Source organism: Kineococcus mangrovi (assembly GCF_041320705.1).
Lineage (GTDB): Bacteria > Actinomycetota > Actinomycetes > Actinomycetales > Kineococcaceae > Kineococcus > Kineococcus mangrovi.
In genome coordinates, this window is record NZ_JBGGTQ010000002.1 from 228,692 (window position 1) to 286,362 (window position 57,671).

At 73.3% G+C, this 57,671-nt stretch carries 53 protein-coding genes and 1 tRNA gene (1 of these 54 cut by a window edge); 29 read left to right on the forward strand and 25 right to left on the reverse strand.

Annotated elements, in window-relative coordinates:
- Nucleotides 1–39 precede the first annotated feature (39 nt).
- The 3 genes from AB2L28_RS04170 to AB2L28_RS04180 form a co-directional block, all read right to left on the reverse strand.
- Nucleotides 40–753 carry a peptidase gene (locus AB2L28_RS04170; protein WP_370717470.1) on the reverse strand — a complete coding sequence of 238 codons (714 nt, stop codon included), beginning with the start codon at nt 751–753 and terminating at the stop codon, nt 40–42.
- Between the two features lie 272 nt (nt 754–1,025).
- Nucleotides 1,026–2,027 carry a sensor histidine kinase gene (locus AB2L28_RS04175; RefSeq protein WP_370717471.1) on the reverse strand — a complete coding sequence of 334 codons (1,002 nt, stop codon included), beginning with the start codon at nt 2,025–2,027 and terminating at the stop codon, nt 1,026–1,028.
- A 1-nt stretch (nt 2,028) separates the two neighbouring features.
- A complete protein-coding gene (locus tag AB2L28_RS04180; RefSeq protein ID WP_370717472.1) occupies nt 2,029–2,736 on the reverse strand; it encodes a response regulator transcription factor in 708 nt (235 codons plus the stop codon).
- 139 nt (nt 2,737–2,875) lie between these two features.
- Between AB2L28_RS04180 and AB2L28_RS04185 the strand changes: the two genes are divergently transcribed.
- Nucleotides 2,876–3,571, forward strand: coding sequence for a DUF4232 domain-containing protein (locus AB2L28_RS04185; protein ID WP_370717473.1), 696 nt, complete (start codon nt 2,876–2,878; stop codon nt 3,569–3,571).
- A gap of 9 nt (nt 3,572–3,580) precedes the next feature.
- On the opposite strand, the gene AB2L28_RS04190 is transcribed toward AB2L28_RS04185, so the two are convergent.
- The gene (locus AB2L28_RS04190) at nt 3,581–3,802 is read right to left on the reverse strand and encodes a hypothetical protein (protein ID WP_370717474.1); all 222 of its coding nucleotides are present in this window, start codon (nt 3,800–3,802) and stop codon (nt 3,581–3,583) included.
- Between the two features lie 148 nt (nt 3,803–3,950).
- On the opposite strand from AB2L28_RS04190, the gene AB2L28_RS04195 reads away from it, so the two are divergent.
- Complete coding sequence (locus AB2L28_RS04195; RefSeq protein ID WP_370717475.1) at nt 3,951–4,343, forward strand: VOC family protein; 393 nt, start codon at nt 3,951–3,953, stop codon at nt 4,341–4,343.
- On the opposite strand, the gene AB2L28_RS04200 is transcribed toward AB2L28_RS04195, so the two are convergent.
- From AB2L28_RS04200 to AB2L28_RS04215, 4 genes are all read right to left on the reverse strand, one after another.
- Entirely contained in the window at nt 4,325–4,741 is a 417-nt protein-coding gene (locus AB2L28_RS04200; protein WP_370717476.1) for a nitroreductase family deazaflavin-dependent oxidoreductase, read from the reverse strand. The genes AB2L28_RS04195 and AB2L28_RS04200 overlap by 19 nt on opposite strands.
- A gap of 166 nt (nt 4,742–4,907) precedes the next feature.
- On the reverse strand, nt 4,908–5,144 hold the full coding sequence (locus AB2L28_RS04205; protein ID WP_370717477.1) for a hypothetical protein: 237 nt from the start codon (nt 5,142–5,144) through the stop codon (nt 4,908–4,910).
- 62 nt (nt 5,145–5,206) lie between these two features.
- Nucleotides 5,207–5,890, reverse strand: a complete 684-nt coding sequence (locus AB2L28_RS04210) for an SDR family NAD(P)-dependent oxidoreductase (protein ID WP_370717478.1) — start codon at nt 5,888–5,890, stop codon at nt 5,207–5,209.
- A 10-nt stretch (nt 5,891–5,900) separates the two neighbouring features.
- Complete coding sequence (locus AB2L28_RS04215) at nt 5,901–6,515, reverse strand: TetR/AcrR family transcriptional regulator (RefSeq protein ID WP_370717479.1); 615 nt, start codon at nt 6,513–6,515, stop codon at nt 5,901–5,903.
- Between the two features lie 51 nt (nt 6,516–6,566).
- Between AB2L28_RS04215 and AB2L28_RS04220 the strand changes: the two genes are divergently transcribed.
- Entirely contained in the window at nt 6,567–6,995 is a 429-nt protein-coding gene (locus AB2L28_RS04220) for an organic hydroperoxide resistance protein (protein WP_370717480.1), read from the forward strand.
- A 19-nt stretch (nt 6,996–7,014) separates the two neighbouring features.
- Here AB2L28_RS04220 and AB2L28_RS04225 read toward each other — a convergent pair whose 3' ends face one another.
- From AB2L28_RS04225 to AB2L28_RS04235, 3 genes are read right to left on the reverse strand one after another with little or no spacing between them, the layout of a single operon-like run.
- Nucleotides 7,015–7,875: a sugar phosphate isomerase/epimerase family protein gene (locus AB2L28_RS04225; protein ID WP_370717481.1), complete on the reverse strand. Its 861-nt coding sequence runs from the start codon at nt 7,873–7,875 to the stop codon at nt 7,015–7,017.
- Entirely contained in the window at nt 7,875–9,050 is a 1,176-nt protein-coding gene (locus AB2L28_RS04230; RefSeq protein WP_370717482.1) for a Gfo/Idh/MocA family protein, read from the reverse strand. Before AB2L28_RS04230 ends, AB2L28_RS04225 begins: the two co-directional genes overlap by 1 nt.
- A gap of 29 nt (nt 9,051–9,079) precedes the next feature.
- Nucleotides 9,080–10,465 (reverse strand): lactate racemase domain-containing protein, encoded by a 1,386-nt coding sequence (locus tag AB2L28_RS04235; protein WP_370717483.1) that lies wholly within the window; start codon nt 10,463–10,465, stop codon nt 9,080–9,082.
- 107 nt (nt 10,466–10,572) lie between these two features.
- On the opposite strand from AB2L28_RS04235, the gene uxaC reads away from it, so the two are divergent.
- Together uxaC and AB2L28_RS04245 are read left to right on the forward strand one after the other, a co-directional pair.
- Nucleotides 10,573–11,982, forward strand: coding sequence for a glucuronate isomerase (gene uxaC / locus AB2L28_RS04240; protein WP_370717484.1), 1,410 nt, complete (start codon nt 10,573–10,575; stop codon nt 11,980–11,982).
- Nucleotides 11,979–13,358 (forward strand): mannitol dehydrogenase family protein, encoded by a 1,380-nt coding sequence (locus AB2L28_RS04245; RefSeq protein ID WP_370717485.1) that lies wholly within the window; start codon nt 11,979–11,981, stop codon nt 13,356–13,358. Before uxaC ends, AB2L28_RS04245 begins: the two co-directional genes overlap by 4 nt.
- On the opposite strand, the gene AB2L28_RS04250 is transcribed toward AB2L28_RS04245, so the two are convergent.
- Nucleotides 13,318–14,382: a LacI family DNA-binding transcriptional regulator gene (locus tag AB2L28_RS04250; RefSeq protein WP_370717486.1), complete on the reverse strand. Its 1,065-nt coding sequence runs from the start codon at nt 14,380–14,382 to the stop codon at nt 13,318–13,320. The genes AB2L28_RS04245 and AB2L28_RS04250 overlap by 41 nt on opposite strands.
- A gap of 85 nt (nt 14,383–14,467) precedes the next feature.
- On the opposite strand from AB2L28_RS04250, the gene larE reads away from it, so the two are divergent.
- The 3 genes from larE to larC are packed head-to-tail and all read left to right on the forward strand — an operon-like array spanning nt 14,468 to nt 17,188.
- Nucleotides 14,468–15,304, forward strand: a complete 837-nt coding sequence (larE, locus tag AB2L28_RS04255; RefSeq protein ID WP_370717487.1) for an ATP-dependent sacrificial sulfur transferase LarE — start codon at nt 14,468–14,470, stop codon at nt 15,302–15,304.
- Complete coding sequence (gene larB, locus AB2L28_RS04260; RefSeq protein WP_370717488.1) at nt 15,297–15,980, forward strand: nickel pincer cofactor biosynthesis protein LarB; 684 nt, start codon at nt 15,297–15,299, stop codon at nt 15,978–15,980. The genes larE and larB overlap by 8 nt, the downstream gene beginning before the upstream one ends.
- Nucleotides 15,977–17,188: a nickel pincer cofactor biosynthesis protein LarC gene (larC, locus tag AB2L28_RS04265; RefSeq protein WP_370717489.1), complete on the forward strand. Its 1,212-nt coding sequence runs from the start codon at nt 15,977–15,979 to the stop codon at nt 17,186–17,188. The genes larB and larC overlap by 4 nt, the downstream gene beginning before the upstream one ends.
- Before the next feature lie 170 nt (nt 17,189–17,358).
- Here the strand turns inward: larC and AB2L28_RS04270 are convergent, their stop codons facing one another.
- The 3 genes from AB2L28_RS04270 to AB2L28_RS04280 are packed head-to-tail and all read right to left on the reverse strand — an operon-like array spanning nt 17,359 to nt 20,080.
- Nucleotides 17,359–17,994, reverse strand: a complete 636-nt coding sequence (locus tag AB2L28_RS04270) for a GerMN domain-containing protein (RefSeq protein WP_370717490.1) — start codon at nt 17,992–17,994, stop codon at nt 17,359–17,361.
- Entirely contained in the window at nt 17,991–19,343 is a 1,353-nt protein-coding gene (locus tag AB2L28_RS04275; protein WP_370717491.1) for a HAMP domain-containing sensor histidine kinase, read from the reverse strand. The genes AB2L28_RS04270 and AB2L28_RS04275 overlap by 4 nt, the downstream gene beginning before the upstream one ends.
- Entirely contained in the window at nt 19,340–20,080 is a 741-nt protein-coding gene (locus AB2L28_RS04280; protein WP_370717492.1) for a winged helix-turn-helix domain-containing protein, read from the reverse strand. The genes AB2L28_RS04275 and AB2L28_RS04280 overlap by 4 nt, the downstream gene beginning before the upstream one ends.
- Nucleotides 20,081–20,251: 171 nt before the next feature.
- Here AB2L28_RS04280 and AB2L28_RS04285 point away from each other — a divergent pair, with 171 nt between their 5' ends.
- From AB2L28_RS04285 to AB2L28_RS04295, 3 genes are read left to right on the forward strand one after another with little or no spacing between them, the layout of a single operon-like run.
- Nucleotides 20,252–20,641 carry an STAS domain-containing protein gene (locus AB2L28_RS04285; RefSeq protein ID WP_370717493.1) on the forward strand — a complete coding sequence of 130 codons (390 nt, stop codon included), beginning with the start codon at nt 20,252–20,254 and terminating at the stop codon, nt 20,639–20,641.
- A gap of 15 nt (nt 20,642–20,656) precedes the next feature.
- Entirely contained in the window at nt 20,657–20,848 is a 192-nt protein-coding gene (locus AB2L28_RS04290) for a hypothetical protein (RefSeq protein WP_370717494.1), read from the forward strand.
- Complete coding sequence (locus AB2L28_RS04295) at nt 20,845–21,084, forward strand: hypothetical protein (RefSeq protein WP_370717495.1); 240 nt, start codon at nt 20,845–20,847, stop codon at nt 21,082–21,084. The genes AB2L28_RS04290 and AB2L28_RS04295 overlap by 4 nt, the downstream gene beginning before the upstream one ends.
- Nucleotides 21,085–21,467: 383 nt before the next feature.
- Here AB2L28_RS04295 and argS read toward each other — a convergent pair whose 3' ends face one another.
- Together argS and AB2L28_RS04305 are read right to left on the reverse strand one after the other, a co-directional pair.
- Entirely contained in the window at nt 21,468–23,129 is a 1,662-nt protein-coding gene (gene argS, locus AB2L28_RS04300; protein ID WP_370717496.1) for an arginine--tRNA ligase, read from the reverse strand.
- A gap of 759 nt (nt 23,130–23,888) precedes the next feature.
- Nucleotides 23,889–25,259: a sensor domain-containing phosphodiesterase gene (locus tag AB2L28_RS04305; protein WP_370717497.1), complete on the reverse strand. Its 1,371-nt coding sequence runs from the start codon at nt 25,257–25,259 to the stop codon at nt 23,889–23,891.
- Between the two features lie 435 nt (nt 25,260–25,694).
- Here AB2L28_RS04305 and AB2L28_RS04310 point away from each other — a divergent pair, with 435 nt between their 5' ends.
- The 7 genes from AB2L28_RS04310 (at nt 25,695) to AB2L28_RS04340 (ending at nt 37,805) form a co-directional block, all read left to right on the forward strand.
- Nucleotides 25,695–27,221 carry a catalase gene (locus AB2L28_RS04310; protein ID WP_370717849.1) on the forward strand — a complete coding sequence of 509 codons (1,527 nt, stop codon included), beginning with the start codon at nt 25,695–25,697 and terminating at the stop codon, nt 27,219–27,221.
- A 200-nt stretch (nt 27,222–27,421) separates the two neighbouring features.
- The gene (locus tag AB2L28_RS04315; RefSeq protein ID WP_370717498.1) at nt 27,422–28,324 is read left to right on the forward strand and encodes an AraC family transcriptional regulator; all 903 of its coding nucleotides are present in this window, start codon (nt 27,422–27,424) and stop codon (nt 28,322–28,324) included.
- A 146-nt stretch (nt 28,325–28,470) separates the two neighbouring features.
- Nucleotides 28,471–29,778, forward strand: a complete 1,308-nt coding sequence (locus AB2L28_RS04320; RefSeq protein WP_370717499.1) for an ABC transporter substrate-binding protein — start codon at nt 28,471–28,473, stop codon at nt 29,776–29,778.
- Entirely contained in the window at nt 29,775–30,722 is a 948-nt protein-coding gene (locus tag AB2L28_RS04325) for a carbohydrate ABC transporter permease (protein ID WP_370717500.1), read from the forward strand. Before AB2L28_RS04320 ends, AB2L28_RS04325 begins: the two co-directional genes overlap by 4 nt.
- On the forward strand, nt 30,719–31,639 hold the full coding sequence (locus AB2L28_RS04330) for a carbohydrate ABC transporter permease (protein ID WP_370717501.1): 921 nt from the start codon (nt 30,719–30,721) through the stop codon (nt 31,637–31,639). Before AB2L28_RS04325 ends, AB2L28_RS04330 begins: the two co-directional genes overlap by 4 nt.
- Nucleotides 31,640–31,641: 2 nt before the next feature.
- The gene (locus AB2L28_RS04335) at nt 31,642–34,917 is read left to right on the forward strand and encodes a DUF5107 domain-containing protein (protein WP_370717502.1); all 3,276 of its coding nucleotides are present in this window, start codon (nt 31,642–31,644) and stop codon (nt 34,915–34,917) included.
- A 62-nt stretch (nt 34,918–34,979) separates the two neighbouring features.
- Nucleotides 34,980–37,805 (forward strand): DUF8487 domain-containing protein, encoded by a 2,826-nt coding sequence (locus tag AB2L28_RS04340; protein ID WP_370717503.1) that lies wholly within the window; start codon nt 34,980–34,982, stop codon nt 37,803–37,805.
- A 223-nt stretch (nt 37,806–38,028) separates the two neighbouring features.
- On the opposite strand, the gene AB2L28_RS04345 is transcribed toward AB2L28_RS04340, so the two are convergent.
- Together AB2L28_RS04345 and AB2L28_RS04350 are read right to left on the reverse strand one after the other, a co-directional pair.
- The gene (locus tag AB2L28_RS04345) at nt 38,029–38,787 is read right to left on the reverse strand and encodes an Ltp family lipoprotein (protein ID WP_370717504.1); all 759 of its coding nucleotides are present in this window, start codon (nt 38,785–38,787) and stop codon (nt 38,029–38,031) included.
- Between the two features lie 213 nt (nt 38,788–39,000).
- A tRNA-Lys gene (locus tag AB2L28_RS04350) sits at nt 39,001–39,073 on the reverse strand.
- A gap of 142 nt (nt 39,074–39,215) precedes the next feature.
- On the opposite strand from AB2L28_RS04350, the gene AB2L28_RS04355 reads away from it, so the two are divergent.
- Nucleotides 39,216–39,962, forward strand: coding sequence for a class I SAM-dependent methyltransferase (locus tag AB2L28_RS04355; RefSeq protein ID WP_370717505.1), 747 nt, complete (start codon nt 39,216–39,218; stop codon nt 39,960–39,962).
- Here the strand turns inward: AB2L28_RS04355 and AB2L28_RS04360 are convergent.
- Nucleotides 39,952–41,187, reverse strand: coding sequence for an ROK family transcriptional regulator (locus AB2L28_RS04360; protein WP_370717506.1), 1,236 nt, complete (start codon nt 41,185–41,187; stop codon nt 39,952–39,954). The genes AB2L28_RS04355 and AB2L28_RS04360 overlap by 11 nt on opposite strands.
- A 213-nt stretch (nt 41,188–41,400) precedes the next feature.
- Between AB2L28_RS04360 and AB2L28_RS04365 the strand changes: the two genes are divergently transcribed.
- From AB2L28_RS04365 to AB2L28_RS04400, 8 genes are read left to right on the forward strand one after another with little or no spacing between them, the layout of a single operon-like run.
- A complete protein-coding gene (locus AB2L28_RS04365) occupies nt 41,401–43,086 on the forward strand; it encodes an ABC transporter substrate-binding protein (RefSeq protein ID WP_370717507.1) in 1,686 nt (561 codons plus the stop codon).
- Complete coding sequence (locus AB2L28_RS04370; RefSeq protein WP_370717508.1) at nt 43,083–44,069, forward strand: ABC transporter permease; 987 nt, start codon at nt 43,083–43,085, stop codon at nt 44,067–44,069. Before AB2L28_RS04365 ends, AB2L28_RS04370 begins: the two co-directional genes overlap by 4 nt.
- Nucleotides 44,070–44,080: 11 nt before the next feature.
- Nucleotides 44,081–45,058, forward strand: a complete 978-nt coding sequence (locus AB2L28_RS04375) for an ABC transporter permease (RefSeq protein WP_370717509.1) — start codon at nt 44,081–44,083, stop codon at nt 45,056–45,058.
- The gene (locus tag AB2L28_RS04380) at nt 45,055–45,933 is read left to right on the forward strand and encodes an ABC transporter ATP-binding protein (RefSeq protein WP_370717510.1); all 879 of its coding nucleotides are present in this window, start codon (nt 45,055–45,057) and stop codon (nt 45,931–45,933) included. The genes AB2L28_RS04375 and AB2L28_RS04380 overlap by 4 nt, the downstream gene beginning before the upstream one ends.
- Nucleotides 45,930–46,829, forward strand: a complete 900-nt coding sequence (locus AB2L28_RS04385) for an ABC transporter ATP-binding protein (protein ID WP_370717511.1) — start codon at nt 45,930–45,932, stop codon at nt 46,827–46,829. Before AB2L28_RS04380 ends, AB2L28_RS04385 begins: the two co-directional genes overlap by 4 nt.
- A gap of 25 nt (nt 46,830–46,854) precedes the next feature.
- A complete protein-coding gene (locus tag AB2L28_RS04390; RefSeq protein ID WP_370717512.1) occupies nt 46,855–49,287 on the forward strand; it encodes a glycoside hydrolase family 2 protein in 2,433 nt (810 codons plus the stop codon).
- Entirely contained in the window at nt 49,284–50,153 is an 870-nt protein-coding gene (locus AB2L28_RS04395) for a LacI family DNA-binding transcriptional regulator (protein WP_370717513.1), read from the forward strand. The genes AB2L28_RS04390 and AB2L28_RS04395 overlap by 4 nt, the downstream gene beginning before the upstream one ends.
- Nucleotides 50,150–50,788, forward strand: coding sequence for a trimeric intracellular cation channel family protein (locus AB2L28_RS04400; RefSeq protein WP_370717514.1), 639 nt, complete (start codon nt 50,150–50,152; stop codon nt 50,786–50,788). Before AB2L28_RS04395 ends, AB2L28_RS04400 begins: the two co-directional genes overlap by 4 nt.
- A 4-nt stretch (nt 50,789–50,792) precedes the next feature.
- Here the strand turns inward: AB2L28_RS04400 and AB2L28_RS04405 are convergent, their stop codons facing one another.
- Nucleotides 50,793–51,515: a GAF and ANTAR domain-containing protein gene (locus AB2L28_RS04405; protein WP_370717515.1), complete on the reverse strand. Its 723-nt coding sequence runs from the start codon at nt 51,513–51,515 to the stop codon at nt 50,793–50,795.
- A 156-nt stretch (nt 51,516–51,671) separates the two neighbouring features.
- Here AB2L28_RS04405 and AB2L28_RS04410 point away from each other — a divergent pair, with 156 nt between their 5' ends.
- Nucleotides 51,672–52,775, forward strand: a complete 1,104-nt coding sequence (locus AB2L28_RS04410) for an NAD(P)/FAD-dependent oxidoreductase (RefSeq protein ID WP_370717516.1) — start codon at nt 51,672–51,674, stop codon at nt 52,773–52,775.
- A 12-nt stretch (nt 52,776–52,787) separates the two neighbouring features.
- Here the strand turns inward: AB2L28_RS04410 and nrdF are convergent, their stop codons facing one another.
- From nrdF to nrdH, 4 genes are all read right to left on the reverse strand, one after another.
- A complete protein-coding gene (gene nrdF, locus AB2L28_RS04415; protein ID WP_370717517.1) occupies nt 52,788–53,759 on the reverse strand; it encodes a class 1b ribonucleoside-diphosphate reductase subunit beta in 972 nt (323 codons plus the stop codon).
- A 32-nt stretch (nt 53,760–53,791) separates the two neighbouring features.
- Nucleotides 53,792–55,873: a class 1b ribonucleoside-diphosphate reductase subunit alpha gene (nrdE, locus tag AB2L28_RS04420; RefSeq protein WP_370717850.1), complete on the reverse strand. Its 2,082-nt coding sequence runs from the start codon at nt 55,871–55,873 to the stop codon at nt 53,792–53,794.
- A gap of 74 nt (nt 55,874–55,947) precedes the next feature.
- On the reverse strand, nt 55,948–56,346 hold the full coding sequence (nrdI, locus tag AB2L28_RS04425) for a class Ib ribonucleoside-diphosphate reductase assembly flavoprotein NrdI (RefSeq protein WP_370717518.1): 399 nt from the start codon (nt 56,344–56,346) through the stop codon (nt 55,948–55,950).
- 63 nt (nt 56,347–56,409) lie between these two features.
- Entirely contained in the window at nt 56,410–56,649 is a 240-nt protein-coding gene (nrdH, locus tag AB2L28_RS04430) for a glutaredoxin-like protein NrdH (RefSeq protein WP_370717519.1), read from the reverse strand.
- A 649-nt stretch (nt 56,650–57,298) separates the two neighbouring features.
- On the opposite strand from nrdH, the gene AB2L28_RS04435 reads away from it, so the two are divergent.
- Nucleotides 57,299–57,671 carry the 5' portion of a pyruvate carboxylase gene (locus tag AB2L28_RS04435; protein ID WP_370717520.1) on the forward strand. The gene runs 3,038 nt beyond the window's last position, so only the first 373 of its 3,411 coding nucleotides appear in the window; the start codon lies at nt 57,299–57,301; its stop codon lies off the right edge, out of view.

Sequence of the window (57,671 nt, forward strand, 5' to 3'; positions counted from 1 at the left end):
GTCCGCGCCTCCCCTCCGCGCGCGGACCCGGTCGGGGCGTCAGCCGCGCGGGATCGACAGCGTCAGGGTGTACCGGCTGCCGGCCGGGGCCTGGACGTCGAGCCGGTGGTCCCCGGTGGCGGGCAGCTGCACGGTCACGTCGCGCTGCTGCTCGGTCATCGTCGTGTGCAGCGGGCTCCCGTCGGGCGCCACCAGCGTCCAGGCGCCGTGGGCGCTGGAGTCGGTGAAGTGCACGGTCGCCCGCTGCCCCGCCCGCGCACCGAAGGTGTAGGAGTGCGAACCGGTGCCCTCCACCGTGGCCCTGGTCCCCCCGGCCGGGAACGCGATGGTCGACGAGGACCCCCCGGTGGTCGCCGGGATCGACAGGGACAGGTCGTAGGTCGCGGCGCGGCTGGAGACGATGTCGACGTAGTAGGTGCCGGACTCCGGCAGCGTGTACGTGAAGTCGCTCTGGCGGGGGCTGTGGGCGTCGTGCACCGACGGGCCGGTCGGGCCCACGAGGGTCCACGTCATCGCGGAGGTGCTGCGGGCCAGGTGGAACGTCGCGGTCTGCCCGGCGCGGGCCTGGAAGGTGTAGCGGCGGTCGCCGCCGGCGCCGACGTGCCCCCGGACGTCGGTGGACGTGGCGCCACGGGCGAAGTGCAGGGGTGTCGCGGTCGGGATGTTCGGCGAGGCGGCCGACGCGACCCCGGCGCCGGCGACACCGGCGGTGGTCAGCAGAGCGGCGGCGGCAGCGATCATCTTGCCACGCATGGGGTTCTCCTCAGGAGCGCGTTTCCGGTTCGGTCTGCGGCCGCTCCCGCGGCCACACCTCGAAACTACGGATCGGGTGTGGCACCCGGGTGTCGGCGCTGACACCGTTCCGGGACACCGTGTGTCGGGATCGACACGCGGTCCCGGGGGGTGTGGTGACGACGGCCCGGGCGAGGGTCCCGTCGCCGGCGGCCTCCCCGGGGGTGCTCGGTGCGCAGGGCGCGCACGGGACGGCCTCCACGGTCTTCACGGCTTCCACGGCCGCGTGCTCGCTACGGTTCGCCCAGGGGGTTCCCCGCGGTGCCCCGCGCGGGCGGCCCCGCCGGCAGGTGGACGCGCACCACGGTGCCCTGCCCCTCGCGGCTGTCGGCCGAGACCGTCCCGCCGTGCCGTTCGACGACGGCGCGGACCAGGGGGAGACCGAGCCCGCTGCCCGCCACCGTCCGCGCCGAGGGGGAACGGAACAACTCGTCCCACACGTGCGGGAGGTCCTCGGCGGGGATCCCCTGACCGGTGTCGGCCACCTCGACGAGGACGCCCGTGGAGTCCTCCCGGGCCCGCACCTCGACGTTCCCGCCCTCGGGGGTGTACTTCACCGCGTTGTCGACGAGGTTCACCAGCGCCAGGGCCAGCAGGTCACCGTCCCCGTCGACCGCCGGCAGCGGCCACGGTGCGCGGGGCACGTCCAGGTCGAGGCGGCGCCCGGCCGCCCGGGGTTGTTCCCCCACGACCTCGACGGCCTCCTCGAGCAGGGCCGTGAGGTCGACCGGCCGGAACGTCAGGGGGTTCGTCTGGACGTCGGCGATCTTGCGCAGGTCGGCGGTGAGCCGGCTGAGCCGCAGCACCTGTTCCTCGATGCTGCGCAGACCCCGCCGGCGCTGCTCCGGGCTGGCGTCCTCGGCCGCGGCGTTCGCCTGCGCGAGCCGGATCGCCGTCAGGGGGTTCTTCAGCTCGTGGTCGAGGCGGCCGAGCAGCAGTTGCCGGTCCCGGGTGGCGCGCTCGCGCACGGCCACCTCCGACTCCCGCACCACCCGCCGGCGCGTGCCCCGGGTGCGGGCGACGACGGCCACGACGAACGCCGCGGCCACCGAGACGACCAGGCCGAGGGTCAGCACCCAGTCCTGCACCTGCGCCCCCAGGCGCACCTGCACGAACTCCGCTCCGCCGCCGAGGCGGCCGCTGCGCCAGGCCGCCCAGGCCAGGAGCGCGGCCAGCGCGGGCAGCGCGACGAGGACGGCCGGCAGCACGCCGGACCGGGGACGGGTGGACCTCACGTCAGCCCTTCTCGACCGCGCCGGAGAACCGGTACCCCGAGCCGAGCACCGTCGTGATGAGTTCCGGCGCGGCGGAGTCCTCCTCCAGTTCCCGGCGCAGCTCGGCGATGCGGGTGTCGACCGAGCGCGTGCTGGTCTGGAACGTCCACCCCCACACGGCCTCCAGCAGCCGCTCCCGGGTCATCACCTCGTCGGGGTGGGTCATGAGGTAGGCGAGCAGAGCGGTGGCCCGCGGGGTGAGGACGACCTCCTTGCCGTTGCGCCAGACGCGCTGCGAGACGCGGTCCAGGACCACGGCCCCCGAGCGCAGCCGCTGGAACTGCCCGGGCCCACCGGTGCGGTCGCTGTCGCGGCGGCGCAGCACGGCACGGATCCGGGCCGTCAGCTCCTGGGGGTCGAACGGCTTGTTGAGGTAGTCGTCGGCCCCCTCCTCCAGCGCCATCGCCCGCTCGCTGGACTCCCCCACCTGCGTCAGCAGGATCACCGGGGTGGAGAACTTCTCCGCCCGCAGCCGGCGCAGCACCGCACGGCCGTCCAGCCGGGGCATCATCACGTCGAGGACGACGAGGTCGGGGGCCTGCCCGCGGACGCGGTCCAGCGCCTCCGCACCGTCGTGGGCGACCACCACGTCGAAACCCGCCCGCGTCAGCAACGGCGCCAGGTTGTCCGTGATGGCGGTCTCGTCGTCGGCGAGCAGGATGGTCGGCACTCCCCGATGATGCCCGCCCGGCACCGGGCGGGGCAGCCCCGTCGGCCCCGGTGTGCCGGAACGGTTGCCGGTGTGCCCGTCTCGTCACACCGGCCGGCGACGGTCAGGAGCCGCCGTGGCGGGTTCCTAGACTGGGCGGGTGCGTCCCCCGGTGCCCCGCCCCGCCGTGTTCGCGGCCCTGGCCCTGAGCGGGGCGCTGCTGGTGGGCTGCTCGTTCCGGGGCGGGGTCAGCGTCGGAGCCGCCACGTCGTCCGCCCCCACCACCACGACGTCCTCCCCCGCACCGACCGGACCCGGCAGCCCCGCACCCACGACGCCCGCACCCACCTCGACCGCGCCTGCCCCCACGACCCCGCCGGCCCCCACGACGCCCGTCCCCACCACGCCGACCACGCCCAGCTCCCCCGCCCCGGTGGGCCGCTGCCTCACGGGGCAGCTCGCCGCGGCGCTGGCGCCGGCCGACGCGCCCACGGGCCGGGGCGCCGCGGTCCTGACGCTGACGAACCTCGGCCGCACCCCCTGCCACCTGCGGGGCTTCGGCGGGATCTCCCTGAACCGCAGCGACGGCGCACCGGTCCTGTCCCGGCAGGTGCGCACGGACGAGACCCCGCCCGCCCTGACGCTGGCGCCGGGGGACGCCGCCCGCTCGGACCTGTCGTGGTCGACCGTGCCGAACACCGCCGTCGGGGAACCGGCCGACGGCCCGTGCGAGCCCGTCCCGACCGCCCTGCTCGTCATCCCGCCCGACCAGATCGACGACCTCCCCGCCCTGTGGACGGCCGGGCCGGTGTGCGACCAGGGCAGGATCACCCAGACGCCCTACCGCCGGCCCTGAGGGGGCGGGTCAGCGCCCGGGTGAGCGGACGTCGTGCAGGGCCCGGCGCTTCACCGCTTCGCCGAACACGCTGAGCCCGGCGTTCAGCGCCACCAGGCCGACGGTCCCCCGCGCCACCCAGCGGCCCCGCCGTGCCCGGCGGACGGCGGCGTCGGTGACGACGCAGACCCCGGCCCCCACGAGCAGCAACCCCGCGGGGGCGTACACCTTCCACACCGTGTAGTCGTCCACCGCTCGACCTTCTCAGCGCGGCTGCGACCGCGCACGGTCGTGCCGCGGACGTGGTCGACCTCCCGGTCCTCGTGGCCGTGCCCACCGCCGTCACCGCCCGGGCCGCGTCCCGGGGTGCGGTCCCGGCCACCGCCCCGAGACTGGACGGGTGACCGGGCACCGGGCCCGGGAGGTCTGGGAGGTCGACGTGGCGAACGGTGTGGCGACGGTGTGGGTCCCCGTGGACGACATGGACAGGGCGGTGGAGTTCTACGGCACGACGCTGGGCCTGCAGGTGCGCTCCACGTCCGGGGACTGGAGCGAGGTCGAGGCCGGGGGCCTGACCATCGGCCTGAACGCGCGGGAGGACACGGGGAAGCACGCCGACGGCGGCGCGGTCATCTCCTTCACCCCCGACTCCTCCCTCGACGAGGAGGTCTCGCGGTTGCGGGGTCAGGGCGTGCAGTTCACCGGGGAGATCAGCGAGCACCCGTGGGGCCGGATCGCCCCGTTCAAGGACAGCGAGGGCAACGACCTGCAGTTCTACGCCCCGCCGGCCTGATCCCTCAGCTCCAGGACCGGGATGCGGCGCGAGGTCTTCGCCTCGTACCCGGCGAAACCCGGACTGGCCGCGACGAACCGCGCCCAGGCCGCGTCCCGGTCCTCCCCCTGCAGGTCGACGGCGTGGACGGCGACCTCACCCCGGTCGGGGTGCTCGACGACGGTGTCGGGGTGGGACAGCAGGTTGTGGTACCAGGCCGGGTGCTGGTCGGCGCCGGCCGCCGAGGCCGCGACGAGCCACCCGCCGTCGGTGGGGAGGGCGAACAACGGGGCGACCCGCTCGGTGCCGCTGCGCGCTCCGGTGTGGTGCACGAGGAGCAGGCTGCGCCCGAAACCCGCCGTCGTCACCGTCCCGTCGTTGGCGCGGAACTCCTCGATCACCTGCTGGTTGAAGTCCACCGTTCCTCCTCGCGTGGTGTGCCGGGGGCATGGCCTCCCCCGCCCGGTTCGAGGACCTGTGCCTCGACGCCCGTGACCACCAGCTTCTCGCAGACCGGTGGTGCCGCGCCACGGGCCACCGCCACCACGTCGGTGCCGATGTCGCAGGGCTCTGAGCCTCGCGTCCTCACCCCGGACGGCGTCTGAGGTTCCAGCCCCGCACCGCGAGGAACGCCCCCGCGACGACGGCTCCGTAGGCCCCCGCCCGCAGACCCGCGTGGTTCAGCAGGACCGTCCACGTGTCCCCGCCGTCCGGGCCCGAGGGCCGGTGCGCGGCCGCCACCGCGTGGAACGCCACCCCGGAGACGAGGAGGACGATCCCGACGACGAGGAGCAGGGCACCGGTGCGGGGGGTTCTGGACACCCTCCGATCGAACCGCACCCCGCCGGGTCGTCCCATCCCCCGTTCGTCGGGAGGACGGTCGGTCAGAAGGTGACGACCCCGCGCACCCGGTGCCCCGTCGCGATGGCCTCCCCGCTGACCGCAGCGGCCAGGGGTGAGACGAGGAACGTCACGAGCGCCGCGACCTGGTCGGGCGAGGACTCCCCCGGCGCCCCGGCGCGCACCTGCGGCGAGGGGTCGTCGACGACCGGCCCGGGGTTCACGGTGTTCACGGTGACGCCGCTGCCGGCGAGCTCGTCGGCGAGGTTCTTGGCGGCGACGAGGAGGGCCGCGTTGCGCACGGCGCCCGTGGTGTTCCCGGTGAGGTAGGCGTTCTGGCCGCTGATCCCGACGATGCGCCCGTACCCGGCCGACCGCATGGCCGGGGCCGCGGCGTTCGCGAGCCGCAGGAACCCCAGGGACTTCGCGTCGAACGCGCTCGCGACCTGGTCCGGGTCGGAGTTGCGGGCGGGGTCGAGCGTCCCGGCGGCCGGGGCGGCGCTCACGACGAGCCCGTCGAGGCGCCCGTGGTCGGTGAGCACGCGCTCGACGGCGGCCTGCGCCGACGCGGTGTCGGTGAGGTCCACGGGCACCCCGTCGTCCCCAGGGTCCCGGGAGGCGACGACGACCGTCGCGCCCTCCTCGCGCAGGCGCCGCACGACGGAGCGTCCGATGTAGCCGCGCCCGCCGGCGACGAGCACGACGCGGGAGTCCAGTCCGAGGTCCACGACCGCGACCCTACGACCGCGCGCCCGGCGCGCTCGTCGAGACGAGGGCGACGACGTGGTCCACGACACCGTCCAGGGCGTCCCCGCGCACGGCGTCGTCCCCGACGGTGAGGGCGCGCAGCAGCAGCGAGCCCATGAGGACCTCCGTGGCCCGCGCCGGGGTGGTGGCCGCGACGAGTTCCCCGCGGCCGGCGGCGCGGTGGAAGGCGTCCTCGAGGACCGCGGTGCAGCGGTCCACGTGGTCGCGGCGGAACCGCTCGGTGATCGCCGGGGCGTCGCCGACCTCGTCCAGGCAGCGCTGCAGGACGCGGCGCCGCTGCCCCGACAGCGCCCGGGCGACGTCCGGCACGAGGTCGTCCAGGTCCCCGCGCAGCGTCCCCGTCAGCGGGGGACGCAGGTTCGCCGTCAAGGTGGCGAGGGCGTCGACGACGAGGTCCTCGGAGGTGGCCCAGCGGGCGTGGACACCGCGCCGGTCGACGCCGGCCCGGGCGGCGACCGCGCGGGTGCTGAACCCGCTGACACCCTTCTCGGCCAGTTCGGCCACGGCCGCGGGCAGCACGCGCGCGTCGATCCCGGGGTCGCGGGGACGGCCGCGCGCGGGCCGGGTGGTGGGGACCTCGCTCACGGGTGCATCCTATTCGTGCACCACCCTGGTACACGAAAGGAAGGGACCACCGTGTCGACCCTCTACGAAGCCACCGCCACCGCCTGGGGCGGGCGCGACGGACGCGTCAGCTCCTCCGACGACCGCGTCGACCTGAACCTGTCCATCCCGAAGGGCATGGGCGGTGACGACGGCCCCGGCACCAACCCCGAGCAGCTGTTCGCCGCCGGCTACGCCGCCTGCTTCCACAGCGCCCTCAAGGCCCTCGCCCGCGCGCAGAAGGTCGACGTGACCGACTCCGCCGTCTCAGTGACGGTCGGCGTGACCGGCGGCCTCGCCCAGGGCATCGACCTCGCCGTGACGATCGAGGCGCAGCTGCCCGGTGTCGAGGAGCAGGTGGCGCGCGGCCTCCTCGACGCCGCGCACCAGGCCTGCCCCTACAGCCGCGCCACCCGCGGCAACGTCGCGCAGGACGTCCGCCTCGTCACCGACGAGGACTGAGCCACGGGGTTCGACGACCTCAGAACAGGTCGCCGAACCCCATCGCCACGAGGTTGTCGTGGGAGGTCCGCAGGGCCTCCCACACCGTCCGCCCGTAGAGCTGGTCCTGCTCGACGAGCAGGTGCTCGGCCCCGGCCTCGAGCGCGGCCGGGACGATCGCCGGGAAGTCGAGGTTCCCCTCGCCGACCTCGGCGAACTGCACGACGTCGTTGAACGCGCGCTGGAACCCCTCGCGGTCACCGCGCTGCAGGGCCTCGAGGCCGGACGGGTCCAGCCGCCCGATCCGGTAGTCCTTGAGGTGGACCATCCGGACCCGGCCGGCGTGCTGCCCGATGACGGCGACGGGGTTCACACCCCCGCGCTGGAGCCAGTGCACGTCGAGCTCCAACCCCACCTCGGGCGCGCGCTCGGCGATGACGTCCAGCACGAACCGGCCGTCGAACTTCGTGAACTCGATGTGGTGGTTGTGGTAGTACAGCCGGATTCCCCTCTCCCGCAACCGCAGCGCCACGTCGTTCGTCCGGTCGCAGAAGTCCAGCACGCGGTCGAGGTCGGTCATGGCCTCGAAGGGCAGCATGCCGATCCGGACCATCCCCACGCCCAGGCGCTCGCAGTCCGCGACGATCTTCTCGAGGTCGCCCTCGAGCGCGTCGTTCGGCGCCCCGGGGCCCCGCGTGAGGTTCGCGGACAGGGCCGCCACCTCGACGCCCAGCTCGTCGCGGGCCCGTGCGAGTTCCCCGACGTTCTCACCGGTCATGGGGATCTGCGAGACCTCCACGGTGCGGTACCCGATCTCCCGCACCCGGCGCAGCGTCTCGAACACCCCCAGCTCCTGCACGCTCGCGCGCAGCATCATCGCCTGCACACCGATGCGCGCCATCACTCGTCACCGTGCCGCTGCGGGAACAGCGCCTCGTCGGCGATGCGCTCGTTGAGCAGCGCGAGGTACTGCTCGTCGTCGAAGTCGAGCCCGACCTCCCGGCCCGTCCAGCTCGACAGGTGGACGGCGTTGGCCAGCCGGACCCCCAGCAGCCCCTCGGCACCGGGGGCGATGAGCTCCTCCTCCCCGCGCACGGCGGCCGCGAAGTTCGCCAGCACGGCCACGTGCTGCTCGCCCCAGGCCGAGGGGAACTCGATGGTCTCGGTGGTCTGCAGCTCCGACACGTCGAGCTGACCGCGGAACAGCTGCGCCACCTGCTCGGGGCCGATCCCGGCGCTGATCTCCCGCTCCGGCTTCGCGAACCGGGTGACGGTGGCGACCTTGCTGCCCTCCACCACGATCTTGCCGGCGTCGCCCTGGATCTCGAGGCGGTCGGTGCCGACGAGGTCGTGGACGGCGGTGACGAACACCCCGGTCGACCCCTCGCCGAAGTCGGCGAGCACCGTCACCTCGTCCTCGACGGCGATGTCGCGCTGCAACCCGTAGGACACCTTCGCGAACACCGAGCGCGGGACGCCGCACAACCACTGCCACAGGTCGAGCTGGTGGGGTGCCTGGTTGACCAGGACCCCGCCACCCTCCCCGCCCCAGGTGGCCCGCCACGCGCTCTGCTCGTAGTAACCCTGCGGCCGCCACCACGTCGTGATGATCCAGTTCGAGCGGATGATCCGGCCGATACCACCGGACTCGACGATCTCCTTCAACCGTCGGTACAGCGGGTTCGTGCGCTGGTTGAACATGACCCCGAACGTCACGTCGGGGTGCGCCGCGGCGACGGCGTTGAGCCGCTTCACCTGCAGGGAGTGCACCCCGGCCGGTTTCTCGACGAGGACGTGGACCCCGCGCTCGATCGCGTCGACGCCCATCTGCGGGTGCTGGTAGTGCGGGACGCACGTGACGACGGCGTCGACCGTGCCGCTGTCGAGCATCGCGCGGTGGTCGGTGAAGAAGGGCACGCCGCCGAACTCGGACTCGACCCGTCCGGCCTTGCCCGGGTCGCTGTCGGCCACGGCACCCAGCGTCATGCCCGGGACCCGGCCGTCGGTGACGAAGCGGGCGTACGTCGAGCCCTGCGTGCCGAGACCGATGACACCGAGCCGCACCGTGCTGTTCATGGTTTCCTCTCCTGGAACTTCGGGTCTTCTCACTCGTCGGCGCCCTCGGGCGAGGGTTCCCGCCCGTCGGCCTCCCCGGGTGCGGTGGCCGCCGGCCCGGCGGGCGCCCCCTCCCGCAGCCGGTACAGCACCTCCCCCGCGTGGGGTTCGACGAACGTGTCCGGGTCCTGCGACCACGCGTCGACGTCGATCGTCGCGGGGTCCAGGTACTGCAGGTTCACGGCCTCCACGACCTCGCGCGGGATGCCCGTCGCCAGCGTCACCGTCACGCGGTTGCGCTCCCCGTGCTCGGGGTCCCACGTGCCCTGACCGCGCAGGTGGGTGGAGTGCGCGAGGTCGCCCCACGGCTGGTCGCGGAACCGTTCCCACTGCCCGGTGAAGTAGTCGCGGTTGTGGTACCCGATCTGCGTGATGCGGGGGTGCATGACGGAGACCTGCGTGATGTGCGGGGCGTACAGGACGAGTTCCCCGCCGTCGGCGACGACCGGTTCGAGCTTGTAGAACCCCTTGGCCGCCGTCCAGATGTCCTCGTACTTCTCGGGCACCACGGACAGCACGCGCCGCCACGGCCGGTCGAGGTAGGTGACGTGGGTCTGCGCCGACACCTCCGCGCACGCCGCCCACGCGTCCTCGGGCGTCCCGAACGCCGCGGCGTGCAGCACGTCGGTCCCCGAGGCGACGACGAGGCACAGCGCCAGCCGACGGCACCGGAGCATCGACGCCGCCTCGTCGATGAGCGCCCGCACGGGCGTCACCCCGCGGCTGCCGATCATCGCGGCGCTCGTGACGAGCGCCCCCACCCAGTGCGAGACGTCGATGACCTCCTGGCCGGAGACACCGGGGAAGAAGTACTTGTTGCCGCCGGAGAACCCGACGACCTCGTGCGGGAACACCGGACCGACGACGAGCGCGACGTCGGCCTCGGCGACCAGCCGGTTGATGCGCACGTCGACGTCCGGCCCGGGCAGCAACCCGCCGGTGAGCTCGGCCAGGCGCGCCGCCGGGACGGTGCCGAGGGAGGTGAACGTCGCAGGCTCCCACGACTCGTGGTTCACGACGGACCACCCCGGGTACGTCGCCTCCAGCGCACCCGCCTCGTACCCGAGGTGGCGGGCCAGGTGCTCCTCGTCCATGCCCTGGTGGGTGCCGAGGGCGACGACGACGTCGACCCGGGCCGGGCGGCCGGCGAACCCGTCGTGGACGGCGCGCAGCAGCAGCGGCAGCGGGCAGGTGCGCGTGGCGTCCGGCACGACGACGCAGACCCGGGCGCCGTCCAGGTCCACCCCGCGGACCTGGTCCACGACGAACCGCCGCACGTCCTGCGGGTCGAGCCGTCCGGCCGGGCCCCCCAGCGACGCCGCCCTCCCGGGATCACCGGGATCCGCACCGAACGCACCGTCCTCGCGTGCCGCCATGCGCCGACTGTGCTGCGCCGCGCGCGGGAAGTCGAGGTGCACCGGTGTTCGGCGGCAACTGACGGCAACTCCTGGCGCCGGGCGGGGAGTTCGGGTCCGGTGGGGCCATGACGCCGCTGCAGCTGGACCCGGACCGGCTCCTGCCCCCCGACCCGACGCGGCGCGCGGTGGCCCGGCGCCTGCACGCGGCGGTGGCGGACCTGCCGGTCATCTCCCCCCACGGGCACGTCCCGGCCGGCTGGCTGGCCCACGACGTGCCGTTCGCGGACCCGACGTCGCTGCTGCTGACGCCGGACCACTACGCCACCCGGCTCCTGCACTCCCACGGCGTCGACCTGGCCCACCTCGGGGTGGGCCGGGGGCCGTTGTCCCCGGAGGCCTCGCGCGCCGCGTTCCGCACGTTGTGCGAGCACTGGCCGGTCTACCGCGGGACCCCCGTCCGGTACTGGCTGCAGGTGCAGTTCGCCGACCTGTTCGGGATCACCGTGCGCCCCAGCGCCGAGACCGCCGACGAGATCTACGACCGGATCGCGGCCACCCTGCAGACCCCGCAGTTCCGCCCGCGAGCGCTGTTCGAGCGGTTCGGCGTCGAGGTCCTGGCCACCACCGACGACCCCTGCGACGACCTCGCCGACCACGCGACCCTGGCCGCCGACCCGACCTGGACCGGCCGCGTCCTGCCGACGTTCCGGCCCGACCGGTACCTGGAGGTCGGCGCCGAGGGCTGGGCCGGGCACGCCGACCGGCTGGCCGAGGTCGCCGGCGTCGACACCGGCGACCTGCCCGGTTTCCTCGACGCGATGCAGCGGCGGCGCGAGCACTTCCGCGCCCACGGCGCCGTCTCGGCCGACCACAGCCACGCCGACGTCCGCGCCGAGCGCCTCCCCGACGCGGAGGCCGCGGAACTCTTCGCCCGGGCGCGCGAGGGGTCCGGGAACCCGGCCGGGGCGACGGCGCTGCGCCGGCACCTGCTGTGGGAGATGGCGCGGATGTCCGCGCAGGACGGTCTGGTGATGACGCTGCACCCCGGCGTGGCGCGCAGCCACCACGGCCCGACGCAGCGCGCCTTCGGGGCCGACGTCGGCGCCGACGTCCCGCTGCCGGGTGACTTCACGCGCGCCCTGCGCCCCCTCCTGCAGGACTTCGGCACCGACCCGGGGTTCCAGCTCGTCCTCTTCACCCTCGACGAGACCACCCTGTCCCGCGAGATCGCCCCGCTGGCCGGTTTCTACCCCTCGGTCTGGGTGGGGGCACCGTGGTGGTTCCTCGACGCGCCCGAGGCCACCACCCGGCACCGGGCGGCCGTGACGGAGACGGCGGGTTTCGGCAAGACGTCGGGTTTCATCGACGACACCCGCGCGTTCTGCTCGATCCCCGCCCGCCACGACATGGCCCGCCGCCTCGACGCCGCCTACCTGTCCACGCTCGTCACCGACGGCCGGCTCGAGGAGGACGAGGCGACCGAGACGATCGTCGACATCGTCACCGTCAACCCCAGGAAGGCGTTCCGGCTGTGACCGGCACCCCGCGGACCGGGTCGTGGCACCGCGACCGCCCGGCTCCCCCCGTCCGGATCGTCCACCTCGGGCTGGGGAACTTCCACCGCGCCCACCAGGCCTGGTACACCGCGCACGCCTCCGACGCGGACGGGTGGGGCATCGCGGCCTTCACCGGCCGCCGGCCCGAGGCCGCCGAGAAGCTGCAGCGGCAGGACGGGCTGTACACGCTGCTGGTCCGCGGGCCCGACGGCGACCACCCGGAGGTGGTCGCCTCGCTGTCGCGCGCGTACGCCGCCACCGACCACGACGAGTTCCTGGACCTGCTGCGCCGCAGCGAGGTCGCCGTCGTGACGCTCACCGTCACCGAGGCCGCGTACCTGCTGGGGGCCGACGGCGGGCTCGACGTGGACCGCCCCGAGGTCCGGGCCGACGCGGCCGCGCTGCGGGCCGACCCCACCGCCCCCGTCACCACCGTCCCCGGGCGGCTGGTGGCCGGGCTCGCCGCGCGCCGGGCCGCCGGGACCGGGCCGGTCACCGTCCTGTCCTGCGACAACCTCGCCCACAACGGGGCGGTGACCGCGGCGGTCGTGACGCGCTTCGCCGGGCTCCTCGACCCGGACCTGGCGGGGTGGATCGGTGCGGAGGTGGAGTTCGCCTCCTCCGTGGTCGACCGGATCACCCCGGCCACGACCGACGAGGTCGTCACGAGGGTCGCCGAGCTCACGGGCCGGCACGACGAGTCCCCCGTCCCGGCCGAACCGTTCTCGGAGTGGATCGTCGCCGGGCGGTTCCCCGCGGGCCGCCCGGACTGGGAGAGCGCCGGGGCGGTGTTCGTCGAGGACGTCACCCCCCACGAGCAGCGCAAGCTGTGGCTGCTCAACGGCTCGCACTCCCTGCTCGCCTACGCCGGTCCGCTCCTGGGGCACCGCACCATCGCCGACGCCGTCGCCGACCCTCGCTGCCGGGCCTGGGTGGAGACGTTCTGGGACGAGGCGTGCCGGCACCTGCCGATCCCGGCCGCCGACCTCGCCCGGTACCGGGAGGCGCTGCTGGACCGCTACGCCAATCCCGGCGTCCGGCACCTGCTCGCCCAGATCGCCGCCGGCGGTTCGCTCAAGCTCCCGCTGCGCACCGTCCCCGCGCTGCGCGCCGAGCGGGCCGCGGGCCGGCTGCCGGGCGGGTGCGCCACGGCCGTCGCCGCCTGGGTCCGGCACCTGCGCGGTGAGGGCACCCCCGTCGACGACCCCGCCGCGGACCGTGCGGTCGCGGCCGCGACGTCACCGGACCCCGTGCGGGACGTGCTGTCCCTGCTGCACCCCGGCCTGGGGGAGGACGGCGGGCTGGTCGACCTCGTCAGCTCCCGGCTCGAGGCGCTGGGCCCCGGGCCCGTCTGAGGCGGACCCCCGGCGGGGCGGTGCGGGCCGGACCCGTCGACCCCCGCACGACGAGCCACGCGGGCAGCAGCACCGGGTCGCCGGTGCCGCCCTCGCGGGGGCGGCCCGCCGCGAGGTGGGCCACCCCCGCGGACCCCATCTCGACCAGCGGGGAGGCGATGGTCGTCAGCCCCGGCCGGACGATGTCCGCGTCGACGATGTTGTCGAACCCGACGACGCTCACGTCCTCGGGGACGCGACGACCCCCGGCCGTGACGGCGCGCAGGAACCCGATGGCCATGAGGTCGTTGAAGGCAATCACGGCGGTCGAGGGCCGCCGCGCCCACGCCTCGGCGGCCACCGCCCCGCCCCGCAGCGTCGGCAGGTTCGGACCCACCCTGCCGACCCGCAGGTCCAGTTCCAGCCCCGCCTCCTGCAGACCGCGCCACCGGGTCCCGTCGGCGTGCGAGGCCTCCGGCCCGGCGAGGTACGTGATCGAGGTGTGGCCCAGTCCGACGAGGTGCTCAGCGGCCTTCTTCACGGCCCGGACGTTGTCGCTGACGACGGAGGTCACCGACCGGACCGACCGGTTGAGCACGACGACCGGTTTGCGCTTGGCGACGGACCGGATCTCCTGGTCGCTCAGGCGGGAGGAGGCCAGCACGAAACCGTCGACGGTGGCCTCCAGCCGGGCCAGCGCCTGCGCCTCGGCCCGTTCGGACTCCTGCGTCTCCACCACGGCGAGGGTCAGGTCGTGCGCGACCGCGACCCGTTCGGCACCCCGGACCACCCCGACGAAGACGGGGTTGGCGATGTCGGCCACGACGAGGGCGAGGACACCGGACCCGCGGGTCGACAGCGGCACCTGGATGCGGGAGGAGCGGTAACCCAGCTCACCGGCGACCCTCCGGACGTGCTCGGCGGTCCGCCAGCTCACCCGGCCCGGTTTCGCCAGGGCCCGCGAGACGGTGGACGCGGACACCCCGGCGGCGGCGGCGACGTCGTAGATCGTCACCTCGGCCGCCCTGGCCCCGTCGCCCGCCACGCCCCGGACGCTAGCAACCGACTGCCGGCAACCAACTGCTGGCAACGACTGGCTCCGCCCGGGCCGGGAGTGCTCGGGTGTCCCCATGACGCTCGCCCCGCCCGAGACCGCCGTGCCCGCCGCGCTGGCGCGAGCCTTCTCCGGGGTGGGCCGGCTCGGCGTCGCCTTCTCCGGCGGCGTCGACTCCGCGGTCGTGCTGGCCGCGGCCGTCCGCACCCTGGGCGCGGCCCGCGTCGTCGCGGTCCTCGGCGTCTCCCCCAGCCTGCCGGCCACCGAACGCGCTGCGGCGCACCGCGTCGCAGCGGTCGTGGGGGCGGCGCTGGTCGAGGTCGAGACCCGCGAGGGCGAGGACCCCGCCTACCGCGCCAACGGGGCGGACCGCTGCTTCCACTGCAAGGACGAGCTGTTCACCCGCATCGGCGAGGACGTCGTCACCGCGCACGACCTCGACGCCGTCGCCTACGGGGAGAACGCCGACGACGCCCGGCGACCGGACCGGCCCGGGTCCCGCGCCGCGGCCGAGCACCGGGTCCTGCGTCCCCTCGCCGACGCCGGGCTGGACAAGGCGGCGGTCCGCGCACTGGCCCGCGCCTGGTCGCTGCCGTGCGCGGACAAGCCCGCCGCCCCCTGCCTGGCCTCGCGCATCCCCCACCACCAGGAGGTGACGCCGGCCAAGCTCGCCCAGGTCGAGGCGGCCGAGGCGGCGCTGCGCGCGCTGGGCCTGGGGGACCTGCGGGTGCGCCACCACGGGGACATCGCCCGCCTGGAGGTCCCCGCCGCCGACCTGGTGCGGGTGGCCTCGGACCCGTTGCGCGAGCAGGTGCGCTCGGCCGTCCGGGGCGCCGGGTTCCGCTGGGCCGTGCTCGACCTGGCCGGGATGCAGTCCGGCGCGTTCACGCTGGAGGTGCTGCGGCGTGGGTGACCTGACGGGGATCGCCGACCTCGACCTCGACCGGACGGCGCGGCGGGGCTACCCCGAGGCGGTGTTCTGCGCGGGCAAGACGCCCGAGCAGGTCGGGCGCATCGCCGGCGCGGTCCGCGAGCGCCCGGACGTCACGACCCTGTTCACGCGCGCCGGCGCCGAGCACGCCGCCGCGGTGCTCGCCGCGCTGCCGGAGGCCGCCCACGACGTCGACAGCGGCCTGCTGGCGTGGCCGCCCGCACCGCCGGAGCCGGCCGGGGGGCTCGTCGTCGTGCTGGCCGCGGGGACCTCGGACCTGCCCGTGGCGCGCGAGGCGCACCTGACGGCGCGCTACCTGGGTCGGGCCAGCGAGCTCGTCGTGGACGTCGGGGTCGCCGGGCTGCACCGGGTCCTGGCGCGGGTGGACCTGCTGCGCCGCGCCCGCGTCGTCGTCGTGGCGGCGGGGATGGACGGGGCGCTGCCGAGCGTCGTGGCCGGGTTGACGTCCGCGCCGGTCGTGGGGTTGCCCACGTCGGTGGGCTACGGGGCGGCGTTCGGCGGGATCGCGGCGCTGCTGACCATGCTGAACGCCTGCGCCCCGGGGGTGAGCGTCGTGAACATCGACAACGGGTACGGGGCGGGGCACCTCGCCGCGCAGATCGCCGCGCCCGCGGCCGGGGACGCGGGGGACGCGTGAGCCACGTCTGGGTGGACGCCTCGGCCGGGGTCGCCGGGGACATGCTGCTCGGCGCGCTCCTGGACGCCGGCGCGGACCTCGCCGCGGTGCGGGTGGCCGTCCGCGCGGTCGCCGGGGACGCCGTGTCCGTGCGCGCCGAGCGCGTCACGCGGGCCGGGCTCGCCGCGACGAAGGCGCACGTCGACCTGCACGACGAGGACCCCCCGCACCGCACGTGGACGACGGTCCGGGGGATGCTCGCGGCGGCCGACCTGCCGGACCCGGTGCGGCGCGACGCCCTCGCGGTGTTCGGGGCGCTGGCCGCGGCCGAGGGCGCCGTGCACGGCGTGCCCGCCGACGACGTCCACTTCCACGAGGTCGGTGCGCTGGACTCGATCGCGGACGTCGTCGGGGTGTGCGCCGCGCTGCACGACCTCGGCGTCACGTCCGCGAGCGCCGGTGCGGTCGCCGTGGGGTCGGGCACCGTCCACGCCGCGCACGGGGCGGTGCCGGTGCCGGTGCCCGCGGTCGTGGCGCTCTCGCGCGGCCGGCGGGTGCGGGCCGGCGGGGAGGGTGAGCTGACGACGCCGACGGGGATGGCGCTGGTGGCCGCGCTCGCGAGCGCCGACGAGGACCTGCCGGAGCTGACCGTGTCGGCGTGGGGGTCGGGGGCGGGCACGCGCGACGTACCGGGGCGGGCGAACGTCACCCGCGTGGTGCTGGGTGAGCCGTCGGGGGCCGCGGGCCGGCCGGTGGCCCACCAGCTGGAGGCCACCGTCGACGACCTCGACCCGCGGCTGTGGCCGGGGGTCCTCGCGCGGGTCCTGGCGGCGGGGGCGCACGACGCGTGGCTCGTCCCGGTGCTCGGCAAGAAGGGCCGCCCCGCGCACGTGCTGACGGTCCTGTCCCCGCCGGAGCGCTCCGACGACCTCGAGGAGCTGGTCGTCGCCACGACGACGACGCTGGGGGTGCGGCGCACCGCCTGCACGCGCTTGACGCTGGACCGCGGCTGGGTCGACGTGACCGTCGAGGGGCACCGGGTCGCCGTGAAGGTCGGGCGGTCGCGCGGGGTCGTGCAGCAGGTGATGCCGGAGTTCGAGGACGTGGCCCGGGTCGCCGCCGAGCTCGACCGTCCCGAGCGCGGCGTCCTCACCGCGGCGCACGCGGCGGCGGCGGCCGCCGGCTGGGTCGTCGGCGGACCCCCGCCGGGGGACGTCCTCGGACGCTGACCACCAGCGGCGCACCGGCCGGGGCGTACTGCCGCACCGTCCCGGCGGGCACCGCCGGCCACGTCACCGGCGGTTCGGTGCCGTCGTCGTCGCGGCGGACGCGGCGCGGTGGGTCGCCGGCACGTGCCGCCGGAGGGGCTGCGCCGACTCCCGGGGAGCTCGCGGGGTCCTCACGGTGTCTGCTCGGGCGGGGCCAGCAGCGAGGCGTAGTCGGCCCCCGTCAGGACCTCGTCCGTCAGGGCCCCGCCCGGCAGGGGCACCTCGCGGTCGCTGCCGCCGCGCTGCAACCGGACCCCGGTCACCCCCGGCACGGAGGTGAGGCTGAGGACGACCTGCCCCACGGCCAGCGGGAGCCGGTCGGCGCTCTGGTCCTCCGACAGCCCCTGCACCTCGACGGTCACGACACCGTCGGTGGCGTCGGAGACGTCCAGCTCGACGTCCGCCCCGAGCGCGCTCTGCAACCCGGTGGCCCGGTCGTCGTCGGTGGGTCCCCGCTGCAGCCGGCGCAGGACGAGGGCGACCGCTTCGGAGGTGGAGGCGGGCGCCTCGGTGAGCGGCAGGCCGGTCAACCGCAGGTCGGCGTCGAGCAGGTAGACGCGGACCGGGCCCGGGGCGGTGCTGCGCGGGGGGTCCGGCGTGGGCGTGGGCGTGGGCGCCGGGGAGGCGAGCGCGTACGGGATGCGGGTGGGGTCGATGGTCTGCACCTGCCCGTCCGAGGGCACCCCGCACGCGGCCAGGCCGGTGAGCAGGCACGTGAGCAGGGCCCCGGCGTGGACACCGCCTCCGGCGCGGCGCCGCCCGTTCACGACGGCCCGCCCGCGAGCGGCAGCCGCAGCACGAACCGCGCACCCCCGCCGGGCGGGACGCTGCACCACACGGCCCCGCCGTGCGCCTTCGCGGTCTCGGCGACCAGGCTGAGCCCCAACCCGGCCCCGGGCAGCGCGCCGCGCGAGCCCGCGCGCGCGAAGCGGTCGAAGATCCGGTCCCGGTCGGCCTCCTCGACCCCGGGGCCGGCGTCGTCGACGACGAGGAGGGCGTCCCCGGCGCGGGCCAGGACCCGCACCCCGGTCGCCCCGCCGGCGTAGCGGTCGGCGTTGTCGAGCAGGTTCACGACCACCCGGCTGATCTGCTGCTTGTCGACGACGACCGGGACCGGCCCCTCCGGGCGGTCCAGCACCAGGGCGCAGGAGCGCTCGCGCAGCACCTGCCCGGCCAGGTCGCCCAGGTCCACGGGGGTCCGTTCCCGGGTTCCCGCTCCCGACTCCAGGACGGCCAGCTCCAGCAGGTCGTCGAGGGTGCGGGCGAAGCGGTCCAGCTCGCGGCCGACGAGGTCCAGCGCCTGCCGGGAGCGGTCGGGCAGCTCCTCGCGGCGGCGCTTGAGCAGGTCGACACCGGTCACGAGGGTGGTCAGCGGGGACCGCAGCTCGTGGCTGACGTCGGCGGAGAACCGCGCCTCGCGGGCGATCTGCTCCTCCAGCGCGTCGACCATGCTGTTGAAGGAGCCCACGATGGTGGCCAGGTCGGGGTCCTCGGTCGTCGGCAGCCGCGTCCCGACCTCACCGCCGGCGATGACCGCCGCGGTCCGGGCCACGCGGTGCAGCGGGGCCAGGGCGCGGCGGGAGGTCCAGGACCCCAGGCCCGCTCCGCCGAGGGCCGTGAGCAACGCGCACGCGCCCAGCGCGACCTGCAGGGTGGTGAGCGTCTGGGCCAGCTCCCCGACGCTGGAGACCTCGTAGAAGTCGGCGCCCACGGCCGGCAGGGGCAGCCCGACGGCCAGCACGGGCTTCCCGCCGACCTCCGTCCAGGCCACGGCCGCCGACCTGCTGCCCACCGAGGACGTGAGCGCCTCCGGGAGGTCGTCGATCGAGACGTCCAGGGTCGTGGAGAACCGCTGCCCACCGCGGTCGACGAGGATCTCCGCCCCCGCGGGGGCCGTGACCGCGCCCAGCACGTCGCTCACCGCGACCCCGGAGGTCCCGAGCCCGTCGCGGACGAAGGAGGCGTCCGCGAACGCCTGCCGGGTGGCGGACTGCTCGCGCTGGCTGAGGAGGTAGCTGCGCGCCGTCGTGTACGTCGTCACGGCCCCCGTGACCGCCAGCAGCGTGGCCCCGGTGGCGAACATCAGGGTCACCCGCGCCCGCAGCCCCAGGGTCACCGCAGGTCCAGCCGGTACCCCAGGCCCCGCACGGTCGCCACGAGCTGCGGCGCGGACGGGTCCCGCTCGACCTTGGTCCGCAACCGCCGCACGTGGACGTCGACGATGCGTTCGTCCCCGAAGAACCCGCGGTCCCACACCCGGTCCAGCAGGACGGCGCGGCTCAGGACGCGACCGGGCGCGTCGGCCAGCTCGCACAGCAGGCGGAACTCCGTGACCGTCAGGTGCACCAGGTCGGCGCCGCGCCGGACCTGGCCGGCGGCGGCGTCCAGCACGATGCGGGGCGCCCCGTCCCCGCCGGGGTCGAGGACGACCGCTCCCCGCTCCGGGTCCTGCGCGGGCGGGGGGACGGCGAAGCGGCGGCGCAGCGCTCGCAGCCGCGCGGCGAGCTCGTCCAGGTCGAAGGGCTTCGTCACGTAGTCGTCGGCGCCGGCCTCCAGGGCCGCGATCACGTCGCTCTTGTCGCGGCGGGCCGAGACCACGATGACGGGGGCCCCGCTCAGGGGCCGCACCCGGCGGATGAACGAGAACCCGTCGATGCCGCCGAGCATGAGGTCGACCACCATGACGTCGGGCCGGCCCCCCGAGGCGCTGCCCGCGGCGACGAGGTCGAGGGCCTCCTCGGCGCTGGCGGCGCCGCTGACCGCGTACCCCTCGTCCTCCATGGCCAGCGTGAGGGACGTCCTGATGCCGTCGTCGTCGTCGAGCACGAGCAGGTGCGGCCTCACCCGCGCCATGCTGCCAGCTCCCGCGGCACCGGGTCCCGCGGACCCGACCACCGGACGCCGTTTCGTCACACGATCGCAAAGGAGACGCACGGACGATCGCAACACGGGGTCGCCACAGTGGTGTCCACGCCCCGACGTGATGGAGCGGCGGGGCGGCCAACGTCGCAGGAGGGGGGGACCGTGGACAGGACGTCGTGGACACGACTGGAGGGGAGCCCCGTGCTGGTCCTGGACCCCGCCGACCTGAGGGCCGGCCTGGGGTTCCTGCGCTGGCGGCTGGGCCGGGTGCTGGACGAGGGGCCGACGGTCCTGGTCGTCGACGTCAGCGGTCTGCCCACGCTGTCGTCGGCCACCGTGGCCGCGCTGCTGCGCGCCCGGCGGCTGTGCCTGGCCCGCGGGGGGCGCCTGGTGCTGCGCAACCCGCGCCGGGCCGTGACCGCGGCCCTGCAGCGCTCGGGCCTGGAGGACCTCTTCGAGTCCGTCGTCGACGACACCCCCGCCGGCCCCCCGGACGACCCCACCCGCCCCCACCTCGACACCCACCTCGACACCCACCGCCGGGCCAGCTGACCGCAGGAGAGACCCGTGACCTCGTTCGCCGAAGAACTCGCCGCCCAGACCGACCTGTCCCGCCTGCAGCTGGCCGACGGCCACGCCCGCGGTGACGACGACCTCGTGGAGACGGCCCGCGCCCGCCTGGCCGAGCTGGAGGACCTGCGCCTCCTGCACAGCCCCGAACTCCTGCCGCTGCTCAGCCCGGCCGGGGGGCAGTGGTGACCGCGGACGTGGGCCGACCCGGCCCGGTGCACGTGTCCATGGTCGTCGTGCAGCGGCCGCAGACGATCTCCTTCGACCCGCGGTCGGCGCGGCAGGGGCTCGGGACCGCCCTGCGTCGCCACCTGCACGACCGCGACCTGGTGCTCAGCGGCCCGGCGCTGGAGAGCGTCGACCCCGTGCCGGACACCGGCGCCGTCCGGTACCTCCTCACGGCCCTGGCGGTGCCGCGGGGCTGAGGGCGCACGCCAGGTCCCCGTCGGGCCCGGCGGGAGGTGGGTGGGGCGTCAGGTCCGGAGACGCCCTCACGGCGTTCGCCGCTGCACCCCGTCTCCGTCGTCGTCGATCGAGACGACGCGGTCCGGGCACACCGGGGCCTGCAACGTCACCGTGCACCCGTCCGGGTGGACGACGTCCACGTCCCCGTCCAGACCCAGACCCAGACCCAGACCCAGACCCAGACCCAGACCCAGACCTCAGCACGACCGTCCCCGTCGGCCTCGACGGTCCGCAGAACTCGCTGAGTCCTCCCCACGTGACGACTCTGCTCCCGGGCCGGGGTACCGGGCACCGGCTCGACGGGAACTGCACGACTCGCGCACCGGGCCGCCTCCGCCGCCGTCTACATCGTGTCCGGCGCCGCGATGCCGAGCAGGTCGAGCCCAGCGGCCAGGGTTCGCCGGGCGGCGGCGCACAGGGCCAGTCGGCTGGACCGCACCGCTGCCTCCGCACGCAGGACGGGACAGTTCTCGTAGAACGCGGACACGGCGACGGCGAGACGGTGCAGGTACCCGCACAACCGGTGCGGTTCCAGCGTGCTCACGACGTCCTGCACGACGTCCGGGAACCTCGTGAGCAGGAACGCAACCCGCAGTTCAGCCGGGTGCTCCAGCGTGGTCACCGGCCCCGGTGCACCCCCGGCCCTGGCCAGCAGGGTCGCGAGCCGGGCGTGGGCGTACTGCAGGTACGGACCGGTGTCGCCGTCCGTCGCCACCATCCGCGCGAGGTCGAAGACGTAGTCGCGGCCGAGCCCGCAGGACAGGTCGGCGTACTTCACCGCCCCGATGCCGACGTCGCGCGACCCCGCCCGCTGCTCCGCTGCGTCGAGCAACGCTGCGAGGGGAACGGTTCCACCGTCGCGGGTCTTGAAGGGGCGGCCGTCGGAGCCGAGGACCGTCCCGAACGCGACGTGCTCGGCCCGCACCTCCTCCGGCAACCAACCGGCGGCCCGCGCCAGGGCGAACACCTGCTCGAAGTGCAGACCCTGCCGCGCGTCGACGACGTGCACGAGCCGGTCGGCGCCGTCCACAGCCACCCGGTGCCGCAGCGCGGCGACGTCGGTCGCGTCGTACCCGAAACCTCCGTCGGACTTGCGCAGGACCAGTGGCAGGGGGTCACCTTCCCGCGTGCGGAAACCCGGGAGGAAGGCGCAGACCGCCCCGTTGGACACCCGGAGCAGGCCGAGCGCGTCGAGGTCGTCGAGGGTCGCCTGCAACTGGTCCTGGTACCGGCTCTCCCCCACGACGTCACCCGGCTGCAACCGGACTCCGAGCCGTTCATAGATCACGGAGAACGCGTCGGTCGAGGCGGCGACGACCCGTTCCCACAACGACCTCGTGGCGCTGTCGCCTCCCTGCAGCTCCACGACCCGCCGCCGCGCCCGGTCGGCGAAACCCGACTCCTCGTCGAACCTCCGACGGGCCGACCGGTAGGCCCCGTCCAGGACCGCCAGGTCCGGTTCCTCCGGGAACCCGGTCTCGGCCAGGTGCTCCAGGAGCATGCCGAACGGCGTCCCCCAGTCGCCGACGTGGTTGCGGCGCAGCACCTCGTGACCGGTGAACTCCAGGACTCGGACGAGGGCGTCACCGATGACCGTCGACCGCAGGTGCCCGACGTGCATCTGCTTGGCGACGTTCGGCGAGGAGTAGTCGACAACGATCCGCTGCGGTGCATCAGGTCGGTCGACGCCGAGGTGCGGATCGGCCGCGCGGGCCGCGACCTGCCCGACGAGGAACTCCGGGCTCAGGGTCAGGTTCACGAAACCTACCCCCGCCAGGACGGGGGGCAGGCACAGGTCCTCGACGTCCAGGGCGCCGATCAACCGCTCCCCGACCGTCCGCGGCGACAGGGCGAGCGGACGCGCGAGGCGGAGCGGGAGGTTGGTCTGGAAGTGGCCGAACTCCGGCCGGGTCGCCGTGCGGAGATCCGGTTCGACCGACCAGCCGAAGGCCGCCCGGGTGGCCGTGGACAGCCGGGACGTGAGGGTGTTCTCGATCGTGGGCACTGCGGTTCCTCGGGGTACGACGGGAGCGTCACCCCTCGGCGAGGGGTGGGGTCAGCGGACGCGTCGGCGTCGTCGTCGCAGCACTCGGGTCGAGTTCACGAAACCCATCTTAGCGTCACTGGAGCATCCGCTGGTAGGGGCTTCACCGGATCGCCGAGCGGTGGGTCGACCAGTCCAGCGGTACCGGTTGCGGGCCCCACCGACGAGCCGGCGGATCGGTGATCGCGGCGGCGAGATCGCTGTGGAACGCCACCACCGACCGCGACCGGTCGGTGCTCCGACGCGGTTCGCCGTACCGGCCGGCTCAGGCGTGGGTCCGTTGCACCGGCCACCGCTCGACGACGTTGCGGGACTGCGGCCGGCGCACCGCCCACCGCCGACTGCTTCGGTGGTGGGCCCGTCCACGGGCAGGTCACGGAGGTCGAGGCCGACCATCGCGTCACGGGCGGCCAGGACGAGGTCGAAGACGACGCGGTCGGGGACATGGCGGAGGTGGCGGCCCGGCGGTCGGGTGGGGTCGAACGCGGGACGATCGGGGAGCAGCGTGGCGAGTTGGTTCCACGAGGGTTCGATCGGCGGTGGTGGCAGGAGCCGCGGTCACGCGCGAGCCACCACCGAGGTGACGAGCGCGCAGGGCCGAGCCGAGCTGCACGGCCGAGGAGCGTTCGAGCGCCTCGTCGACGGCCGAACGCGACCGGGGCACCGAGCCGGCGTCGAGACGCCCACCGGTGCGCGGCGCCGGTACCGCGTCGACGGACGTCACCGCTCGGCGTCCAGACGCGGCGACACCTCCCCGGCTGGTGACCGGCGCCCGTGGTCGACGGCGAGGGGGAGCGGATCCAGTTCGCGCACCAGGCAGCGCGAAGCCTGCACGACCTCGGCGCGGTCGTAGCTGACGGCGTAGTCGTAGTCGTCGCAGGGGCTCTGCCCGCGACGGGCTTCGTCCCCGGGACGAGGTACCGGGCGGGCGGCCAACATGCCGGCGAAGAAGGGGGTCAGGACGGTCATGACCCACTCCCCCGCGATCGGGGACAGCGGGTTCAACGGCTGTCCCACGACACCGTGGCACGGTCTGCGGGGCATGCCGGGCGCGCTGACGGCGGTGAAGGTGGCCGTCCGGCCCAGGGCCTCGAACCGCCGCCGGGTCAAACCGTGCAGCGCGGCGGGGGTGGTGAGCGCGGCCAGGACCACGGCGTCGGCGGTGTTGTTCAGGGCCTGGTCCTCCAGGTGCCGCGACATCTGCGTCAGCAGGCGTTGCGACCCGCGGCGCACGGTGTGCGTCTGCGACAGGACAGCGAAGGGCGAGCGGTAGTGCCGCGACGAGACCGCCAGGTTCCTTCGCGCTGCCTGCAGCGCCGTCTCCAGCGGCGAGGCTCCGTCGGTCGCGGCGCTCACGGGCGGCCAGCCCAGGGACCGTCCGTACCGCCACCCCTGCCCCAGGTCCGCGCCCGTGCTGAGTGCCTTCTGCTCCTGCTGCCGGGTCTCGATGCCCTCGGCCAGCACCAGCGCACCGGTGCGGTCGGCCTGATCGCGGACCGCGGCGACCGTGGCGGCCGCGGAGGGGGTGAAGGGGTCGTGGAGCAGCCCCATGTCGAGCTTGACGACGTCGGGTTCGATCAGCGACAGCAGGGCCAGTGCTGCGGGGGTGCTGCCGACGTCGTCGACAGCGATCGCGCAACCGGCCTGGCGCAGGTGGCGGATGCCGCGCAGCAGCCCGGCCGGGTCGTGCAGCAGGCTGCGTTCGGTCACTTCGACGACGACGCTGGTGCGCTGCAGCAGCGGGTGCAGCAGTTGGTGGACCGTCGCGGGAGTCAGCATCGACAGCGAAACGGGTTCGAGGTTGACGAAGACCGGGAGCAACCGGGCACCCGGCGCGGGCAGTGCGGTGAGGTCTGCCACGACCGCTCGCAGCCGGCGCAGGTCGTCGGCGACCAGACCGTCGCGCTCGGCCCGTCCGTCGTCCTCGACGACCGCGTGGACAGGTGCGCCGGTCAGTGCCTCCACCGCGACGACGTGCCGGTCGAGCGGAGCCGACAGGGTGACGATCGGCTGGTACCGCACGAACGTGGCCGACCGCTGACGAGACGTCCGCGAGGCCGTCGAGGAGGCGAGGTGGCCGGGTCGCTGCACTGGCCCTCCCAGGTCAGTGGAGGACCGCAGCTGATTGCACGGCGTGGCCCACCATGACGCGCAGAGGCCGGTCACGCAACCGGGCACCGCGGTGGCGGCACCGGCCGCGCGACGCCGACCGGTGGCCCACGGGCCGGAGCACGGGAGGTGGCAGGACCCCGGCGACGCGGAGCTGACCGGCGACGCGGAGCTGGCCGCCGACGTCGGCCAGACGTCGCCCACCGCTGCAGCCGCGTCGTCCCGGCTCGACTGCCGGCGGGCACCCAGGCGCCGGAGCTGCCCGAGGCCCTGCACCGGGTGCTGATCGAGGGCCGGCGAGCCGGCGAACCGAGGCTGCCCACCGTCGGTGAGGGTCACCTGAGCGGCTGCTGCGGACGTTCGCTCCCGGTGGCGGGGCGTCCCGGACGCGCTGATCCTGGGGACGTGACCGAGCAGATGGAAACGACCGCGACCGGTGCGCCGACGACGAACGACGTCGGCATCCCCGTCGCGAGCGACGAGCACTCCCTGACCCAGGGTCCCGGCGGCGGGATCATGCTGCACGACGCGTACCTCATCGAGAAGATGGCGCAGTTCAACCGGGAGCGCGTGCCCGAGCGCGTCGTGCACGCCAAGGGCGGCGGGGCCTTCGGTGAGTTCCAGGTGACCGGTGACGTCTCCCGGTGGACCCGGGCGGCGATGTTCCAGCCGGGCACCACCACGCAGGCCCTCGCGCGCTTCTCCACCGTGGCCGGCGAGTCGGGCACCCCCGACACCTGGCGCGACCCGCGCGGCTTCTCGCTGAAGTTCTACACGACCGAGGGCAACTACGACGTCGTCGGCAACAACACGCCCGTCTTCTTCGTCAAGGACCCGATGAAGTTCCAGGACTTCATCCGGTCCCAGAAGCGCCGGGCGGACAACCACCTGCGTGACCACGACATGCAGTGGGACTTCTGGACCCTCTCCCCCGAGTCCGCCCACCAGGTGACGTGGCTCATGGGTGACCGCGGGATCCCGCGCACGTGGCGGCACATGAACGGCTACGGCTCCCACACGTTCCAGTGGATCAACGCCGAGGGTGAGCGCAGCTGGGTCAAGTACACGTTCAAGACCGATCAGGGCAACCAGTTCTTCACCCAGGACGAGGCCGACCAGATGGCCTCGATCGACACCGACTACCACATCCGCGACCTGAACGAGCACATCCGTGACGGGGAGTTCCCCTCGTGGACGCTGTACGTCCAGGTCATGCCGGACGAGGACGCCGCCGGGTACCGGTTCAACCCGTTCGACGTGACGAAGGTCTGGCCGCACAGCGACTACCCCCTGCACGAGGTGGGCAAGCTGACGCTGAACCGCAACCCGGAGAACTACTTCGCCGAGATCGAGCAGGCCGCCTTCGAACCCTCGAACATGGTCCCGGGCATCGGCGTGAGCCCGGACAAGATGCTCTTGGGCCGCATGTTCAGCTACGCGGACGCGCACCGTTACCGCATCGGCGCCAACTACACGCAGCTGCCGGTGAACCACGCGAAGTCCCCCGTCAACAGCTACGCCAAGGACGGGCAGATGCGGTACAGCAACCCCGGCGACCCCGTCTACGCCCCGAACTCCTACGGCGGCCCGGTCGCCGACGCCGAGCGGGCCGGGCACACCGGACGCTGGGACGCCGGCGGCGAGCCCGTGCGCGCCGCCTACGAGCAGCACGCGCAGGACGACGACTGGGGTCAGGCCGGCGCCCTCGTCCGCGACGTGATGGACGACGCGGCCCGCGAGCGGTTCGTGGACAACGTCGTCGGTCACCTGCTGAACGGGGTGAGCGACAAGGTGCTCACGAGGGCGTTCACCTACTGGGAGAACGTGGACAGCGACATCGGTCAGCGCATCCGCGAGGGCGTCTCGGCCAAGCAGGACCTGATGGACCCCAAGGCGGAGAACCAGGGCAACCCGGCCCGCAGCGGGGCCCAGCACAAGGCCTGACCCGTCCACGCGGGGGCATCGGGACGCTCCCGGTGCCCCCGCGTGGAGCGCGCGGGCGGAGTCGTCGCGGCCCTGCGCCACGGGCCGGAGCAGGTCCGGTGGGCGAGCGGCCCGGGGTCATCCGGACGTACCGCCGAGAGCGAACGGCTGCGGAACGGCGCCTCCCTCCCCGGGAGGAGACCCCGTGAGACGGTTCACGCATGACTGGTTCCGCGCTCACGGCCGACCACGTCCGCGGCCTGGTGGGGGAAGGGTTCCCCGGCGAACGCAAGCTCGTGGTGCCCCGGCCGGTCCAGCGCGCCGCGCTGAGCACCCCGGGCACCTGCGAGTTGCTGGTCACCGACTGCGGCTACTTCCCCAACGCCGGACGACACCTGCGGGCCCGCACCCGCCCGATCGACCAGGCCGTCGTCCTCATCTGCGTCAAGGGACGCGGGTGGTGCGAGACACCGGAGGGCAGGTTCGACGTCGCGACCGGTCAGGTGGCGGTGCTGCCGCCGGACACCCCCCACGCCTACGGCTCCGACGAGGGCGACCCGTGGACGATCTGGTGGTTGCACGTCGCCGGTCGCTCGGTCCCCGGGCTCGTGAGCCTCGTCGGCTCCACACCCGCCGCACCGGTCCGGGTCCCCGTCGACGTGCCCGGCACGGCGCTGCTGGCCGCGGAGGTGGTGGCCAGGGTGGAACGGGACACGACCGCGTCGAGCCTGCTGGCCGCCTCGGGGGCCGCCTGGCACCTGCTGACGGTCCTGGCGTCCTCCCGTTCGGTGCGTGACGCCTCCGAATCGGTGGTCGAACAGGCGGCGGAGCACCTGCGCCGCAACACCAGCGTGCGGACCAGCGTCACCGAGCTGGCCTCCACCGCCGGCTTGAGCGCCTCGCACTTCGGCGTGTTGTTCCGCCGCCGCTTCGGCGTGTCCGTCCTCACCTACCAGACGCAACTGCGCATGTCCCGGGCCCGGGAGCTGCTGGCGACGACCCAGCACAGCATCGCCCAGGTCGGCGCGCAGTGCGGTTACGACGACTCGTGGTACTTCTCGCGGCAGTTCCGCAAGGCGCACGGGATGAGCCCCAGCGCCTTCCGCAAGCAGCAGGACCAGTGATCCTTCCGGGTCCAGGGATCGTCGGATCGTCCAGGTATTGCGTCGATCCACCCGTTACCCGGGCGTCCGTCCGCCGGTAGCGTCGAGGCCTCGCCGTCGCATCGAACGCTCTGTGCGACCGGCGGGACTCGACGAGGAGGCAGGACATGAGACGCAGGACGCTGCTGGCCGCAACAGCAGCCGGAGCACTGACCGGAGGTCTGGCGACGGCCTGCGGCGGGCCGTCGCAAGCCCGGCCGGGACAGACCGTCCTCCGGTTCTGGTCGTGGGTGCCGGGCATCGAGAACGCCGTCGACCTGTGGAACAGCCAGGGCCGGGACACCTTCGTGAACCTGGAGTTCACTCCGGCCGGTGGTTCTGGGACCTACGCGAAGATGTACGCCGCCGTCCGCGGCGGACGCGGAGCACCCGACGTGGCCCAGGTCGAGTACCAGGAACTCCCCGGGTTCGCCCTGGAGAACGGGCTGGTCGAGGTCGGCCCCCTGGGTATGACGGACCGGGCGTCCGAGTTCGTCGACTGGCAGCTGGCGATGTGCACGTTCAGCGACCGCATCTACGCGGTGCCGCAGGCCTCCGGCCCGATGGGCCTCTACTACCGCGCCGACATCCTGGACGAAGTGGGGCTGCAGCCGCCGACGACCTGGGACGAGTTCGCCGCCGCCGCCGAGACCGTCCGGTCCTCCGGTCCGGACCGCTACCTGGTGGCTTTCCCGCCGCAGAACGCGGCGTGGTTCGGTGCGCTGGCCTGGCAGGCCGGGGCGCAGTGGTTCGGTGTCGAGGACGGCACCTGGACCGTGGGGGTGGCCGACGACGCGAGCCGCCGCGTCGCGGAGTACTGGGACGACCTGCGCCGCAACGACCTGATCTCCGTCCAGCCGGACTTCGCCAGCCGGTGGTACAACGACCTGCAGCTCGGCCGGCTGGTGACGTGGCCCTCGGCGCAGTGGGGTGGGGCTCTGCTGGCCTCCAACGCCGGCGACAGCGCGGGCGCCTGGCGCGTCGCCCCGTTGCCGCAGTGGAACGCCGGGGAAATGGCGTCGGGCAACTGGGGTGGTTCGTCGACAGCGATCCTCAAGGGCTGCCAGCACCCGCAGGCAGCCGCCGAGTTCGCCCTGTGGCTGAACACCGACCCCGAGAGCATCGACCTCCTCATCGCCGGGGGGTACGGGTGGCCGGCCATCCGCAACGGGCTCGAGGGCACCGCGCTGGACGCCCCGGACCCGCTGCTGGGCGGCCAGAACGGCAACCGCGAGGTGTTCGCCGTCGCCGACCAGAACATCGACAGCGACTGGCAGTGGGGCCCGACCACCGCGAACACGTACGCCCACATCAACGACGCCTTCGCTGGGGTGGTGGCCGGCCAGGGGACGCTGGTCGAAGCCCTCGAACGCGCCCAGGAGCAGACCGTCGAGGACATCGAGGACAAGGGCCTCACCGTGGAGAGCAACTCATGACGACCCAGACCTCGACCCAGGCACCGGGCACACCGGCCCGCCCGCGGACGGCCGCGCCGAACCGCAGAGGGCGACGGCTGGCGATCCTGGGGCTGCTCGGGCCGTTCACGCTCCTGTTCGCCGCGACGATCGCCCTGCCCATCTTCTACGCCCTCTACGAGAGCCTGACCGGCGTCGAGCGGTCCGGCCCGCTGGGGCGCGGTACGACGTCGACGATCTTCGTCGGCCTGTCGAACTTCGCCGACGCCCTGTCCGACGAAGCGTTCGTCGCCAGCCTCGGCCGGGTGCTCCTGTTCGCCGTCGTGCAGGTGCCGGTCATGATCGTCCTGGCCACCGCGCTGGCCCTGATGCTGGACGCCGCCTCGGCCCGCGGGGTGCGGTTCTTCCGGTCGGCGTACTTCCTGCCGTACGGCATCCCCGGCGTCATCGCCTCATTGCTGTGGGGTTTCCTGTACACCCCGGGCCTGAGCCCGGTGGTGGACCTCGCGCAGGCCGTCGGCCTGCAGGCCGACTTCCTCGGCGCCGACAACGTCCTGTGGTCGATCGCGAACATCGTGACCTGGCAGTACGCCGGCTACAACATGCTGGTCATCATCGCCCAGCTGAAGTCCATCGATCCGGACCTGTTCGAGGCCGCCTCCATCGACGGTGCGTCGGCCTGGCAGGTGGTCACCCGCATCAAGCTGCCGCTCATCCGACCCGCGATCGTCCTGACGACCGTGTTCACGATCATCGGGACGCTGCAGTTGTTCGGTGAACCGCTCATCCTGCGTCCGCTGACCGGTTCGATCACCAGCACCTACACCCCGAACCTCGCCGCGTACAACGAGGCGTTCGCCAACAACAACTACAACCTCGCGGCCGCGGAGTCCGTGCTGCTGGCGCTGGTCGCCTGCGCGTTCTCCTTCGGCTTCCTCAAGCTCGTGAACAGGAGCGAGAAGTGACCGCCGACACCGACGTCGCCACGGCGGACTCCCCCGCCGCCGGCAACCGCGACCCACGGCGCCGCACGAGCGCCTCCGCTCCCTCGGCGACCTCGCGCATCCTCCTCACCGCGGGCCTCGCGGTGGCCGCGATCTACTTCCTCTTCCCGGTGTACTGGCTGGTCATCGCAGCGACCAAGAGCCGCGACGACCTGTTCGGGACCTCCGGGGTCACCCTGTCGGACCCGCAGCTCCTCACGAACTTGCGGGCCGTGGTGGAGTACAACGGCGGCATCTTCGGCCGCTGGGCCCTCAACAGCCTCCTGTACTCCGGGGTGGGAGCCGTGGTGGCCACCGTCCTGTCGATCGCGGCCGGGTACTGCCTGGCGAAGTTCACGTTCAGGGGCCGCGAGGCGCTGTTCAACGTCTTCCTCGCCGGCGTGATGATCCCGGGTACCGCGCTGGCCCTGCCGCTGTTCCTGCTGTTCAGCCGCCTGGGCCTGGTGAACACCTACTGGGCGGTGCTGCTGCCTGCGCTGGTCAGCCCGTTCGGTGCCTACCTGGGCCGCATCTACGCGACGGCCGCGGTGCCGGACAGCCTGCTCGAGGCCGCCCGGCTGGACGGCGCCGGGGAGTTCCGCATCTTCGCCACCATCGTCCTGCGACTCATGGCACCGGCCGCGGTGACGGTCCTGCTGTTCCAGTTCATCGGGATCTGGAACAACTTCTTCCTCCCGTTGATCATGCTGTCCGATCCCGACCTGTACCCGATGACCCTGGGCCTCTTCAGCTGGAACAGCGTCACCGACCGCGCGCCCGAGCTGTACACCGCGGTCATCGCCGGTGCCCTCCTGTCCGTCGTCCCGTTGATGATCGCCATCGTCAGCCTGCAGCGCTTCTGGCGCGCCGGGCTGACCGAAGGAAGTGTGAAGGGCTGACCATGGCCACCCCCGAACTGCAGCTGCCCACCGCCCCCGCCGACGCCTGGCACGACGGGGTCGCCGTCTGGTCCGCGCCGCTCGTCGTGGACAGCTACCTGCCGACCGAGCCCAGCGCCTACCCGGCCTACCTGCACCGTCGCGTGTACCAGGGATCGTCCGGGCGGGTGTACCCGCTGCCCTTCCACGAACGCATCGCCGCGGACAAGGCGCCCCACGCCTGGCAGGCGGTCCACCTGGAGAACGAGTGGCTGCGCGTCGTCGTCCTGCCCGAGCTCGGCGGCCGCGTGCACGTCGTGCACGACAAGCAGGCCGGGTACGACCTGTTCTACCGCAACAACGTCGTCAAGCCCGCGCTCGTCGGCCTGGCCGGGCCGTGGATGTCCGGCGGCATCGAGTTCAACTGGCCGCAGCACCACCGCCCCGCCACGTTCCTGCCCACCGACGTGGAGATCGAGCGCGGCGACGACGGTTCGGTGACCGTGTGGTGCTCCGACCACGACCCGTTCACGCGCATGAAGGGCATGCACGGCCTGCGGCTGACCCCGACCAGTTCCCGGCTCGAGGCGCACGTGCGGCTGTACAACCGCAGCCAGACCCCGCAGACCTTCCTGTGGTGGGCCAACGTGGCCGCCGCCGTGGGCGACGACTACCAGTCGTTCTTCCCTGCCGACGTCACCCGGGTCGCCGACCACGCCAAACGTGCCGTCGTGTCGTTCCCCGTCCCCGACGCGCCGTACTACGGCGTCGACTACGCCGCTCAGGCCGCCGCGGAGGGACCCGAGGCGGGCCGGCTGGACTGGTACCGCAACATCCCGGTCCCCACGTCGTACATGGCCCTGGACACGGTGGAGGACTTCTTCGGCGGCTACGACCACGCCGCCGGGGCGGGGTTCGTGCACGTCGCCCCGCACGAGATCTCCCCCGGCAAGAAGCAGTGGACGTGGGGGAACGCGCCCTTCGGCTGGGCCTGGGACCGCAACCTCACCGACGCCGACGGCCCCTACGTCGAGCTCATGGCCGGCGTCTACACCGACAACCAGCCCGACTTCGCGCACCTGGCCGCCGGTGAGACGAAGACCTTCACCCAGGCCTGGTACCCCATCCACGGCACGGGCCCGGTGCAGTTCGCCACCTCCGACCTGGCGGTGTCGCTGCGCACGGGCGAGGCCGGGACGGAGTTCTGGTTGTGCCCGGCGCAGGCGCTGCCCGCCGCCGTCGTCACGGTCACCGCCGCAGCGGAGGTCCTGCACCGCGAGACGGTGGACCTGCGCCCCGGCCGGACCGTGCAGGTGGGCGTGGACCGGGCCGACGCCTCCGGGCTGCGGTTCACCGTCACGCACGCCGGCCACGACGTCGCCGTCTGGACCGTCGGGAGCCCCACGGTGCCGGACGTCGCCCCCAGCACGCAGCGGGCCGCGGCGCCGCCGCCGCCCGCGGAGGTCGGCTCGATCGACGAACTCGTCCACATCGCCACCTACCTCGACCAGTACCGGCACGCCACCCGCTCCTCGGTGCCGTACCTGGAGGAGGTGCTGGCCCGTGACCCCGGGGAGTCGCGCGCCCTGGCGGCCCTCGGCGCCAAGGCCCACGAACGAGGTGAGCACGAGGCCGCGGTGGACCTGCTCTCGCGCAGCGCAGCCGCTGCGACGCGTTGGACGTCCACCCCGGCCTCGGGCGAGGCGCACTACCGCCTCGGTCTGGCGCTGGTGTTCCTGGGCCGCGACGGCGAGGCGGCCACGGTCCTGGCCCGCGCCTCCTGGGACGCGCGGTTCGCCACCTCTGCCCGGTTCGCCCTGGCACGGCTGCGCAGCCGGGACGGGGACGTCACGCGCGCGGTGCGGACCCTGCGCGAGGCGCTCGACCTCGACCCTCACCACCTGCAGTCCGCCGACCTGCTCGCGGCCCTCCTCCTGGAGACCGGCCGGCACCAGGAGGCGCAGGAGGTGCTGGCCGCGACCCTGCGCCGTGATCCGCTGGACGCCTGGGCTCGCCACCTCGCTGGTCTCGACCCCACCCACGACGCCACGACCATGCTGGACGTGGCTCTGGAGTACGCCGCGGCCGGACTGTCCGCGCGGGCCGTCGACGCGCTGACGCACTCGCAGTCGCTGCTCGAGCGCACCGCTGTCGGGCAGGTGGACGTCGGTCCCCTCCTCGACCTGCACCGTGCGGTGCTGGCCGACCGCGCCGGGGACGGGCGGGGCGCCCGCGAGTGGGTCGAACGGGCGGCGGCCCGACCCACCACCACCGCGTACGCGTCGAGGCTGGAGGACGTCGAGGCGTTGCTCGCGGCGACCCGGATCGCTCCCGACGTCGCCCTGCCGCCCGCGCTGCTCGGGCACTGGTACTACGCGCACGGACGGCCCGTGGATGCCGTCGCCTCGTGGCGTGCGGCGCTGGACGCGGCCCCGGGCGACGACCTCGCCGCGGTGCTGCACCGCAACCTCGGGCTCGCGGCCTTCAACGACTCCGCGGACCCGGCTGCCGCCGAGGCCGAGTACGACCTCGCGCTGGCCGCCCGCCCTGAGGATGCCCGGCTGTGGTTCGAGCGCGACCAGCTCGCCCTGCGCACCGGCACGCCCGCGGCGCGGCGGCTAAAACCGCTGGAGGCCCACCGCCGGCTCGTGCTCGAACGCGACGACCTCACCGTCACCTTCGCCGGTCTGCTGATCGACGTCGGACGCGCCGAGGAGGCGCGCGAGTTGCTGGCCACGCGCGCGTTCCAGCCGTGGGAGGGCGGCGAGGGCCAGGTCCTCGGGGTCTGGGAGCGAGCCTGCCTCGCCGTGGCCGGCGGCCTGCTGGCGGACGGTGAGGCGCTGGGGGCCGTCCAGGTCCTCGAGGAGGCCCTCGAGCCGCCGGAGAACCTCGGGGAGAACCGGCACCCCCTGGCCACCACGGCGCAGTTGCGGCTGACCCTCGGCGACGCGCTCGCCGCTCTCGGCAAACCCGACGCGGCCACCGCGCAGTGGGAGCAGGCGGCGACCTCCACGGGTGACTTCGTGGACATGGCGCAGACCGCCTACAACCGCGCCACGATCCACGCGGCCGACGCGCTGACCCGGCTGGGGCGCTCGGACGAGGCGGTCGAACTCGTCGACCACCTCCAGTCGTGGCTCGACGGCTACGCCGAGAGCGAGGTGGAGGTCGACTTCTTCGCCACCAGCCTCCCGAGCTTGCTGCTGTTCGTCGAGCACCCTGCTGCCGCCCGCGACCGCGAGGTGGCCCACATCCGCCAACAGATCCAGACCTTCAGAGAGGCAGCGAACGACCGGTGAGCACCACGACGGCGCATCCGCCCACCCACCCGCCCGCGCAGGACGCAGATCCGCTGAGCCCCGTGAGCCTCGCGGGCAGGTGGACGGTGGCCCTGGACCCCACCGGCGTCGGGGAACGGGAGCTGTGGTTCACCCGTGCGGGTGCGGCAGCGAGCACCCGGCAGGACGTCACCCTCCCCGGGTCCCTGCAGGAGCAGGGCATCGGGGACCCGGTCGGTCCGGACACCGAGTGGACCGGCCTGGTGGTCGACAAGTCCTTCTACACCGACGACCGCTACGCGCCCTACCGCACCGCGGAGAACTACAAGGTCCCCTTCTGGCTGCAACCGCACACCTACTACCGCGGCGCCGCGTGGTTCCAGCGCTCGATCACCGTCCCGCAGGAGTGGGCCGGGCGTCGTGTCGTGCTGTCCCTCGAGCGCGTCCACTGGGAGTCCACCGTCTGGGTGGACGACGTGCGGGTCGGTTCCGACCGCAGCCTGAGCAGCGCCCACGAGTTCGACCTCGGACGGCTCTCCGCCGGCGAGCACCGGCTGACCCTGCGGGTCGACAACCGCACGGTGGTCGACGTCGGCCCCAACGCCCACAGCATCAGTGACCACACCCAGAGCAACTGGAACGGCGTCATCGGTGATCTGACCCTGCGCGCGCTGCCGGACGTGGCCATCCGGCAGGTCCGCGTGCGCCCGGACCTGGCCACTTCCTCGGCCCACGTCTCGGTCGACATCGCCGCCACGGTCGAGGGCGCCGGACGGGGGACGGTCACCGTGTCGGCCACCCGGCGCGACGTGCCCGGCCAGCCCGTCGTCGCACCCGTCGTCGCACCCGTCAGCGCGCACTACGACGCCGAGCACGGCGAGGGTCTGCAGGGCCGGGGCATGACCGCCGGCGGCAGCCACGTCGACCTCACCCTGCCCCTGGGTGACGCCGTGGCGACGTGGGACGAGTTCCACCCCGCGCTCTACGACGTCAGCGTCGAGCTGACGGCCCAGGTCGAGGGCCGGACCCACCACGACGTGCGGCGCACGACCTTCGGCATGCGCGAGGTCACCGTCGAGGGCACCCAGATCGCGGTCAACGGCCGTCGCACCTTCATCCGCGGGACCCTGGAGTCCTGCGTGTTCCCCCTCACCGGGTACCCGCCCACGGACGTGACGGCCTGGCGGCGCATCATCCACGTCGCGCGGGCCCACGGCCTCAACCTGCTCAGGTTCCACTCGTGGTGCCCACCGGAGGCGGCGTTCGCGGCTGCCGACGAGGAGGGTTTCTACCTCCAGGTCGAGGCACCCGTCTGGGCCAACCAGGGCGCGGCCGTGGGCGAGGGGCGACCGGTGGACCGGTACGTGTACGAGGAGACCCAGCGCATCCTCGACAGCTACGGGAACCACCCCTCCTTCGTGCTCATGGCGCACGGCAACGAACCCGCGGGGCGCGACGCCGAGTTCCTCGGGCAGTGGGTCGAGCACTGGCGCCGCCGCGACCCCCGTCGCCTGTACACCAGCGCCGCCGGCTGGCCCGCCATCACCGAGAACGACTTCGACAACATCCCCGGCCCGCGCACGTACGCCTGGGGCGAGGAACTGGACGCGCGGCTCAACGCACGACCGCCGGAGACGACCACGGACTACGCGGACTGGGTGGAACGCACGCCTCGCCCGATCGTGAGCCACGAGGTCGGTGAGTGGTGCGTCTACCCGAACTTCGCCGAGACCGGCAAGTACACCGGGCTCCTGCAGGCCAAGAACTTCGAGGTCTTCGCCGACTTCCTCGAAGCCTCCGGCATGTCCGACCAGGCGGAGGAGTTCCTGCACGCCTCAGGTCGTCTGCAGTTCCTCTCCTACAAGGAGGAGGTCGAGTCCGCGCTCCGGACCCCCGGTTTCGGGGGGTTCCAGCTGCTCGGCCTGACCGACTTCCCCGGCCAGGGCACGGCCCTGGTCGGCGTCCTGGACCCGTTCTGGGACGAGAAGCCCTACAGCACGGCAGCCGAGTTCGCCCGCTTCTGCGGTCCGACCGTCCCGCTGGCCCGGTTGCCGCGCCGGATCTTCTCGGCCGGGGACACGCTCACGTTCGAGGCCCAGGTCGCCCACTTCGGCGCCGCACCGCTGGACGCCGAGGTCACCTGGCGCCTGGAGAACACCTCCGGCGCCGTGCTGGCCGACGGGGTCGTCGTCGAGGGCGTCGTGCCGATCGGCAACACCGAGCGACTCGGCCAGGTCGAGGTTCCGCTGACCGGCGCGCGCACCGAGCACCTGAAGCTCGTGCTCGCGGTCCGCTCCGGTGACGGCCGCTCGTGGGAGAACGACTGGGACCTGTGGTCCTACGCGACTCCCACCACCCCCGAACCGGTCGGTGTCGTGGAGACGACCGACGTCGAGGAGGCGTTGCGGCGAGCCGGGGCCGGCGAGACGGTGCTCCTGGCCGCCGACCCGAAGCAGGTGGCCGGCGACGTCGGCCTGGGGTTCAGCACGGTGTTCTGGAACACCGCGTGGACACGCAACCAGGCCCCGCACACGCTCGGCATCACGCACGACCCGTCTCACCCACTCTTCGACGGCTTCCCCTCCGACGGTCACACCGACTGGCAGTGGTGGGAACTGCTGCACGACGCGGGGGCGATGGTCCTGGACGGTCTGCCGACCACGCTCCGGCCGCTGGTGCAGCCGATCGACACCTGGTTCTCCGCCCGTCGCCTGGGGACCTTGTTCGAGGCACGGGTGGGCCGGGGGCGGCTCGTCGTCTGCACGATGGACGTGCGTTCGGACCTGGACGACCGGCCGGTCGCCCGGCAGTTCCGTGACGGGCTCCTGCGCTACGTGTCGGGAGAACACTTCGCCCCGGGGACGACGATCGACCCGGACGACGTCCGGCGGTTGTTCGTGACGACGTGAGACCGACGGGCCGGGTGCGCGGACGCGCACTCGGCCCGGCGGCGGTGGGACGCGCGGGTTCTGCGGACCACCACGCCAGTGGCAGCACCGGTTCCAGCCTGCGCACACAACGCTCGGACCTGCTGGGGCCTTGGACCGTCACGGGTCTGCTGCCGTCCGCACACTGGCCATAGCTGCACTCGGAGGCATTCCGCCGCAGCGGGTGTGGACCCTGCTCTGAGGGTCAGAGACCTGTCGTCGAGACGCCGTGCTCAGCCTCGGCAGCCGTGAAACCGTCGAAGACCAGCTGCTCGATCAGGCTCTGGCGCGAGAAGGACGTCATGTCGAGGTAGCTGGCGGCCTTCTTCGCTGCCTGCTCGTCCCAGTCGACGTCCAGGTGGTCGACGGCGTAGGTCGTGTCGTCGTCGGAGAAACCCTCGAACTCCATCTGCTCGATGAGTCCCGAGCGCGAGAAGGGGGCGAACTCCAGGTAGCTCTCGGCCTTCCGGACGGCGTTCTTCTGGGCCACGGTCTGGCTCGAGGCCGCAGGGGCCCGGTCGAGGGCAGGAGCCTCACTGGTGGTCGGGGCAGGCGCGACGGGAACCGCCTGCTCGGCGACCGGTTCCTCTGCTGGCTGCTCGACGGAGGGCTCAGCCACTACAGGCTCCTCAGCGACGGTCTCCTCGCTGGTGCCGGCGGGTGCGGCGATGGACGTCGTGGAGGTGGCGGTGTTCATCCCCGAGCTGATGGCGCCGACGAGGACGATCCAGCCGATGACGCCGAGGGCGAGGGAGATGGACGAGACGACGATGCCGGTCTTGACGCGGGCGGGGCTGATCTCGCCGCGCTTGGCCTTCCCCCGGGCGACCAGACCCAGGACCAGGCCGATCACCGAGCAGATGCCGACGAGGAAGCCGACAGCGCCGAGGACGACGCTGGCGGTGGCGATGCTCGCGGGCTGGTTGGTCGGCTGCTGCTGCGGGGCCGGGTACTGCGCGGACATGTCGGTCTCCTGAAGTGTGTCTGGGTTACTACTGAGAGTCGCAGCTGCAACGGTTCCCGGTGACAGAACGTCACAAGTGCCGTACCCCCCTTTCGAGGGTCACGCCAGTCGACGGAAGGTCGAGCACCACAGGCGACAACGCTTCGTGGGACGAACGTGGCACGGGATGCCCAGCGGTCCGCGGAACCCAGCCAGAACCACTGCGGGAGCAGGTGGGCCCCCAGGGGATCGAACCCTGAACCCGCGGATTAAAAGTCCGCTGCTCTGCCGATTGAGCTAGAGGCCCGGACCCGGAGGTCCGAGGTCATCATCGCAGACCCGCCGCCGTCCCCGCCCGGCCGGTGCCCTGCGTGGAGCGAGTGGTGGGTGTCCTCGCCGGACACCGGAAAGAGCTGGCCCGAGCTCCGCTGTCACGACAGGATCGGGGTGTGGACGACCACGAGCGCACCCGCGAGGCCTGGGGGCGGGCGGGTGAGAAGTACGTCCGCGAGCACGCCGCGTTCCTCGCCGAGGCCCGCACCGCGACGCTCTTCCCGCACGAGCTGGACGTCGTCGGTCCCGTCCTGGCCCGCGGGCCCGAGGTACTGCACCCCATGAGCGGCAACGGGGTCGACGACCACGCCCTCCTGCACGCCGGCGCCGTGCGCGTCACGGGCCTCGACTACGACGAGCGGGCGGTGACGTCGGCGCAGGAGCGGGCCGACGCGCTGTGGGCGCCGGTCCGGTACGTCCGCGCCGACGTCCCGCCCTTCCCCGTCCCCGACGCCTCGGTCGACGTCGTCTACACCGGCAAGGGCGCGGTGGTGTGGGTCGCGGACCTGGAGGCGTGGGCCGGGGAGAGCGCGCGGGTGCTGCGCCCGGGCGGGCACCTCTTCGTCCACGAGGCGCACCCGATGGTCCCGCTCTACGGCCTGGACGCGCACGGCACGCGCGTCCGGGACGACCGCAGCTGCTTCGCCGCCTCCCACGTCAACGACACCTTCCCCGCGCACGGGGCGGTCGAGCGGCAGCACGCGCTGGGCGAGGTCGTCACGGCGGTCGCCGGGGCGGGGCTGCGCGTGGAGGTGCTGCGCGAGCACCCGGAGCCGTTCTGGCGGCCCGGGGACGTCGAGGCCGCGGCGTGGGGCGGCCGGTTGCCGAACTCCTACAGCCTCCTGGCCCGTCTCAGCGGGTGAGCCGTTCCTGCAGCAGCAGCGCGGCCGCGCCCACGGCGGGGGCGGTGGCCGCCGCGGACGACACCGTCACCGTGACGGGGCGCCGCCAGACCCGCGACGAGGCGGCCCCGAAGCGGTCGGTGATGGCGGTGGAGTAGAGCGCGGGCGCGGCGGCGAACCCGGGGCCGGTGAGCACGAGCAGGTCGAGGTCGAGGAGGTTGACGAGCGTCTCGGCGGCCGCGGCGACGTACCGGGCGGACTCGTCGAGCAGTCCGCGACAGGCGCTCCCGCCGGTGCGGGCGGCTCGCGCGACGGCGGCGAAATCGGTGGACACGGCCCGCCGGGAGTCCGGGTCCAGGCCGCTCTCCGCCCGCGCCTGCGGGTCGTGCACCGCGCGCCGGACCACGGCGGACGGGCCCGCGACGACCTCCAGGCAGCCTCGCCCGCCGCACCGGCACGGCGGGCCGTCGAGCTCGACGCACACGTGGCCGAACTCGGCGGCCAGACCTCGGGCCCCCCGCAGCGCGGTGCCGTCGAGGACGATGCCCGCCCCGAGCCCGGCCCCGAGGTACAGGGCGGCGAACGACCTCGACGCGTCGAGCCGCGCGACCCAGTACTCCCCCACGGCGGCGGCGGTCGCGTCGTTCTCGACGAGGACCGGCCACCCGGTGACCCGGCCCAGGGCACGTCGCAGCCCGTCGCCGTCGACCGTGAGCGGTGACGCCTCGGCCTCCCGGCCGGTGCGCCGCAGCAGGCCGCCGTCCGGTCCGCCCCACACGAGCCCGATGCCGAGGCAGGTGCCGCGGTCGGTCCCGCTGCCCTCCAGGAGCCGGTCGACGTCGCCGGCGAGCCGGGTCGCCAGCTCGGTCGTGTCGGTCGTGGGCGCCACGCGCCGGGTGAGGCGCGCGAGGATCCCGCCGGTCTGACTCGTGAGGACGTACGTCACGGTCGTCGTCGCGAGGTCGATGCCGACGGCGGTGCGTCCGCCGGGGTCGAGCTGCAGCAGCGTGCGCGGCTTCCCGGCCGTCCGGCTCTGACCTGCCTCGACGACGACGCCTTCGGCGAGCAGGCGCTTCACCGTCGTCGACACCGACGCCTCGGTCAGGCCGGTGCGGGCGGCGAGCTCGACGCGGCTCACGGGGCCGGCGGCCCGCAGGGCGTCGAGCAGGCGTTCGCGGGCTCCCCCGCGGGCAGGACGGCGAGGCGATGCCCGCACGGGGGTCGCCTGGTCCTCCACGGACGTCATGAACCGCTCCTCGACCGGGACGTTGCGCCCCTCCGCGGGAACTGTAGTGCCGCCGACCGGCCGCAGGGCGGGTCTTGACCTTACTTAGTCAACTTGTTTAAGTTGCTCCTCCTAGACGGACCGCACACCAGCCCGGGCACCGATGGGGGTCGCTGCGGGGCGGTCCGGCTCTCGCACCGCCGCGAGCGCGGCCCGCAGACCGAGGACACGCCGATGCCCCGTCCCACGCCCCGACTCATCCGCCTCCTGACCGCAGGGGCCGCCGCCGGCCTGCTCGTGACCACCGGCGCGTGCTCGGCCGGCGACAGCGGCGGAGGTGACGACGCGACCACGCTCGTCGCCTACACCGGACAGGCCGGCGACTACCAGATCAACTTCAACCCCTTCTCCCCCTCGGACATCGGCTCCAAGGGGCTCATCTACGAACCGCTGTTCTTCATCAACAAGACGGCGACCGAGGAGCCCAAACCCCTCCTGGGCACCGAGTACAGCTGGAACGGGGACGGCACCGTCCTGTCCGTGACCCTGCGCGAGGGCGTGACGTGGTCCGACGGGGAACCCTTCACCGCCGACGACGTCGTCTTCACCTACCAGATGCTGCTGGACCACGAGGGCATCAACGGCACCGGTTTCGACGCCGCCGTCGCCGCGACCGACGACACCCACGTCACGTTCACCTGGCCCGAACCCGCGTTCACCAAGGGCCCGGACGTCCTCACCACGGTCATCGTTCCCGAGCACCTGTGGAAGGACGTCGACCCCGAGACCGACGTCGTCGAAGAACCCGTCGGGACCGGCGCCTACACCCTCTCCGACTTCAAGGGCCAGGCTTACACCGTCGAGGCCAACGCGACCTACTGGGGTGGTGAACCGCAGGTCAAGACCGTGCGGTACCTCGCGCTGTCCGGCAACCAGGCCGGTGCCGACGCCATCGCCGCCGGCACCGTCGACTGGCAGACCGGCCCCATCCCCGACATGGCGAACACGCACCAGAACTTCCCGAGCTACGACACGGGATCGGTGGCGCAGAACCAGATGGTCCTCGGGGCCTGCGCCGAGGCCGCCCTCGGGTGCACGGGTCCGCAGACCGACCCGGCCGTCCGCCAGGCCCTCTTCTACGCGATCGACCGGACGCAGCTGAACAAGCTGTCGTTCCAGGACACGGCGCAGGAGATCTCCCCGACGATGGCGCTCACCAGCACGCAGGAGGCCGAGATCTCCTCCTCCGTCGAGCCGAAGGTGGCCCCCGCGACGGCCGACCCCTCGAAGGCCGACGAGATCCTCACCGCCGACGGCTGGACCAAGGGTCCCGACGGCATCTACGCCAAGGACGGGCAGAAGCTCTCCCTCACCGTCGAGGTCGTCACCGGCTGGACGGACTACATCACCGCGATCCAGACGATCGCCGCACAGGCCAAGGCCGCGGGCATCGAGGTCAACGCCGCCCAGTCGTCCTGGAACGAGTGGACCGACAAGCGCTTCAAGGGCGACTTCCAGCTCGCCATCGACTCCCTGTGGCAGGGCCCGGCCCCCGACCCGTACTACCTCTACAGCTACTTCTACGACAGCCGGCTGACGGCCCCGGTGGGGCAGAAGGCGCTGGGCAACAACTACGCCCGCTTCGCCGACCCGGCGGTCGACGCCGCGCTGGACGCCCTCTCGACCCTGGACCCGCAGGACACCGCCGCCCGTCAGGCGCAGTTCGACGTCATCCAGCGGGCCGTCGTCGATCAGATGCCGTACATCCCGCTCATGACGGGGTCGAACACCAGCGTGTGGAACACGGAGAAGTTCTCCGGCTGGCCGGTCGACGGCCGGCAGTACGCCTACCCGGCGGTCTGGTCAGCCCTGGACGCGGCGGAGATCCTCAAGGCGCTGACCCCCAACGACGCGTCGTGAACTACCTGCTGCGCAAGCTCGGCTTCTACGCGGTCGCCTGCTGGGCGGCGCTGACGCTGAACTTCGTCATCCCGCGGCTCCTGCCCGGCGACCCCGTCGACATCCTGCTGGCCAAGCTCAGCCAGCGCGGCGCCGTCGTGACCCCGCGGACCCGCGCCGCCTACGCGACGCTCCTCGGGGGCGACACGGACACCCCGCTGCTCACGCAGTACTGGACGTACCTGGGGAACATCTTCCGGGGAGACCTGGGCACCTCGATCAGCTACTTCCCCGCCCCCGTCACCGACGTCATCTCGGCGTCGATGCCCTGGACGGTCGTGCTCATCGGTCTGGCCACGGTCATCGCCTCGGTCCTCGGCGTCCTGCTCGGGGCCTTCGTGGGGTGGCGGCCGGGGACCTGGCTGGACTCCGTGGTCCCCGCGACGACCCTGCTGGCGGCCGTGCCGTACTTCTGGCTCTCGCTCGTCCTCGTCTACGTGCTGTCCCGCGTCCTGGGCTGGTTCCCCAGCCAAGGCGGCTACGACGTCGTCCTCGACCCCGGCTGGAACCTGCAGTTCATCGGCTCGGCGGTCTACTACGGGTTCCTGCCGGCCCTGACGATCGTCGTCGCCTCCGTGGGCGGCTGGCTCCTCGGGATGCGGAACATGATGGTCTCGACGCTCTCTGAGGACTACGTCCTCACGGCCCGGGCGAAGGGCCTGCCGGGACGGTGGATCCTGCGCGACTACGCCGCCCGCAACGCCGTGCTGCCCTCGGTCGCCGGGTTCGCCATCTCCCTGGCCTTCGTGGTCTCGGGGTCGGTCGTCACCGAGCAGGTGTTCTCCTACCCCGGCATCGGCTCCCGCCTGCTGGCGGCGGTGACGAACAACGACTACGCCCTGATGCAGGGGGTGTTCCTGTTCATCACCCTCGCGGTGCTGGGCGCGAACCTCGTCGTGGACCTGCTCTACACGGTCATCGACCCGCGCACCCGCGCCCGCTGAGAGGAGGACCCGTGACGAACACCACCGACCTCGCCGACCCCGGTCTCGGCGCCGTACCACCGCCCGGGAGCCCCGCGAGGAGACCCGCCCCCGCCTGGCGGATGCTCCTGCCGACGATGACCCCCTGGCTGGCCCTCGGTCTCGCCCTCGTCGCCGGCGTCTGCCTGTTCGGCCTCCTCGGGCCGCTGCTCGTCGGCGACCCCGACACCATCCGCGACATCGGGCTCAGCCCGCCCACGGCCCAGTTGTGGCTGGGCACGACGCAGACGGGTCAGGACGTCTTCGCCCAGCTCGCCCACGCCACCCGGGGGTCCTTGCAGATCGGGTTCCTCGTCGGGGCGCTCGCCACCGTCCTGTCGGCGTTCTTCGGCATCTACGGCGCCTACCTCGGCGGCGCTGCGGACGAGTTGTTCTCCCTGCTGACCAACGTCTTCCTCGTGATCCCCGGCCTCCCGCTGGTCATCGTCATCTCCGGTTTCGTCCCGCGCGAGAGCCGGGGGTTGTGGACCATCGCCGTCGTCCTGGCCCTCACGAGCTGGGCGGCGTCGGCGCGGGTGCTGCGCGCGCAGACCCTCTCGGTCCGCAACCGCGAGTACGTCGCCGCCTCCCGGTTGTCCGGGGAACGCGCCTGGCGCGTCATCGTCGTGGAGATCCTGCCGAACCTGCTGCCCGTGCTGGCCTCGCAGTTCGTCTTCGCCGTCATCGCAGCCGTGCTCGGCGAGGCCGGGCTGTCGTTCCTCGGCCTGGGGGCCTCCGGGTCCTCGACCCTCGGCACGATGCTGTTCTACGCCCAGAACGGGTTCGCCCTGCCCCTGGGCGCCTGGTGGTGGTTCGCCCCGCCGGGCCTGCTCATCGCCCTGCTCGGCACGGGGCTGTCGCTCATCAACTTCTCCATCGACGAGATCGTCAACCCCAAGCTCAAGACCGTGCGCACGCACCGTCGACGGGCGCGGGCAGCCGCACGCACGGCCCGGAAGGAGGCCCGGTGAACGCTCCCACCCGCGAGGTCGCCCTCAGCGTCCGCGACGTCACCGTCGTGTACGAGACGGAGGACCCCGTCACCGCCGTCTCCTCGGCCGGCTTCGACCTGCACCGCGGGGAGATCCTCGGTCTGGCCGGGGAGTCCGGCTGCGGGAAGACGACCCTCGCCTACGCCGTCAACCGGCTGCACCAGCCCCCCGCCCGGATCGCCTCGGGCAGCGTCGTCCTGCACGACGCGGTGACGGGCACCGACGTCGACGTGCTCGCGCTCGGTGAGGAGGAGCTGCGGGCGTTCCGCTGGTCGAAGCTGTCGATGGTGTTCCAGGGCGCCATGAACGCCCTCAACCCGGTGCGCAGCGTCGGCGCCCAGCTCGACGACACCCTGCGCGCCCACGCCCCCCGGCTGGACCGGCGAGCGCGACGCGAGCGGTCGGCGGACGTGCTCACCCGCGTCGGGGTCTCCCCCGACCGGCTGCGGGCCTACCCGCACGAGCTGTCCGGCGGCATGCGGCAGCGCGTCATGATCGCGATGGCCATGCTGCTCGAACCACAGGTGATGATCATGGACGAACCGACGACGGCGCTCGACGTCGTCGTCCAGCGCGACATCCTGCGCGAGATCGTCAGGCTGCGCGACGAGATGCAGTTCGCGGTCGTCTTCATCACCCACGACCTGCCGCTGCTGCTGGAGATCAGCGACCGGATCGCCGTCATGCGCGGCGGGGTCGTCGTCGAGCTCGACACCGCCGAGAACCTCTACCGGCACGCGACCCACCCCTACACCCGCAAGCTCCTCGGCTCCTTCCCCAGCCTGTCCGGGGACCGCGGGGCCTTCATCCGGTCCGGGGAACTGGACGCCGAACTCAGCGGGGAGACCGCGTGACCACCGTCAGCGTCAGCCACCTCACGAAGGACTACTCCCTGCGGTCCGGGCTGCGGCGCACCCCGTTGCGTGCCGTGGACGACGTGAGCTTCGACCTGCTGCCCCGCCGCACCGTCGCGCTCGTCGGGGAGTCCGGGTCGGGCAAGTCGACCATCGCCAAGCTGCTGACCCGGCTGGAGAAGCCGACGTCGGGGTCCGTCGACGTGCGGCTCGACGACGGGACCCCCGTCCTCGGGTCGGTCTACCGGCGACAGGTGCAGATGGTCTTCCAGGACCCCTTCGCCTCGCTCAACCCGTTCCACTCCGTCGGGCACCACCTCGCCCGCCCGTTGCTCCTGCACCAGCGCACCCGCGGGACGGCGCAGACCCACGCGCGGGTGCTGGAGATGCTGGAGCGGGTCAACCTCACCCCGGCCGACGCCGTGGCCGCCCGGCGACCGCACGAGCTGTCCGGGGGCCAGCGCCAGCGCGTCGCCATCGCCCGCGCCCTGGCCCCGGGCGCGAAGGTCCTCGTCGCCGACGAACCCGTGTCGATGCTCGACGTCTCCATCCGCCTCGGCGTCCTGAACCTGCTGGCGCGGCTGCAGCGGGAGGAGGACCTCGCCGTCCTCTACATCACGCACGACCTGGCCACGGCCCGGCACTTCTCCGACGAGGTCCTCGTCCTGTACCGGGGCCGCGTGGTCGAGCGCGGACCGGCGGACGCGGTGATCCTCGACCCCCACCACGACTACACGAAGCTGCTGGCCCAGGCGGCCCCTGACCCCGAGCGGCTCGGCAAGGTCGTCGCGACGGAAGCGGCCACCGACCGCACCGGCATCGACAACCGCGTCTGCTACGACCACCACCTGGGAACCTGGACCGGTGCGGACCACCCCGCACCGGTCCCGGGCTGACCCCCGCACACGAGAGGACGCACGCATGGACGTGCACGCACTGCACGACGGCTGGACCCTGCGCCCGCTGGCGGGCGAGGTCCCGCCCGAGATCACCGCCGAGATCGCCGCCGCCGGCCCGCTGCCCGCCACCGTCCCGGGCTCGGTCCACACCGACCTGCTCGCCGCCGGCCTCGTGCCCGACCCGTACGTCGCCGACCACGAGGCGGGGCTGCGCTGGCTGCACCGGACGTCGTGGGAGTACCGGACCCGCCTCGACCTGGGGGCCGCCCCCGGGGAACGGGTGGACCTGCAGTTCGACGGCCTCGACACCGTCGCCACGGTCTCCCTCGGCGACCGGGTCCTGGGGCGGACGGCGAACATGCACCGCTCGTACCGCTTCGACGTCACCGACCTCGCTCCCGGGGGTGACCTCGTCGTGCGCTTCGACTCGGCCCTCGAGCACGCCGAGGCCACCGAGAAGGACCTCGGCGCCCGCCCGCGCGCCTACGAGCACCCCTACAACGCCGTCCGCAAGATGGCGTGCAGCTTCGGCTGGGACTGGGGCCCGGACCTGCAGACGGCGGGCACGTGGCGGCCGGTGACGGTGCAGCGCTGGCGCACCGCCCGCCTCGCCCAGGTCCGCACCCGCACCGAGCTGACCGGCACCACCGGCCGGGTCCTCGTCGACGTCACCGTCGAGCGGTCCGGGCTGGAGGACCCGGCCCCGCTCACCGTGCGGGTCGGCGCCCGGGACCTGACGGCGTCCGTCGAGCTCGACGCCGGGACCACGAGCGCGAGCGTCGTCCTCGACGTGCCCGACGCGCCCGTGTGGTGGCCGCGCGGGTACGGCGAGCAGCACCTGCTGGACGTGGAGGTCGAGCTCCGCGCAGCGGGGGCGGTCCTGGACGGGCGGCGGCTGCGGACGGGGTTCCGCACCGTTCGGCTGGAGGAGACGCCGGACGAGTTCGGGACGGGGACGACGCTCGTCGTCAACGACGTCCCGGTGTTCGCCCGCGGCGTGAACTGGATCCCGCGCGACCACCTCCTGACGCGGCTGGACGCCGACCGCTACGCGACCGCCCTGGACGACGCGGTCGACGCGCACTGCAACCTCGTGCGGGTCTGGGGCGGCGGGATCTGGGAGAGCGACGACTTCCACCGCCTCTGCGACGAGCGCGGGCTGCTCGTCTGGCACGACGTCCCCCTGGCGTGCGCCGCCTACGCCGAGGAGGACCCGCTGCGCGGGGAGCTGGAGGCCGAGGTGCGCGAGAACGTCTCGCGCCTGGCGCACCACCCGGCCATCGTCGTGTGGAGCGGCGGCAACGAGAACCTGCAGGGCCACGAGGACTGGGGGTGGAAGGAGCAGCTCGGCTCCGCCACGTGGGGCGAGGGGTACTACCGCGACCTGTTCCCGTCCCTGCTCGCCGAGCTGGACCCGGGACGGCCCTACCAGCCGGGCAGCCCGTCGAGCCCGGACGGCCTGCACCCCAACGACCCCGACCACGGCACGCACCACGAGTGGGACGTCTGGAACCGCCTCGACTGGACCGCCTACCGCGACCGCGTCCCGCGGTTCTGCGCCGAGTGGGGTTTCCAGGCACCGCCGACGTTCGCGACGATCGCCGAGTTCCTGCCCGCCGACCAGCGCTCGAGCACGTCGCCGGTCTTCCTCGCCCACCAGAAGGCGCTCGACGGCAACGGCAAGCTCGACCGCGGGATGGCCCCGCACACCGGGGTCCCCACCGGTTTCGACGACTGGGTGTGGGCCGCGCAGCTCAACCAGGCCCGCGCGGTGTCGTGCGGCGTCGAGCACCACCGCTCGTGGTGGCCGCGGACCGCGGGGTCGGTGTACTGGCAGCTCGACGACTGCTGGCCCGTGACCTCCTGGGCCGTCGTCGACGGGGCGGGGCGGCGCAAACCCGCGTTCCACGCGCTGCGCCGGGCGTTCGCGCCGCGGGTGGTCTGCGTCGCCCCGCGCGAGGGCACGGCGCAGCTCGTCCTCGTCAACGACACCGGGCAGGAGTGGCGGACCCGGGTGCGGGTGCGCCGCACGGACGTCGCCGGCTCCGTGCTCGCGGAGACGTCGGTGGACGTCGCCGTGCCGGCGCGCTCGGTCCACCTCGAACCCCTGCCGCTGCGGGGGGCGCGGGACGAACCCGTCGTCGTCGACGCCGACGGCCTGCGCGCCCTGCACGTCGAAGCGCCCGACAAGGACCTCGCCTGGGACCCGGCGCCGTGGACGACCGCCACGACCACGGTCGAGGGGGGTTTCGCGGTGCGCGTCACCGCGCACGCCCTGGCCCGGGACGTCACGCTCACCGCCGACGCCGCCCTGCCCGACGCGGTCGTGGACGACGGGCTGGTCACGCTGCTGCCCGGGGAGTCCCACACGTTCCAGGTCCGGACCGCGGGCCGCGACGGGACGGGGCTGGCGGCGCAACTGCGCTGCGCCAACGGGTTCGGGACGCGGGGGTGAGACCGGCCGAACCCGTGACGGTGGGCCTGGTCATCCCCGGCCCGGCCCACCGGATCGGGGTGGAACCGTACTTCGACGAGCTCGTCGCGGGCGTGGAGGAGGTCCTGCACCCGTTGGGCTGCAGCGTCCTCGTCCTCGTCGTCCCCGACCTGAGCGCCGAGCTGGCGACCTACCGCCGGTGGAGCGAGGACGGCACGGTGCAGCTGGTCGTGGTGGTCGACCTCCTCGAGGACGACGCGCGGCCCGGCGTGCTGACCGGGCTGGGGATGCCGTACGTGCTGGCGGCGCACGTCGACAGCCCGTACGCCTGCACCTCGGACGTGGCCGACGACGGGGCGCGCCTGACCGAGGCCGTCGGGTACCTGGTGCGGTTGGGCCACCGCCACCTCGGGCACGTCAGCGGACCGGCGCACCTCGTCCACACCGGCGAACGGCGCCGGGCGATCGCCCGCGCCGCGGCGGACCTCGGCGTGCGGGTCGAGACGGTGGAGGGCGACTACACCGCGGGTTCCGGTGTCGGCGCGGTCGAGGACCTGCTGTCGCGGCCGTGGCGCCCCACCGCCGTCGTCTTCGACAACGACGTCATGGCCGTCGCGGCGCTGGAGCACCTCACCGCGAACGGGCGCACCGTCCCGGGGGACGTGAGCCTGCTGTCGGCCGACGACTCCCCGTTGTGCGAGGTGTCCGTGCCGCCGGTGTCGGCGATGACGGTCGACGTGCACCACCGCGGTCACCGGATCGGCCGGTCCGTCCTCGCGGTCCTCGCCGGCGGCCACGCCCGGCAACCCCCCAGCCCCCTCTCGCAGGTGGTCGTGCGCGGCACGACGGCGGCACCCCGGCTCGTGGCGGCAGGATCGAGCGGGTGACCGCTCAAGGCTTCCTGCTCCTGCTCGAACTCGTGGGCGTCTTCGCCTTCGCCCTCGACGGGGCGCTGACGGCGATGCGGTCCACCCACCTCGACCTGTTCGGGGTCGTCGCGCTCGGCATCGTCACCGCCGTCGGCGGGGGCATCGTGCGCGACGTCCTGCTCGGGGAACTGCCGCCGGCGACGTTCCGCGTCTGGTACTACCTGGCGACGGCGACGGGAGGCGCGCTCGTCGCGTTCTGGGGGCACCGCCTGCTGGCCCGCGTGTCCCGGCCGATCTTCGTGTTCGACACCGTCGGGTTGTCGTTGTTCGCCGTGACGGGGGCCCAGCTCGCGGTCGACGCGGGCGCCGACGCGGGTCAGGCCATCCTGCTCGGCGGTCTGACGGCCGTGGGCGGTGGGACGCTGCGCGACGTGCTGGTGCGCAAGGTGCCGAGCATCCTGACCGGTGGCCTGTACGCGGTGCCGGCCCTGCTCGGCGCGGTCGTCGCGGTCGTCGCACCCCTGCTGGGGGTGTCCGGCGGGCTGGCGGCGTTCGCGGGCGGTGTGCTGTGCGCGGCCGTGCGGACCGGCGGTGCGCTCCGGGGCTGGAAGGCGCCTCGCGCGAGCCTCACCTCCCCCGAGGACCTCGACTGACCGGTCAGCCCTCCACCGGCGCGGGGCGCACGAGTTCGTCCACGACCTCCTGGGCCACGTCCCTCAGCCTGCGCCGCTCGGTGCGCGCCCGCGCCCGCAACCGCTGGAACGCGGCGTCGGGGTGCACCCGGAACCGTTGCGCCAGAGCCCCCTTGGCCTGTTCCAGGACGATGCGGCTGTCCAGGGCCTCCTGCAACTGCGCCTGGACCCGCGCGCCCTCGGCGACGTGCTCGAGCTGGGTGATCCCCACCGCGCCGAACGACGCCATGGCCCGGGCGACGTCGGACTCGACGCGCGAATACGCGCCCTCGTGGTCGCGGAAGAGGTTCAGCGCACCGATCGTCCGCCCCCCGCTGTGCACGGGAACGGTGTGCACGGCGCGGATGCCCAGCGCGGCGGCGCGCCGGCCGAACTCGGGCCAGCGGGCGGCGAGGTCGGCGGCCGACGCGACGGACAGCACGGTGCCGGTGCGGTAGGCGTCCAGGCACGGCCCCTGCTCGAGCTGGAGCTGGAGCAGCTCGACCTCGCGCGTCTGGCTGGGCGTGGCGGCCAAGAGCTGCAGCTCGCGCCGGGAGTCCTCCACCAGCAACCCCACCGCCGAGGCCGACAGCAGCTCGGCGCAGTGCCGCACGAGGCGGTGCGCGAGGTCGAGCGGTTCACCGTGCTCGGCGAGCACAGCAGCGATGTCGTTGACAGCGGCGGCCACCGCGTCGGCGCGCACGTCCACGCCCGAGCCCTCCTGAGGCCGGCTCCGCGCCGGCCGGTCGTCCCCGGTCCACTCCGATGACACGCCCTGGGCTGCACGTGCCGACCCATCATGGCCGATGCCCGGCTCCGGACGCAGCGCGGGGCGGCGGTGCCCGGGGCGCTAGCGTGGGCCGGCGTGAGGACTCCTGCCGTCCAGTCCGTCGTCGTCCTCGGTGGCGGGGTCCTCGGCGTCTCCACCGCCGTCCACCTGCAGCGGGCCGGGGTCCGCACGGCACTGCTCACCCGGGGTGAGCTCGCCGACGGGGCCTCCGGCCGCTCGCTGTCCTGGCTGAACTCCGCGGCGTCGTTCTCCGCGCCCTACCACCGGCTGCGCACGGTCGCCGTCGACCGGTACCGGACGCTGTTCGCCCAGGACCCCGGCCGGGGGTGGCTGCGCTTCGACGGCGGCGTGTGGTGGGCCCCGAGCGGCGACGAGGCCCGGGGACGGCACGCGGCGCAGGTCGACGTCGGCTACGACGCCCACCTCGTGACGCCGGACGACGTCGCGGCACGGTTCCCCGGTGTCGCCGCACCGCGGGACGCGCTGTGGAACCCCGGGGAGGGGTGGGTCTCGCTGCCGCACCTCATCACCCACCTCGCCGGGGAGTTCACCGCCACCGGCGGTCTCCTGCGCACGGGTGCGGGCGACGGGTCCGTGGTGGTGCAGGACGGCCGGGCGCGCGGGGTGCGCACGGCCGACGGGCAGACGGTCCGCGCGGACGCCGTCGTGGTGGCGTGCGGGGCCCAGACCCCGGCGGTGCTGCGCGAGATCGGCGTCGACCTGCCGGACGCGTCCCCGCTCAGCGGTCTGGTCGAGACCGAACCGGTCGACTCCCCCGTCCGCGTCGTGCTCAACACCCCGCGCGCGGCGTTGCGGCGCACGCCGTCCGGGGGTTTCGCCGTCGACCACGACTGGTACGTCGGTGACGTGCGCGAGCACGACGACGGCTCCGGGGACCTGCCGGCGGAGGTGGTGGCCGAGCTGCTCGCCGAGGCGGGCGCGGTGCTGGGCGGGACGGCGCTGCGGGCGGCGACCGTGCGGGCGGGCCGCAAACCCGTCCCCGCCGACGGCGAACCCGTCCTCGGTGCCCTGTCCGCCGTCGCCGGCTGCCACGTGGCGTTCACGCACTCCGGCGCCACGCTGGGGCTGCTCGTGGGGGAACTGCTCACCCACGAGGTGACGACGGGGCGTCCGCACCCGCTGGCCGAGCCGTTCGGCCCCGCCCGGTTCGGGTGCTGACGCCCCGGCCCGTCAGAAGTCCCAGTCCTCGTCCTCGGTGGCGACGGCCTTGCCGATGACGTAGCTGGAGCCCGACCCCGAGAAGAAGTCGTGGTTCTCGTCGGCGTTGGGCGACAGCGCCGACAGGATCGACGGGTCGACCTTCGTCATGTCGGACGGGAACATTCCCTCGTAGCCGAGGTTCATGAGCGCCTTGTTGGCGTTGTAGTGCAGGAACGTCTTGACGTCCTCCGTGAGCCCGACCCCGTCGTACAGGTCCGACGTGTACTTGCACTCGTTGTCGTACAGCTCGTACAGGAGCTCGAACGCGTAGTCCTTGATCTCGTCGCGCCTGGCCTGGTCGACGAGTTCGAGACCGCGCTGGAACTTGTAGCCGATGTAGTACCCGTGGACGGCCTCGTCGCGGATGATCAACCGGATGAGGTCGGCGGTGTTCGTCAGCTGCGCCCGCGAGGAGAAGTGCATGGGCAGGAAGAACCCGGAGTAGAAGAGGAAGGACTCCAGCAGCGTGGAGGCGACCTTCCGCTTCAGCGGGTCGTCCCCGTGGTAGTACTCCAGGACGATCGACGCCTTGCGCTGCAGGGCCTCGTTCTGCTCGGACCAGCCGAACGCCTCGTCGATCTCACGGGTGGTGGCCAGCGTGGAGAAGATCGAGGAGTAGCTGCGGGCGTGCACCGACTCCATGAACGCGATGTTCGTGTAGACGGCCTCCTCGTGCGGGGTCAGCGCGTCCGGGATGAGCGAGACCGCCCCCACGGTGCCCTGGATGGTGTCCAGCAGGGTCAGGCCGGTGAAGACGCGCATGGTTAGCGTGCGTTCCTCGGGGCTGAGGTTCTGCCACGACTGCACGTCGTTGGACAGGGGCACCTTCTCCGGCAACCAGAAGTTGCTGGTGAGCCGGTTCCAGATCTCCAGGTCCTTCTCGTCCTGCAGCCGGTTCCAGTTGATCGCGTTGACGCGGTCGATGAGCTTCAACTTCTCCACGGTCCCCTCTTCTCCAACCCGTCCGCCGCTGCTCAGAGCATGCAGCTGACGCACCCCTCGACCTCGGTGCCCTCGAGGGCCATCTGCCGGATGCGGATGTAGTAGATCGTCTTGATGCCCTTGCGCCACGCGTAGATCTGCGCGCGGTTGATGTCGCGCGTGGTGGCGGTGTCCTTGAAGAACAGGGTCAGCGACATGCCCTGGTCGACGTGACGCGTCGCCGCGGCGTAGACGTCGATGATCTTCTCGGGGCCGATCTCGTACGCGTCCTCGTAGTACTCCAGGTTGTCGTTCGTCATGAACGGCGCCGGGTAGTAGACGCGGCCGAGCTTGCCCTCCTTGCGGATCTCGATCTTCGAGGCGATCGGGTGGATCGAGGAGGTCGAGTTGTTGATGTAGCTGATCGACCCCGTCGGCGGGACCGCCTGCAGGTTCTGGTTGAAGATCCCGTGCTCGACGACGGAGGCCTTGAGCCCGGCCCAGTCCTCCCGCGTGGGCGGCGTGATGCCGGCCTGGGCGAAGAGCTCGGCGACGCGCGGCGTCACCGGGAGGAAGTCCTCGGTGAGGTAGGTCTCGAAGAACGTCCCGTCGGCGTACCTGGAGTTCTCGAAGCCCTCGAACGTCTCGCCGCGCTCGATCGCGATCTCGTTGCTCGCCCGCAGGGCGTGGAACAGGACGGCGGCGAAGTAGACGTTGGTGAAGTCGATGCTCTCGGGGCTGCCGTAGTGCACCCGCTCACGGGCCAGGTAGCCGTGCAGGTTCATCTGCCCCAGGCCGATGGCGTGCGAGCGGGAGTTCCCGTGCGCCACCGAGGGGACGGACTGGATGTCGCTGGCCACCGAGACCGCCGTGAGCGCGCGGATCGCGGTCTCGACGCTCTGCCCGAGGTCGCCGCCGTCCATGGCGAGGGCGATGTTGAGCGAGCCGAGGTTGCAGGAGATGTCCTTGCCGACCTCGGCGTACGTCAGGTCCTCGGCGAGGTGGCTCGGCGTGTTGACCTGCAGGATCTCCGAGCAGAGGTTGGACATGTTGATGCGCCCGGCGATCGGGTTCGCCCGGTTCACCGTGTCCTCGAACACGATGTAGGGGTACCCCGACTCGAACTGCAGCTCGGCGATGGTCTGGAAGAACTCCCGGGCCGAGATCTGCGTCGTGCGGATGCGGGGGTCGGCCACCATCTCGCGGTAGTGCTCCGACACCGCGACGTCGCCGAACGGCTTGCCGTACACGCGCTCCACGTCGTACGGGGAGAACAGGTGCATCGGCTCGTTGTTCTTGGCGAGCTCGAAGGTGATGTCCGGGACGACGACGCCCAGGCTCAGCGTCTTGATGCGGATCTTCTCGTCCGCGTTCTCCCGCTTGGTGTCCAGGAAGCGCAGGATGTCCGGGTGGTGCGCCGACAGGTACACCGCCCCGGCCCCCTGGCGGGCGCCGAGCTGGTTGGCGTAGGAGAACGAGTCCTCCAGCAGCTTCATCACGGGGATGACGCCGGAGGACTGGTTCTGGATCTTCTTGATCGGCGCGCCGTACTCGCGGATGTTGCTCAGCAGCAGGGCGACGCCGCCACCGCGCTTGGACAGCTGCAGCGCGGAGTTGATGCCGCGACCGATGGACTCCATGTCGTCCTCGATGCGCAGCAGGAAGCACGAGACCAGCTCACCGCGCGAGCCCTTGCCCGCGTTGAGGAACGTCGGGGTCGCCGGCTGGAACCGGCCCGCGATGACCTCGTCGACGATGGCCGTCGCGAGCGACTCGTCGCCCACGGCGAGGGTGAGGGCCGTCATGACGGCACGGTCCTCGAAGTTCTCCAGGTACTCCTTGCCGTCGAAGCTCTTCAGCGCGTAGCTCGTGTAGAACTTGAAGGCGCCGAGGAAGGTCGCGAAGCGGAACTTCGCCGTGTGGGCGCGGTCGGTCAGCGTCCGCACGAAGTCGGGCGAGTACTGGTCGAGCACGTGCTGCTCGTAGTACCCCTCCTCGACCATGTGCTGCAGCCGCGCCTCGAAGCTCTCGAAGCGCCGGGTGCGCGGGATGACGTGCTGCAGGAAGTACTGCCGGGCGGCCTCGACGTCGGCCCCGAACTGGATCTTCCCCTCCTCGTCCCAGAGGTTGAGCATCGCGTTGAGCGTGTGGTAGCTCGGCGAGCCCTGGGCCGGCACGGTCGCCAGGCCGGGGGCGTCGGAGGTGAGGGTCACAGCGTGTCCAATCCGTCGCGGACGCGACGCACGTCGTCAGGCGTCCCGAAGAGTTCGAAGCGGTACAGGTGGGGCACCCGGCACTTGGCGGCGACGATGTCGCCGGCCAGCGCGTAGTGCTCGCCGAAGTTGGTGTTGCCGGCGCCGACGACGCCGCGGACGAGGGCACGGTTCGCGGGGTCGTTGAGGAAGCGGATGACCTGCTTGGGGACCGCCCCGGCGCCGTTGCCGCCGCCGTACGTCGGGACGATGAGGACGTACGGCTCGGTCACGGTCAGGGGCTCGTCCCGCGCGTGGAGCGGGATCCGCAGGGCCGGGCGGTCGAGCTGGAGCTTGTCCACGAAGCGGTGGGTGTTGCCGGAGACGCTCGAGAAGTAGACGACGCCGGGACTCACGGGGGCTCCCTGGTGTGCTCCTGCTGGACGGTCAGGCGTGGAGGGGCGGTGCGGGTGGAACGGTCAGACGGAGACGGCGGCCGCGGCCAGCGCGTCGACGCGGTCGGGGCGGAAGCCCGACCAGTGGTCCTCGCCGGCGACGACGACGGGGGCCTGCACGTAGCCGAGCGACCGGACCAGCGCGAGCGCGTCGGCGTCCGCGGTCACGTCGACGACCTCGTAGGCCAGACCCTTGCGGTCGAGCGCGCGGTAGGTGGCCTTGCACTGCACGCAGGACGGCGTGCTGTAGACGGTGATGCTCATGGGGTCGTCCCTTCCCTCGGGTCTGCCTGTGGTGCCGGTGCCGCGTCGAGGGAGCGACCGCTTCCCCGCCTGACGTCCGTCCTGCTGGTGCTCTGAACACTACCCCTAGGGGGCGGTGTGGAAAACCGCCACAAGATGGTGTGTTGCACCGGTGTAGTTCAGCAGGTGGAGCCACCGGGCGCGACCGCTGGGCGGCGCAAGCCCCTGACCTGCGAGGACACCCCCCGATCGCCCCTGTGGGTGATACCCGGAGTCAGTAGGTAAATACGGAGAGTGGTCGGCGTGTCGCGTCGGACGGCGTGTCCTCCACAGTCGTCCCCAGCTCGGTCCCCACCCCGTCCACACACCCCTCCACAACACCTGGGGGTCCTCCGGTCATCCCCCCACCACATGTCCGGTCGGCACCACCCGCACCCGACCCCGGCGGACACCCCGGGGGGTGGACCGGAAGCCTCCACCGATCGAGAGCTGCGCTGCACTCAGCGCCACCTTCCCGGTCCGGACGCGCTCGCGGGGGCAGAACGCGGGTCCCACCGACGCGTCTCCGTGAAGATCGACCGTTCTTCGCCCCCGCAGCTCTTGTCGTGGGCTCGCGGGCTCCACCAGAGTGGGCCCACGGCGACGACGGCGACGACGGGAGAACCTCGGCATGTTCAGCAAGGTCCTGGTGGCCAACCGCGGCGAGATCGCGGTCCGGGCGTTCCGGGCGGCGTACGAGCTCGGGGCGCGCACCGTCGCCGTCTTCGCCCACGAGGACCGCGCCTCGGTCCACCGGCTCAAGGCCGACGAGTCCTACCTCGTCGGCGAGCGCGGGCACCCCGTGCGCGCCTACCTCGACGTCGACGAGATCGTCCGCGTGGCCCGCGCCTCGGGCGCCGACGCCGTGTACCCCGGGTACGGCTTCCTGTCCGAGAACCCCGACCTGGCCCGCGCCTGCGCCGAGCACGGCATCACCTTCGTCGGGCCCCCGCCGGGCGTGCTGGAGATGGCCGGCAACAAGGTCACGGCCGTGGCGGCGGCGC

Excerpts from the sequence above, each read along its gene's own strand:
- AB2L28_RS04170 (WP_370717470.1), bottom strand. The coding sequence starts at position 753 with ATGCGTGGCAAGATGATCGCTGCCGCCGCCGCTCTGCTGACCACCGCC.
- AB2L28_RS04225 (WP_370717481.1), bottom strand. The coding sequence starts at position 7,875 with ATGGCGCGCATCGGTGTGCAGGCGATGATGCTGCGCGCGAGCGTGCAG.
- AB2L28_RS04230 (WP_370717482.1), bottom strand. The coding sequence starts at position 9,050 with ATGAACAGCACGGTGCGGCTCGGTGTCATCGGTCTCGGCACGCAGGGC.
- AB2L28_RS04235 (WP_370717483.1), bottom strand. The coding sequence starts at position 10,465 with ATGGCGGCACGCGAGGACGGTGCGTTCGGTGCGGATCCCGGTGATCCC.
- uxaC (WP_370717484.1), top strand. The coding sequence starts at position 10,573 with ATGACGCCGCTGCAGCTGGACCCGGACCGGCTCCTGCCCCCCGACCCG.
- larE (WP_370717487.1), top strand. The coding sequence starts at position 14,468 with ATGACGCTCGCCCCGCCCGAGACCGCCGTGCCCGCCGCGCTGGCGCGA.
- AB2L28_RS04280 (WP_370717492.1), bottom strand. The coding sequence starts at position 20,080 with ATGGCGCGGGTGAGGCCGCACCTGCTCGTGCTCGACGACGACGACGGC.
- AB2L28_RS04310 (WP_370717849.1), top strand. The coding sequence starts at position 25,695 with ATGGAAACGACCGCGACCGGTGCGCCGACGACGAACGACGTCGGCATC.
- AB2L28_RS04315 (WP_370717498.1), top strand. The coding sequence starts at position 27,422 with ATGACTGGTTCCGCGCTCACGGCCGACCACGTCCGCGGCCTGGTGGGG.
- AB2L28_RS04320 (WP_370717499.1), top strand. The coding sequence starts at position 28,471 with ATGAGACGCAGGACGCTGCTGGCCGCAACAGCAGCCGGAGCACTGACC.
- AB2L28_RS04325 (WP_370717500.1), top strand. The coding sequence starts at position 29,775 with ATGACGACCCAGACCTCGACCCAGGCACCGGGCACACCGGCCCGCCCG.
- AB2L28_RS04335 (WP_370717502.1), top strand. The coding sequence starts at position 31,642 with ATGGCCACCCCCGAACTGCAGCTGCCCACCGCCCCCGCCGACGCCTGG.
- AB2L28_RS04345 (WP_370717504.1), bottom strand. The coding sequence starts at position 38,787 with ATGTCCGCGCAGTACCCGGCCCCGCAGCAGCAGCCGACCAACCAGCCC.
- AB2L28_RS04360 (WP_370717506.1), bottom strand. The coding sequence starts at position 41,187 with ATGACGTCCGTGGAGGACCAGGCGACCCCCGTGCGGGCATCGCCTCGC.
- AB2L28_RS04365 (WP_370717507.1), top strand. The coding sequence starts at position 41,401 with ATGCCCCGTCCCACGCCCCGACTCATCCGCCTCCTGACCGCAGGGGCC.
- AB2L28_RS04390 (WP_370717512.1), top strand. The coding sequence starts at position 46,855 with ATGGACGTGCACGCACTGCACGACGGCTGGACCCTGCGCCCGCTGGCG.
- nrdE (WP_370717850.1), bottom strand. The coding sequence starts at position 55,873 with ATGCTCAACCTCTGGGACGAGGAGGGGAAGATCCAGTTCGGGGCCGAC.
- nrdH (WP_370717519.1), bottom strand. The coding sequence starts at position 56,649 with ATGAGCATCACCGTCTACAGCACGCCGTCCTGCGTGCAGTGCAAGGCC.